The sequence below is a fragment of the Pseudomonas sp. KnCO4 genome (genome assembly GCF_045344305.1).
In the GTDB taxonomy this organism is placed as follows: domain Bacteria; phylum Pseudomonadota; class Gammaproteobacteria; order Pseudomonadales; family Pseudomonadaceae; genus Aquipseudomonas; species Aquipseudomonas anuradhapurensis.
This window is the reverse complement of record NZ_CP174199.1, coordinates 2,420,915-2,476,603: the sequence shown is the minus strand read 5'-3', so window position 1 is coordinate 2,476,603 and position 55,689 is coordinate 2,420,915. Positions and strand designations below refer to the sequence as shown.

Genomic DNA, 55,689 nt, shown 5'->3' with positions numbered 1-55,689 from the left:
AACGTGGCGGCCGGTGTGGGTAACCAGCAAAGCAACTCGCTGGCGATCTCCAACACCTCGTTCTGATCGCTGTGCTCGAGGCCCCCTGCGGGGGGCCTTTCCACCACAGAAAGGGAAGGCATCCGATCATGCGTATTGTTGCCTTGGCGTGTCTGCTGTGCCTGGCCAGCGTGAATGAGGCTGCACAAATGCCATTGTCCGTGCTGCCCGGCGGCGCGCTGGTGTTCAAACCCATCCAGAGTGTGCGCGAGCGCAAGTTCGCCGACCTGGTGCAACAGAAAACCGACTTCAGCTGCGGCGCCGCCGCACTGGCCACCATCCTGCGCCAGGCCTACTGGCTGGACGTCAACGAGCAACAGATCATCGAAGGCATGCTGGCCCACGCCGACCAGGACCTGGTCCGCACCCAGGGCTTCTCGATGCTGGACATGAAGCGCTACGTGGAAAGCCTCGGCATGCGTGCCCGCGGCTACCGGGTGGCGCCCGAGACCCTGCACAGCATTCGCATCCCGGTGGTCGTGCTGATGGAGGTGCGCGGCTACAAGCACTTCGTGGTCATGCAGAAGGTCGACCGCGGCTGGGTGTACATCGGTGACCCGGTGCTGGGCCACAAGCGCTACAAGGTCGAGGATTTTCTCAAAGGCTGGAACGGCATCATCTTCGCCGTGATCGGCCAGGGCTACGACAAGCACAACGCCTTGCTCGACCCGCCCCTGCCACTGACCGCCAAGGGCCGGGTCAACGACTTCGCCCCGGTGCAGGACGCCGAGCTGCTGGATTTCGGTTTCATCAAAAGCGACTTCTTCTAACGACTGGTCGAACGACAGGAGCATGACGCTCCGGGGAGCACCCATGAAGCATCCGCTGTGGCTCGCAATGGCATGCCTGGCCGCGAGCCTGCCAACCCAGGCAGAGACCTTCAGGCCCATCGAACTGAAGGACCAGGAACTGGCGAGCCTGCGTGGCCGCTACGTGATGCCGGGGCGCATCGTCAGTTTCGGCATCGTCATGTCCAGCACCTGGCAGAATGCCAAAGGCGATGTGATCGGCGCGACCAGCACCCTGCAGATACAGCAGTCGACCATCAAGCCGCAATTCTATGTCTCGCTGATCGACGAGCAAGGCACTGGCACGGCGTCAGCCGGCGCATCTGCCCCCGGTACCGGTAGCGTGACCGGCGGCGCCGGGCTCGGCACCACTGCGGGCGTGACCCAGGTGGTCCGCGCCGCAGGCGACAACAACAGCGCCTACAACAACGTCGACATCAACGTGACCAAGGCCAGTCAGGCGCCCACTGGGCAGCCGCAGGGCCAGGCGCTGGCCGCCGGCCAGACCCTGACAGGCGCAAACGGCGCTGGTGCGCTGAGCGTATCGGCCAGCGGTGTCGGTGTGCAGCTGAATATCCACGCCAGCAACAACCAGGGCGGCAGCGTACAGCGCCTGGCCCAGGGTGGCCTGCTGCAGAACGCCACCCTGCTGGGCAGCGGCAACCGTGTCAACAACCTCACTTCCCTGAACGTGGTGATGCGCGAAAGCGTGCCGACAGCGGCTTCGCTGAACGGCAGCCTCGACCAGCTCAAGGGGCTTCGCACATTCGGGTACTGATCTTCTCAGTTTGCTGAAAACAAGTCGGCAGGGACGGCAATGCCATGCACCGATCGATAACGCTGAACGCTTTTGTGTGTCTGGCCAGCCTGGCCCCGGTCACCTTGCTCCATGCAGCTGCCGACCCCCAGGTCGAGGCCCTCAAGCAAGAACTGATCGAACTGAAACGCCGCTACGAAGCCCAGCAGCAAGCGCTGATGGTCTTGGAGCAGCGCGTGCGCCAGGTCGAGGAAACCCCGCCAGCGCCTGCGCCCAGGCGCCTGGTCAAATCCCCCGCCGAAGGGGTCAAGGGCGCGCAAACGGTCGCATCCGGCGCGCCGGGAACCAGCGGCAGCTCCTACGGCCAGGCGCTGACCGCCGATTCCGAGCCGGCGCAGAGCGTATCCAACCTGTATGATGAGGCCAGCGGCTTTTTCGGCGGTGGCAAGTTCAGTTTCGAGACCGGCATCACCTATACCCACTACGATACCCGCGCGCTGGTGCTCAACGGCTTCCTGGCACTGGATTCGATCTTCCTCGGCAGCATCAATCTGGACCGGATCAAGGCGGACAACTGGACCCTGGACATGACCGCCCGGTACAACCTGGCTCAGCGTTGGCAGTTCGATATCAACGTCCCGGTGGTGTACCGCGAGTCTACCTATTCTTCCGGCGGTGCCGGCGGCGCCGGGGCGAGCACCTCGGATGCAACGGTGACCCGCGACCCGGAAATCGGCGATATCAACGTCGGCGTCGCCTACAAGTTCCTCGACGAAGACGAGACCTGGCCCGATGCAGTGGCCACCTTGCGCATCAAGGCCCCCACCGGCAAGGACCCCTACGGCATCAAACTGCGCGAAGTGCCTGGCAACGACAACCTGTCGGTGCCGGAAAGCCTGCCGACCGGCAACGGCGTCTGGTCGATCACCCCGGGCATTTCGCTGGTCAAGACCTTCGACCCGGCCGTGCTGTTCGCCAGCCTGTCCTACACCTACAACATGCAGGACTCGTTCAGCGACATCAGCCCGCAGGTCAACAGCAAGGTGCCAGGGGACGTGAAGCTGGGCGACTCCTGGCAGATCGGCGGTGGTATCGCCTTTGCCCTCAACGAGAAGATGAGCATGTCGTTCTCGGTGTCCGACCAGTTCGCCAGCAAGAGCAAGATCAAACCGGATGGCGGCGACTGGCAGTCGATCTCCAACAGCGACTACAACGCGGCCAACTTCAATATCGGCATGACCTTCGCCGCTACCGACAACCTGACCATCGTGCCCAACCTGTCCATTGGTCTGACCGACGATGCGCCGGACTTTTCCTTCAGCCTGAAATTCCCTTACTACTTCTGATACTTGCCAAGGTCCGGGGCCGCGCGCGCGGCCCGGATTTTGGTTACCAACCTTGTAGCAAACCGTGTTCCCCGCCCCAGGCTGTTATCATCCAGCACAGATACGTGACGATTTGATGGCAAAAAGGGAATTTTTTGTGAACAACCTGTCAGACCACCTACCTACCCGGCTTGCCGCCCTGGCAAGCCTGGTACTGGTGATCCCACTGGGTATGCGCGCCATGCTGGGTTGGTCCAACCCGCTCGGCTACCTGTCCGACATGGCCCTCGGCAGCCTGCTGGTCCTGCTGTTGCACCGCCGGCCCTGGTGGCTGGCCCTGCCCGTGCTACTGGCATGGGCTGCGTTGTGGCTGGCCTCGGCCGAACTGGTGAGTGCGGTGGGCAGGTTGCCCACCACAGCCGACCTGGCCTACCTGGCCGACCCGCAATTCATCGAGAATTCAACCGGCGGCGGTCTCGCCCATGCCTGGCTGCCCTGGGCGCTGGGTGCCGGCCTGCTGGTCTGGCTGGCCAGCGCCTGGCGCCAGCGCAGCCAACGCAGCCAGCCGCTGCCCCGCAAGGCTTGGGCCATCCCGCTGTTGCTGTTCGCTGGCCATTGGGGTAGCCAGCAACTGGCACCTGCCGATGCCGAGCAATGGCGGCTCTACAACCTCCCCCATCAACTGATGTCGGCCGCCGTCGGCGACCTCGGGCGCCACGTCGAAGGCTGGACGGGACAGACGCACAGCTTCACGCCGCTGCCCAGCAATGGCCTGACCCAATCCGACCTGCATGGTCAGCGCCTGCTGGCCGGGCCCGGCAGCGCCCGCAACCTGCTGGTCATTACCGTGGAAGGTATCCCCGGCGCCTACCTGCGGCCCAACCGCCAGGCGCTGCACAGCCGCTTCGACGAAGAGCTGATGCCCAGGCTCAGCCAATGGGCCGAGCGCGGCATGAACACCCCGGACTACGTGCTGCACACCCACCAGACCATCCGTGGCCTTTATTCCATGCTCTGCGGTGACTACGACAAGCTGGCCAACGGCACGCCCAAGGGGGTCGAGCTGCTGACCCAGAACGAACGCAACCAGGCCTGCCTGCCGGCGCAACTGCGCCAGGCCGGTTTCACCACCCATTACCTGCAGGGGGCCGGCCTGCGCTTCATGGCCAAGGACCGCATCATGCCGCACATCGGCTTTGATGCCGTGCATGGCCAGGAGTGGTTCCGCAATAAGAACTACCTGGACTTCCCCTGGGGCAAGGACGACCGGGCCTTCTTCGAAGGTGCCCTGGGCTATGTCGGCCAGTTGCAGAAGCAGGACAAGCCGTGGATGCTCACCCTGCTCACCGTCGGCACCCACCAGCCGTACTCGGCCCCCGCCGAATACCTCGAGCGCTACGACACGCCGAAACAGGCAGCAGTCGCCTACCTCGACGACGCGCTCGGCACCTTCCTCGACAACCTAGGGCGTCAGGGTGTACTCAAGGACACCCTGGTGGTGGTCACCTCCGACGAGTCCCACGGCATCGATGGCGTGCGCCTGGCCTCATCGTGGGGCTTCAACCTCACCCTGGCGCCGGAGCAGGCGCAACTGCCACGCATCAAGCACGGCACCTACGGCCATATCGACCTGGCCACCTCGCTGCTCGACTACTTTGCCCTGCCCATTCCCATGGCGCTCGGCGGCCGCTCGCTGTACCGCGACTACGACACCGGTCGCGAGATGATTTCCTATACCAACGGCATGCTGCGCTATCACGACGGCCATGGCGTGTTCACCGAGTGCGACTTCCAGCAACGTTGCCGGCGTTATGCCAGCGAAGGTTTCATCGCCGACCAGGCACGTTACCTGGGCCGGGGCGACAACCTGCTCGGTGAACAGATCGGCGCGCTGGCCACAGTGCTCGACCAGTCCCTGCAGCACACCCCGCTGAACCTGCGCTACCAGTTCGGTGGCCCAGCGCCAATCCGCCTGCACAAGCGCATTCACGACGACTGGGCGGACAACCTGATTGGCGCGCAGTACCTGGAAATGCCCGAGGGCTCGCACACGCGCGTGCGGGTCAAGGTACGCTCGCTGGACCCGAAACATGCAGCCTATATCCAGCTCAAGGCCAAGCAGCTGGAGCAGGACGTACCGCTGGGCTTGCCTGACGAGATGAAAGTCACCGCCGATGAGCCCCTGGAGATCGAGTTCAGCTTTGACAACCCAACTGCACGCAAGGCGTTTTCCTTCCATCTGTTGGGCTACGGCGGCGGCCAGGTGGAGGTAAGCGACTTCAGCGTGATCACGGCACTGCCCGGCGAGGATGACGCCGTGGATGAAATGGCCGATGGGCCTATCGCCCACTCGGGCTGAGCCCGATACCGCTCATCGCCCGGCCAGCGCTGCCTGTCGATTCGACCCGCCGGTGCTCGACCAGGGTGTGAACCCCAAGCATGGAGACAGCACCATGAGCACCCACGAAAACAGGCATCCCGTGGTGTCCCGCAGCCAGTGGCTGGCGGCACGCCGGCAACTGTGGCTGCACGAGAAGGCCGTTACCCACCACCGTGACGCGCTGGCGGCGGCTCGCCGCGCCTTACCCTGGGTCAAGGTCGAGCAGGACTATCGCTTTCACGGCGCCGATGGCGAACTGGGCCTGGCCGAACTGTTCGCCGCTCGCAGCCAACTGCTGGTGTACCACTTCATGTTCGCCGAGGGCTGGGCCGAAGGCTGCCACGGCTGTTCATTCCTGGCCGACCACTTTGACGGCGCCAACCTGCACCTGGCGCACCACGACGTGTCGCTGGTGGCGGTGTCGCGAGCGCCCTACGCGCAATTCCAGGCATTTCGCCAGCGCATGGGCTGGCGCTTCCCCTGGTATTCATCGCACGGCAGCAGCTTCAACGAGGACTTCGGCGTGAGTGTTGGCGACCAAGGCCAGCGCCAGTACAACTACGAGCCGTATGCCGGTGATGAAAGCGAGTTGCCTGGGCTGAGCGCGTTCTACCGCGAGCCCGATGGCAGCGTTTACCACACCTATTCCACCTATGCCCGCGGGCTGGATATCCTGGTCAATACCTACAACTTCCTCGACATCGCGCCACTGGGGCGCAACGAAGCGGGCACCATGGACTGGGTGCGGCACCATGACCGCTATGAAGGGCAAGCAGACCCAGGCCATTGCTGCCATAAATGACCCAAGCCGAGCGCAGGTCTTGTAGGAGCGGCCTTGCGTCGCGAAAGGGCTGCGCAGCAGCCCCGGCAATCTGTGCTGCGGGCTGAAATTCCGGGGCCGCTGCGCAGCCCATTCGCGACGCAAGGCCGCGCCTACAAGCAGTCAGCCGCGCACACCCAGCATGCCGCGCTCGACGATGAAGTCGATCACCGCCTGCAACCCTTCGCCCTTCTTCAGGTTGCTGAAGGTCCACGGGCGCTGCGGGCGCATGCGCTGGGTGTCGCGCTCCATCACCTCCAGCGAGGCCCCCACATAAGGCGCCAGGTCGGTCTTGTTGATGACCAGGAAGTCCGACTTGGTGATCCCCGGGCCGCCCTTGCGCGGTATCTTTTCGCCTTCGGCCACGTCGATCACGTAGATGGTCAGGTCAGCCAGCTCCGGGCTGAAGGTGGCGCTGAGGTTGTCACCGCCACTTTCGACAAAAATCACCTCAAGGTTGCCAAACTTGCGTGCCAGCGCTTCGACCGCCGCCAGGTTCATCGAGGCGTCCTCGCGTATCGCCGTGTGCGGGCAGCCGCCGGTCTCCACGCCAACAATGCGCTCCGGCTCCAGGGCGCCGGCTTCGGTAAGGATGCGCTGGTCTTCCTTGGTGTAGATGTCGTTGGTCACCACCGCGATCTGGTAGTGGTCACGCATGGCCTTGCACAAGGCCTCGAGCAATGCGGTCTTGCCGGAGCCGACCGGGCCGCCGACACCGACGCGCAGGGGTTGTTGATAGCTTTGCATGCAGGCAGTCCTCAAGAACGGAACAAACGGGTGTATTGGGTTTCGTGACGCGATGAGGCGATGGCCAACAACGGCAGGCCGCTGCCGAGCTGGTCATCGCCCAGGGCCAAGGCTTGATCCAGGGCAGCAGGCAAGCCTGCGCCGAGGTCACGCAGCAAGGTCTGGGCAGCCTGCTGGCCGAACGGCACCAGCTTGACCCCAGCCATTACCGCGCCTTCCAGCCAGGCAAAGCCATGGCCCAAAGCCAACTGGCGTAGCGGGATGGCCCAGTGCACGGCCAACCAGGCCATGCCGCCCAGCTGGGTGAGTTCGAGGCTGGCGCGCCACGCCGGTGCCTGGCCCAGCTGCCAGCCATCGAGCAGGCGCGCCAGTGCGGCGCCGCGTTGCTGTTCTTCCAGGCGCAGCTCGGCGGTCTCGCGGTTGGCCAGCAAAAAACGGCTCCAGCGGCCGAAGGCCTCGGCGTCCTCGGCCTGGCAGGCCTGGTACAGGCGCGCCAGTACCGGCCAGTCGAGGCCAGCCAGGGTCTCGTCGACCTGTTCCCGCTGCCACGCAGCGAAACCGCCCACGCCGCGGACCCAGCCCGCCTCGACCGCCCATTCCAGGCCCTGCGAATAGGTAAAGCCGCCGACCGGCAAGCCGGGGCTGGCCAACTGCAGCAGGCGCAGCAACGCCAGGTCGCTGTCCATCAACCGGCCAGCACCAGCGCGGCGCCGGCCAGCAGGCCGCCGCCAAAGGCTTTCTGCAGGCCGCTGTGCCGGCGCAACAGGCAACCGATGACAAAGCCGGCCGCCAGCAACAGCCCGCTGACCGCGACAAACCCTGCGCTGAACTGCCAGAACGCACTCGGCGTCGCTTCCACACCATGGGCCCAGCCATGGAACAGGGCGAACACCGGCATGGCCATGGCCAACAACAGTTGCCGAGCAGGCAGCAACACGGCTGCGGCCGCCACCAGCAGCGATACGGCGATCAGGGTTTCCATGCCCAGCACATCGCCGAACAGATGGCCACACACGGCACCGCCGAACATGGCTGCCAGGGTAGCCGCCGGCAATGCCAGGCTGCGCCGGGTCAACGCGGCAAGCACGCCGGTACCGAGCAACATCAGCAGGTGGTCAAGGCCGGTCAGCGGGTGCAGCAAGCCATCCTGCAGCGGCTGGCTGTCGTGGCCCGGGTGGGCGAAGGCTGGCAGCGCCAGCATCAGCAGGAACAGGGCGAAAGTCTTTTTCATCAGTGGCTCCAGGTCGGTCAGGAATGGGCGGGCAGGCGCACGAACGGGTGGTCGTGCCCATGAGCGTGGCTGTGGCTGTGCGCTGCGCTCTGATAGGCGCCCGCCTCCGGCTCGAACGGGGCCTGCTCGGCCTCCACCGTCAGGCCAAGGCCACGTAGCATGTCGTCCAGCACATGGTCATGCTGGAAGCGCAACAGGCCGGGCTCGATCTGCAGCGGCACATGGCGGTTGCCTAGGTGGTAGGCAGCACGAGCCAGCAGGTGCGGGTCGGCACAACGCACCGTCGATACCGCCTCGGGCGCCGCCAGCACGCGGATCAGCTGGGTGCCCTCGGCATCGGCCAGCAGTTCGCCGCCGCGCAGCAGGTGGCCGCGTTCAAGCATCAGCCCGGCCTCGCGGCCATCGTCCAGGGTGACCCGCAGGCGGCTTTTGATCCGGCTGTCGACATCAAGGGTGACGCTGCCGGTTTCGCCCAGCGGGCCGGGTGCGGTGATTCGGCGGGTCAAGACAATCATCGGTCCTCCTTCAGAACAGGAAATAGCGCTGGGCCAGCGGCAGTTCGCTGGCCGGCTCGCACACCAGCAGTTCGCCATCGGCACGCACCTGGTAGGTCTGCGCGTCGACTTCGATCAGCGGTTGCAGGGTGTTGTGGAGCATGTCGGGCTTGCGCACCCGGCGGCAGCCATGGGCCACGCCGATCAGGCTGCGCAGGTTGAGTTGTTCGGCCAGGCCGCGGTCCATCGCCGCCTGCGGCAGGAAGGTCATGCGCGTGGCATGCCGCGCCGCGCCCAGGGCGCCGAACATGGGCCGGTAGTGCACCGGTTGTGGCGTGGGAATGGAACCATTGACGTCGCCCATGGGGGCGGTGACGATCATCCCCCCCTTGATCACCAGCGCCGGCTTGACCGCAAAGAATGCCGGTGCCCACAGCACCAGGTCGGCCAGCTTGCCCGCTTCCACCGAGCCCACTTCGTGGCCGATGCCATGGGTCAGCGCCGGGTTGATGGTGTACTTGGCGATATAGCGCTTGACCCGGAAGTTGTCGCTGTAGTGGGTATCCGGCGCCAGCGGCCCTCGGCGCAGCTTCATCTGGTGCGCGACCTGCCAGGTGCGCAGCACCACCTCGCCAACCCGGCCCATGGCCTGCGAGTCGGATGAAGTCATGGCGAAGGCGCCCATGTCGTGGAGGATGTCCTCGGCGGCAATGGTCTCGCGGCGAATGCGCGACTCGGCGAAGGCCACATCCTCGGCGATGCTCGGGTCCAGGTGGTGGCAGACCATGAGCATGTCCAGGTGCTCGTCCACGGTGTTGACCGTGTACGGCAGGGTCGGGTTGGTCGAGGATGGCAACACGTTGGCCTGCCCCGCCGCGCGGATGATGTCTGGCGCATGCCCGCCGCCGGCCCCTTCGGTGTGGAAAGTGTGGATGGTGCGCTCGCCAATGGCCGCCAAGGTGTCTTCGATGCAGCCGGATTCATTCAGGGTGTCGGTGTGGATCGCCACCTGGATGTCCATTTCCTCGGCAACCCCCAGGCAGCAGTCGATGGCCGCCGGTGTCGAGCCCCAGTCCTCGTGCAGCTTGAGGCCCACGGCGCCGGCGGCGATCTGCTCGCGCAGCGCTTCGGGCCGCGAGGCGTTGCCCTTGCCTAGCAAGCCGATATTGATCGGCAGGCTGTCGGCGGCCTGGAGCATGCGTGCCAGGTACCAGGGGCCGGGCGTACAGGTGGTGGCGTTGGTGCCGGTGGCCGGCCCGGTGCCGCCGCCGATGAAGGTGGTGACACCGCTGTTGAGCGCCTCGTCCACTTGCTGCGGGCAGATGAAATGGATATGCGAATCGACGCCGCCTGCGGTGACGATCTTGCCCTCGGCCGCGATCACCTCGGTACCGGGCCCCACCGGCACAGTGACCCCCGGCTGCACATCGGGGTTACCGGCCTTGCCGATCACCGCGATGCGCCCGTGCTTGATGCCGATATCGGCCTTGACGATGCCCCAGTGGTCAATGATCAGGGCATTGGTCAGGACCAGGTCCATGGCCTCGGCGGCGAGCATCTGGCCCTGCCCCATGCCATCGCGGATGACCTTGCCGCCACCGAACTTGACCTCTTCGCCATAGACCGTGAAATCCTGCTCCACCTCAACCCACAGTGCGGTATCGGCCAGGCGCACGCGGTCGCCTACGGTAGGGCCGAACATGTCGGCATAGGCCCGGCGCGAAATACGGCTCATGCCCTGCCCTCCAGCGCGCCCATCACCTTGCCCTGAAAGCCGTACACTTCACGCTTGCCAGCGTAGGCCACCAGTTGCACGGTGCGCGCCTGGCCGGGCTCGAAGCGCACGGCGGTGCCGGCAGGGATGTCCAGGCGAAAGCCCAGGGTCGGCGCACGGTCGAACACCAGCGCCTGGTTGACTTCATAAAAGTGATAGTGCGAACCGACCTGCACCGGCCGGTCGCCATGGTTGGCCACGCTGACGCTGACCGTCGCGCGGCCGCTGTTCAGTTCGATGTCGCCGTCGGCGACCTGGATTTCACCTGGGATCATGCGGGGCTCCTGGGCAATTTCAAACGATGGGGTCATGCACGGTCACCAGCTTGGTGCCATCCGGGAAGGTCGCTTCGACCTGCACGTCGTGGAGCATTTCGGCTATGCCGGGCATCACCTGCTCGCGGCTCAGCACTTCGCGGCCCAGGCTCATCAGCTCGGCGACGCTGCGGCCATCGCGAGCGCCTTCGAGCACGGCGGCACTGATCAGCGCGACCGCTTCCGGGTAGTTGAGTTTCAAGCCACGGGCCAGGCGCCGCTCCGCCAGCAAGGCGGCGGTGAACAGCAGCAGTTTGTCTTTCTCTCTCGGGGTCAGCTCCATGGCGCTCTCTCAGGTGGCCCAGATACGCGGAGGGCAGGCTGGCAAGCCAAGGACGGCCGGGCGCAGCACATGCCACAGGCGTTGCAGGGTGCGTTGCAGTTGTTGGTTGTCATGGTCGAGCAGGCGGATCACCAGCAACGACCCGAGCAGGGTCGCGCCAGCCGGATTGCCCAGTTGTTCAAGCAGCGGGCGAACCTGCTCCAGCACGCCCTGGTCGGCAGGTGCGGCGCAGAACGTGGCCACCAGCGGATGCCCGCCAAGCTTGGCCAGGTGCCCGCCTTCCAGGCGCAGGCGCTCATGCAGGCCGACCTCGCCAGGCAGTTCGATGCGCAAGCGGCTGTCCAGGGCGCCATGCTCGAAACGCTCGTTCATCACCGGCCGCCCCAGGCACAAGGTTTCCCACGCCAGCAGGCGCGCCCCGGGGTCAAGGGTGAAACGGCTGTCTAGGCTGGCGCGGGCGCCAGAGAACAAGATGCTGTCCTGGGGCAGCCATTCCAGGGTGCTGTTGGCCGCCAGGTGAAAACGCTGGGTCAGCCGTGCTGTCGGGCCGACGCTGCGGTAGAACTTGCTGGCCCCGGGCATGGTCAGCAAGGCATGGCTGCCCGGCTCCAGCTGGATGTCCAGCTCCAGGCGGTCGCCGGCGACAATCCCGCCCGGGGGATGCAGCACGTAGACATGGCACGGGGCACCCTCGGGGTAGAACGGCCGCTGCACCAAAAGAGGTCCGAAATGCCGCCGCGCACCAAGGCGGGTCAGTGCATCGTGCCTGACGAAGCGCAACTGCAGGTAGGCGCTCCAGCCTGCGTCGTCTTGTGGTTGTTCGATCTGCTCCGCGAGCGACATCCTGCGGCCCCTGAAATCCGTGGCCTGCTGGCCGTTTAGAGGGCAAGGCATGCGCGGCGACAGCGCGCGCGGCCTGACCACTCGATCAAATTCTCAGGCTGGATATAGCAGGTTGCGGGCCAACTCCGCAGGTGAACGAAGATGAAACATCTGCGCGCACCGCTCTGGTATCGGGCATACGAGCGCGTGGCGCACAAAGCGGGGGCGTCCCCGGGCCCTGTTCAGGTGCTTGCGCGGCGCCCTGTAGGAGCGGCCTTGTGTCGCGATGGGCTGCAGAGCAGCCCCACTATCTGTACCTCACCACTGAATCACCGGGGCCGCTCTGCGGCCCATCGCGACGCAAGGCCGCTCCTACACGGGTCGCGTCAACCGGTAGGGTAATCAGTAGTCGAAGCGGTCCACCGCGCGCCGACGCTCGTTGTCATCGCGCCGGTCATAGATGGCCGTGGTCTGGATATTGGCGTGATGCGCCAGCTTCTGCGCAATCGACAGGTCGTGCTCTTCGATCACCCGGGTAATGAATGCCCGGCGGAAGTCGTGCGGCATGATCTTCACCCCCACCTGGGCACCGCGCTGGCGGGCGATGTAGTAGATGGCATGCTTGGTGATACGCGCCCGGGTAATGTGGCTGCCTCGGCGGATGCGGTTGAACAGGAACGGGTCGTCCTCGGCCCCGGCTGGCAGGTCCTGGCGGCGCAGGTCGAGCCACGCCTGCAACTTCTCGAACGCCCACGGTGGCGCATACTTGATCAGCTGGCGGTTGCCCTTGCCCAGTACCTGCAAGCTGCGCGCCTCGAAGTCGACCTGGTCAAGGTCGATGTCCACCGATTCCGACTTGCGCATGCCGGTGCCATACAGCAAGGCGATGATCGCCGCATCACGCACCCCCTGTGGCCGCGGGTCGGCCGCGCACACATCCATCAGTTCGCGGATCAGGCTACGCCGCAGGTTGCGCCCCGGCGGCAGACGGCTGCCGCTGTCCGGCTTGACCTCGCGGATGCGCAACAATTGTTCATGCTCGATCAGCCCCTGGCGCCAGGCTTCGTTCATCACCCCGCGGATGGCATTGACGTACAGCGAGGAGCTGTTGGGCGCATAACCGTCGGTGCGCAGGGCCGCGACCAGGGCGATCACATGGCCGGGCTCGAGCCGGTGCCAGGGCACATCGACGATATTGCAGTCGACAAAACCCAGCCGGTCGGCAGCGTCCTGGAGAATGTAGCGCATGGTTTGCTGGCTGGATGGGGCCAGGCGGGCCATGTACTGCAGCAGCGGGTTTTTCGAAAGATCGGACACAACGTGAATCCTGTAGCGAAGCGTAGGCCAGCGGCGCACCGGCCAGACCTTGGAGCAAGTCAAAACGACATATCAGCGAGTCGGCATGACTGCGCTGCATGCAAGTCATTTGGACCCGGAGCGGTGCCATTACCTTGATATACAAGGGTTTTGCAACTGGCACGGTTCGTGATCTTACCGCAATTGAAGCCCACTCACGAATCCAGGTCCGCCCATGCTCGTGCAACCGATCGATTCACGCCCACGCCAGGCCGTCTGGGGCCTGGGTTTCCGCCCATTGTTTCTCGGTGGCAGCCTGTTTGCCCTGCTCGCCGTGCTGCTGTGGGCCGGCGTACTAGCCGGCGCCATTGCCCCTTCACCCGCCGGCGGCATGCTGGCCTGGCATCGCCACGAGATGCTCTACGGCTTCGCCGCAGCCATCGTCGCCGGCTTCCTGCTGACTGCGGTGCAGAACTGGAGCGGCGTCCTGGGCCTGCATGGGCGTGCGTTACAAGGCCTGTTCCTGCTGTGGCTGCTGGGCCGCGCGAGTTGGTTTGTCGCGCTGCCGGGCAGCTTGCTGGTGCTGATCGAAGGGAGCTTCCTGCCCCTGGTGGCGTTGGCCCTGGCACAGCCGATCGTGCAACGGCGCTTGCGCAACAACTACCCCATTGTCGGCCTGGTGCTGCTGATTGCCGCTTGCCAGTGGCTGACCCTGGCCGGCTGGCTGCGCCAGGACGAGCTGTGGCAACGGCGGGGAGTGTTCGCCGGCTTGTGGCTGGTGGCCGCCATGATGACCATGCTGGGTGGGCGCGTCATCCCGTTCTTCACCCGGCGCGGGTTGGGCAACATGACCCCGGCCCCTGCCCGCCCCTGGCAGGATCGGGCCTGCCTGCTGCTGAGCGTGGCGGTACCGCTGGCCTTCGTCGCGGGCCTGGCCGACACGCCGAATATCGGCCTGGCACTGCTGTTCGGCACCTTGTTTGCGCTGCAGGTCACCCGCCTGCTGCAGTGGCATGATCGCGGCTTGTGGCGGGTACCTCTGCTGTGGTCGCTGCACCTGGCCTATGCCTGGCTGGCCATCGCCTGCCTGGGCATGGCGCTATGGCATGCAGGGGTAGCGCTGAACCCCAGCCTGGTCACCCATGCCTTGACCGTCGGGGCCATGAGCGGGCTGATCCTGGCAATGATGGCACGGGTCAGCCTGGGCCATACCGGCAGGCCGCTGCAGGTACCGAAACGCGTTGCCTGGGCGTTTGCCCTGATGCAGCTGGCGACGCTGGCGCGGGTGCTGCTGGCAGTGTTCACGCCGTTGGGGGTGAGCCTTGCGGCGCTGTGCTGGAGCCTGGCCTTGTTGTTGTTCCTGCTGCATTACCTGCCCATCCTGCTGCGGCCACGTGCCGATGGCATGCCGGGTTAACCTGCGCCCAGCTGTTCGGCCACTGGCCACCAGCCCGGGAACATCTGCTGCACCCGGGGTTCGGCGAAGCGTTCGTCGATCAGCACCAGTACGCCACGGTCCTGATCACCGCGAATAACCCGGCCCGCCGCCTGGATGACCTTGCGCACGCCCGGGTAGAGGTAGGCGTAATCGAACCCCGCACCAAACTGCCGCCCCAGGCGCTGCTTGAACTGCTCGTTGACCGGGTTCACCTGGGGCAGCCCGAGCGTGGCGACGAACGCACCGATCAACCGCGTGCCCGGCAAATCCACGCCCTCGCCGAAAGCGCCGCCCAGGACTGCAAAACCGACGCCACGGCCATCCGCCACAAAGCGGTCGAGGAAGCCTTGGCGGGCGGCTTCGTCCATGCCGGGCTCCTGGCACCACAAGGGAATCTGTGCATGCTGCTCGGCCAACAGCCCGGCCACCTGCTGCAGGTACTCGAAACTGCTGAAGAAAGCCAGGTAGTTACCGGGCATTCGCGCATACTGCTCGGCAATCAGCTGGACGATCGGCGCCAGCGAGGCCTGGCGCTGCTGGTAGCGGGTGGACACCTGGCTGGCGATGCGCACTTGCAGCTGTTCGGCGCGAAACGGCGCCGCCACCTCCAGCCAGGCGGTATCCGCCGGCATGCCCAGCAGGTCGCTGTAGAAATGCCGCGGGCTCAGCGTCGCCGAAAACAGCGTCACGCTGCGCGCCGCCTGCATGCGCGGGGCCAACAGCCGCGCCGGGGTGACGTTGCGCAGGCTCAGGGTGGCCAGCCGCCGCTGGCGTGGCCCCTGGCGCTGGCTGATGTCGAACAGGAAGTGCTCGTCGAACAGCTCGGCGACGCGGCTGAACTGCAGGGCCTGGTAGAAGAACTGCAGGACCTGTGGGTCCATTTGCGCAGGCGCCTGGTTCATCTGTTCCTGGATCAGCCCGATGCACTGCTGCAAGGCACGCAGCAGGCCTTCCGGCAGCGACTCGCTGGCCTGGTAAGGCGCCCGCTGCTCCTTGTAGAGCGCGTTCCACTGCCGGTTCAAGCGGTCCAGTGCGCTGACCAGCCCGGCGGGCTTGCTCTGGCGCAGGGCCAGCAGCTGGCCCTGGTCGAGGCTGGCGCTGTACATGCCACGCCCGCGCTCGACCAGGTTGTGCGCCTCGTCCACCAGCACTGCCACCTGCCACTGGTTGACCTGGGTCAGGCCGAACAACAAGGCATAGGCATCGAAGTAGTAGTTGTAGTCCGCCACCAGCACGTCGACCCAGCGTGCCATTTCCTGGCCCAGGTAATACGGACACACCTGGTGCGCCAAGGCCACCTCACGCAGCTGCGCGCGGTCCAGCAACGGCAACGCGGCGGCTGCTTCGCGCGCAGCAGGCAGGCGGTCGTAGAAGCCCGCTGCCAATGGGCAGGACTCGCCGTGGCAGGCCTTGTCGGGGTATTCGCAGGCCTTGTCGCGGGCAATCAGTTCCAGGGTGCGCAAGGCCGGTTGCGGGGTGGCGTCGGTGATCTGGCGCATGGCATCGAGGGCCAGGGCCCGGCCTGGCGTCTTGGCGGTCAGGAAGAACAGCTTGTCCAGGCGCTGCGGGGCCATGGCCTTGAGCAGCGGGAACAAGGTACCGAGGGTTTTGCCGATGCCGGTGCTGGCCTGGGCCATCAGGCAACGGCCGGTGCTCACCGCCTTGTACAGGGTTTCCGCCAGTTGCCGCTGGCCCTGGCGAAACGCCGGATACGGAAAGGCCAATGCCTGCAGGCCACGGTTACGCTCGGCCAGGCGCTGCTCCTGCCGTTGTGCCCAGGCCAGGAAGCGCTGGCACTGGGTTTCGAAGAAGGCTTGCAGTTCGCTGGCGGTACAGTGCTCGCTGAGCAGCGTCTGGCCGTCGCTGTCCACGTCCAGGTACACCAGCGCCACCTCGATGGCCGGCAGTTGCCGTGCCTGGCACATCAACCAGCCATAGACCTTGGCCTGCGCCCAGTGCAACTGGCGATGGTTGGCCGGCTGGCGCGCGAGGTCGCCACGGTGGGTCTTGATTTCTTCCAGGCGATTGCAGGCGGGGTCATAACCATCGGCACGACCACGCACCTTCAGGGTTTCGAACTGGCCTTCGAGGGTGATTTCCGACTCGTAGCCCGCCGCGCGCCGTGCCACCACCCGCCGATGCCCCTCGATCCCCTCCTGGGCGGTAGGCGATGGCGTGAAGCGCAGGTCCAGGTCGCCGACCTTGGCGCTGAATTCGCACAGGGCACGCACCGCCACGCTGTAGCTCACGGTGTTTCGCTCCAGCGCACATGGCACACCGCGACGGGCAGCCCGTGGGCGCGACAGAATTCCAGCCAGCGTAGCTGGTTATCCTGCAGGCGGTCGCCCGGCCCCTTGACCTCGACCATGCGGTAGCGGCCCTGCCCAGGCCAGAACTGGATCAGGTCGGGCATGCCGGTGCGGTTGTTGCGGATGTCCTGCAGCAGGCGCAGGAAACACTGCTTCAAGTGCGCCGCGGGCAGGCAGGCCAGCGCCTGTTGCAGCAGCGTCTCGCTGAGCATGGCCCAGAACACGAACGGCGACTGCAAGCCCTGCTTGGCGGTGTAGCAGTCGAGAATGGCCTGGTGATGGCTGCCGTCGTCGAGCTGCCCCAGACAACGCTCGAACTGGGCACTGCGGCGGTGCTGGAAGTCGCTGTCGTGCAAGTCCTGGGGCGCCGCCTGGAACGGGTTGAAGAACGCGCCAGGCACCGGGGCGAAGATCGCTTCCCAGCACAGCAGGCCGAACAGGCTGTTGAACAGCGTGTTCTCCACGTAATGCACCGGCCCATCCGCTTCGGCCAGGTGTCGCCGAACAGCCTCCTCCACGCCCAGCGCGGCGTGTTCGCGTGGCAGCTCCAGTTCGATAAGCTCCAGGGCGGCGGCACGCCGGCGCGGTTGTGGTGGGCCACCGAGCTTGCGTGCCAGGCGTGGCAGCATGCGCTCCAGCGCCTGCACTTCCAGCGCGTTGGCCGGTGCCGCCGCCAGTTGCAGTGCCAGGGCATGCGCCTGGGGCCATTGCTCGCTGCGCTCGAGCACCCGCACCTGGCGGATGCGCGCCTGGGCATGGCTGCACTGGGCATAGACGGCCATGGCCTGCGCCCAGTCGCCTTGGCGCTCGCACTGCTGGCCCAGGGCAAATTGCAGGCGCGCATAACGCCGGGCCAGCCATGGGTTGTCGCTGTGCAGGCCGTGCAGGGTGGCGAGGATCGCGCCTGGGTCGTCACCTTGCTCCAGGCGTTCGGCACAATGATGCAGGGCCATGGCCAGGTCGACCTCGGCGCGTTGCTGCAAGGCCCGCGAGTCGGTGCTGAACGGCACCTGTTCGTAGCGCAACAGGCCAAGATCGGCGAGGACGAAGTCCGACCAGTCCTGATACAGGTTGCCGAAGAACAGCAGGCGCATGCGGTCGCACAGCGGTTGCAGGCGCCACTGCAAGATACGCAGGTCGCTGCCCGGCCACCACTCGGCCAATGGCCGGGGCGCCAGGCCCAGCGGTTGCAGTTGGGCCAGCAACTGCTGCTTGGCAGCGCGTGGGTGGCTCAGGTAGCCGGCAAGACAGCGGGCAAGCTCGTCCTTGCGCAACAAGGCGAACAGCTGCTCCAGCGCCAGGTGCGCCGGTTCCTGCACCCAGCCGAGGGCCAGCAACGGTTGCAGCGCCTGGCCGGTGTCGCCGATTTCGGCATAGTCGAGGCGGTCGCTGCGAAACAGCTCGCCTTTGCGCATGACCATGCGCACCATCAGCGCCTGCGCCGGGGCGGCCAGTTGGCTGAAGGTGCGGATGAAAGCCAGTTCCTGATCGTCAAGCAGGTCTGCGTAGCGTTGTTCGACCCACAGCAGCACCTGGCGGAAATTGTGCAGGTAGTAGAACGGGTCATCGACGGAATGGGCGATCACTGGAAATGGGGTCAGGCGGCTGGAGTAGATACTGGTTATACATACAGATCAGCCCGCCTGGCAAGTGCCGTGGGTCGTGCCGTGTTCAACCCACAATGCTGGCGGGCCGCCCGCAACGCAGCTCCAGTGCCTGGGCCAGGCGCTCCACAGCCTGGTGCAAGGCCTCCGTCTGCTCCCCCACCCACACCAACGCCAGGTACTGCTGATACTGCCCCTGCAGGCTGAACTGCCCGCCAGGCAGTGCATGCAGTGCCGAACCCGCCAAGGCCGCGGCGACCCCCTCCCACACCAGCGGCTGGCGGAAACGCACCCAGAGTGCCTGGCCCCCCTCAGGCATTTCCAGCACCACGCGCGCGCCGAACTGCAGCTCCAGCGCGTGTGCCAGGCATAGTGCGCGCCTTTGCAGGTCTGAGCGCAAGCCTACCAGTTGTGCCTCTATCTCCCGTCTGCCGAGCATTTGCGCCAGCGCCTGCAGGCGCAGTGGCGCAAGCCGAAACGCGCGCTCGGCGAACGTACCGGCCAATACCGCATCCTGGGCCAGGACATAGGCGTAGGGTGCTTCGGCCCCGACCACCGCTTCGAACGCCCCCATCACCAGCAGCCAGCGTGGATCGACCCAGTCACGCAGGCGCTGGGTCGGCGGCCCGCTGTAGCAATGCTCGCTGTCCAGGTCGTTCTCCAGCAGCCATACCGGGTGGCGGGCCAACAACTGGCCAAGCTGGCGCTGGTAGTACGGCGCCACCAGGCGCCCTTGCGGCATGCCAAGGCACGACGGCACGACCATCATGCACACCGGCTCGCTCCCCAGCAGCCGGGCCACGGCGCGCAAGTCGGGGTTGCCACGCGGGTCTGCCGGCAGCTCCAGCACGCGCATGCCGGCACGTGCCAGGGCGCGCAGCACTTGCGGGCAACAGGGCACATGCACCAGCACGGTCCGCCCTCGCAGGGCCAGCGCGGCCAGCAGTGTCTCCAATAGTGCCGGGACATCCGGGGCCAGTTGCACATTCTCGGCGCGCCAATACTGGCTGGAGGAGCGGGTATAACGCTGTGCCAGCGCATGGCGCAGGCGGGCGCTGCCGAGTTCCGCCCAGGCGCTGGCAGTGTGCGTGCGCTGGCGCGCCAGGCGCCGCTCGTGGCTGAACAAGGCACGCTCGAGGGTTGGCTGCGCAGGCAAGGGGGCCTGCGCGGGCATGCTCGCGGCCTCGCCCTTGGCAGCCTCGTGGATGAAGTATCCCGACCTTGGCAGGCAGCGAACCCGGCCCTCCTCTTCCAGCAGGTTGTAGGCGCTCTGCACGGTGGCCAACGATACTCGCAGCCGGCGCGACAGCGCTCGCAGCGACGGTAAGCGGCATGGGCCTGCGCCAGGCGCCTCGTCAATCAGCGCTATCAGGTAGCGGTACACCTTGCGATAGGCAAACTCGCCCCGTACGGCCCGCGTTTTCATCAGGGCTGCCCTGCCGCACCGCGCCGCCGCCCTGCCGCGCCGGGCGGCAACCAGCGCAATTGGATATCGCGTTGCGCCAGGTTGCTCATCAGGCGCCAGGCCGCCAGGCGCAGGCGCCCGTCATAGATCGCCCGCAGTTGCGCCAGCGGCAGGCCACTGGTGTTCACCAGCCAGTCCTTGACCGCCTCTGGGCAGGTTTTGCCCTGCAGGGCACGGTGCAGATACGGCAACGCCACCAGCATGTCGGCATGCCGGCACTGCAGGAATCGCTCGAGGTTCTTCCCCTGCCTGGCAAACGGGCTGAACAGGACGCACACCAGTTGGGTCTGGTTGATACCGTAGGCTTTGCCAAACTGCATCTGCTGTGCATCGGCGGGCCGGCTGCCGCCTGGCTTGCCTGCCAGGCGTAGCGCTGGTCGACCGGCCTGGGGCTCCAGGCTGCGGGCGCGCAGTTCGTGCAGTTGGGCCAAGGCCGATGGGTCGATGAACGCCGCCAGTGGCCAGGTATCCTGGCACGCGGCGAAGCCACAGCCGAGCATGAGGTCGAGTTGTTGCTCTTCGAGCAAATGCGGCAGCAAGTCATCGATGACAAACATCCGCACGGGCGCATCCTCCACCACCATGCCCACTGACGCCTCGCCCTGGGGTTCGAGTGCACCGCCGACGCTACCGTGCAGCCAACCCAGCCCCTGGCTCAGCGTCGCCAGGCACTGATGGCCGCAGTGCGGTCCTTGCGCCCCTGCCAGGCGCAGGCTACGCCGGGCCCAGGCCAGGTAGCGCCGGCGCAGGGACGCCGGGACAGCAGTAACCAGTACGTCGCCAGGTGCCTGGGCCTGCAGCGCGGCGCCCACGGCATCGGCCAGCTCCAGATGCAGGCGGCTACCCAACAGGGCCTCGGGCCTGGCATCGACCAGGTGGCCAAATATCAGCAAGGCATCTCGCGCTTGCAGCCGCCGTTCATACGCTGCCGAGAGCTGGCGGCTGAACGGTACCACGTCGCGCCCCTCGATCATCTGTAGCTGCACCCGCGGGTCGTCCTGCAGGAACAGCGCGCTGAAGCTGCGCTCATGGTGTTCCAGCGTAGCGCTGTCGGCGGCGGGCAAGCTGACCACCAGCACCCGCAACTGGAACGTGGCCGGCGCACGCAAGGCAATGCTCAACTGCGCGGCACGCAGCATGGCCAACAGCCGCGCACTGCGACGGTCGCAGCCCTGCAATACCAGCAGGCGGAGGGTGCCAATGTACTCCGGCCCGCCTGCAGCGACCAGCAAGCGCTGAATCAGCAACTGCAAAGAGGCACGCTGGGCCTTGGACATGTGGTTCAGCAAACGCTCGAGCACTTGCTGGTAGATATAGTGCATTGCCTGGTCGTGAATAGCCGTCACGGAGTCACCTCATCAACTTCAAACAGCCGCTGCATACCGAACAACACCTCGCTCGTATATATGCGTCGACCTTTCCCGAAGATATTTCCTACAAACGAAAGGAAGTAATGACGTAACTATTCACTGTCGCCAGGCCATCGAGAAAAATGCACCACTGCGACTGCGCGGCGCTGGCAAACACCGCCCTGGCTTGTGCATAGCCCTGCTCATCCCACATTCCTTGCGCAAACCATCATTGGGCCATTATCGAGCGATGCAAAGCGAATGGAAGATACAGATCAGGGTATAAAAACCATTCAGCAAAAATGAAAAGTCACATTGACTGCGATGTAAATAGAATACAAGGCGAAAAACATGCCGAGATATTTCGATAGAGCACGAAAACCACCACAGGCATGTAATCCGACTCTCGCAGTATTGTAAGAAACTTCTGGTTTTTACCTATCAATCATTTTTCGAGGCACAAAAAAACCCGGGGCAGCCCCGGGTTTTCCGACCATTGAACAACCGTCAGTGGTGTCAGTGGCGCCCCATATCCAACACCACACGCCCACCGCACGGGCACTGGTCCATGTAGCGGTGCGCTTCCACCACCTGCTCGAAGGGGTACATCTTGATGATCTGCGGTGTCAGCAGCTGGTCGGCAGTGAACTGGTTGATATCGCGCAGGGCGCGCTGCAGCGCGACCTGGTCCTGGCTGATACCCAGCTCCGGCTTGCCAGTGAAGTTACCGATGCAATGCACATAGAACTGGATATTCTTCTGGAACGCCGCACAGGCCGGGAACGGCGTCTGGTTGCCACCTTGCAGGCCATACAGCACCAGGCTTCCACGCGGTGCCAGGACATCGCCCAGCAATGACATCTGCGGCCCGCCCATGCCGTCGAGGACCATGTCCACGCCACGGCCGTCGGTGTACTTGCCAACCTGCAGCAGCAAATCCTGTTCTTCGGTGACGATCACCTTGTCGGCGCCCAGGCCCAGCAGGTAATCACGCTGTTCCGCGTCCTTGGTAGCGGCAAACACTTTCAAGCCCAGGGCCTTGCCCAGTTGCACGAAGGCCGGGCCCGCGCAATGGCTGGCATCGGTGACCAGCGCGGTCTGCCCGGCTTTGGCCCGGGCCAGGTCGACGTAGGCGAAATAGGCGATCAGCAGCGGCGTGTAGTGCACGCTGGCCTCGATCGGCGTGAGTACATCCGGGTAGCGGGTAATGGCAGTGCGTGGCAGGACGACGACATCGCCATATACTGGGTGGTCGTTGGCACTGGTGGCCGGGAAACTGGCCACCCGGTCGCCTACCGCGATGTCTTCGACGCCTTCGCCGACCGCCGTCACCACCCCGGCCATCTCATGGCCGATCCCCGCCGGCAGGCGTGCCTGGGACGGTGCCAGGTTCTGCCGCCAGAGCACGTCATACCAACTGACGCCAATCGCTTCGACGCGGATCTGCACCTCGTCGGCAGCGGGTGACGGTTCGGCCTGCTCCTCGCAGCGGAGCACATCGGCAGCGCCGAACTTGTGGAAACGGATCATGCGGGACATCGCATACCTCGCCATTGTGAACCTCTAATTACCACGAACTCTATCCGGGCTTTACCGGTTAGACCATCAGTGGTCATTAATAGTCGACATGCTTGTCATCGATTGGGCACCTGACTTTCCTTGCGATTGGCCCCCGTAAACCCGTGCAGGGTACCAGCCTTTGGCCTTAAGATTCACCCCTGCACCCTTTCAGGCGAAGCGCCCCGATGAATCGAAACGACCTGCGTCGCGTAGACCTCAACCTGCTGATTGTGTTCGAAACGCTGATGCACGAGCGCAGCGTGACCCGTGCCGCGGAAAAACTGTTCCTCGGCCAGCCGGCGATCAGCGCGGCGCTGTCGCGCCTGCGCAACCTGTTCGACGACCCGCTGTTCGTGCGCACCGGCCGCAGCATGGAACCCTCGGCCAGGGCGCATGAGATCTTCGCCCTGCTGTCCCCGGCGCTGGACTCGATCTCCACCGCGGTCAGCCGCGCTGCCGAATTCGACCCGGCGACCAGCAACGCGGTGTTCCGCATCGGCCTGTCGGACGACGCCGAATTCGCCCTGCTGCCGCAGTTGCTCAAGCGTATCCGTGCCGAAGCGCCGGGCATCGTGCTGGTGGTGCGCCGGGTCAACTACCTGCTGATGCCGACGCTGCTGGCTTCGGGCGAGATCTCGGTGGGGGTCAGCTACACCAGCGAGCTACCCGCCAACGCCAAGCGCAAGGTGCTGCGCCGCAGCATGCCCAAGCTGTTGCGCGCCGACAGCGTCCCCGGCGCCATTACCCTGGACGACTTCTGTGCCCGGCCGCACGCGCTGGTGTCGTTCGCTGGTGACCTGTCGGGGTTCATCGACGAAGCCCTGGAGGAAATTGGCCGCAAGCGCCATGTGGTGCTGGCGGTGCCGCAGTTCAACGGCCTGGGGAGTTTGCTGGCGGGCACGGATATCGTGGCCACCGTGCCGGACTACACGGCTGATGCGCTGACCGCAGCGGGTGGGCTGCGGGCGGAGGACTTGCCGCTTGAGGTGCGCAGTTTCGAACTGCACATGGCCTGGCGCGGGGCGCAGGATAATGACCCGGCAGAGCGCTGGTTGCGGTCGCGGATACAGATGTTCTTTGGCGACCCTGACAGCCTCTAATACAGCTGCACAGAAATTATGACGGTTTGTCATAAGTCGGTACTGGGTAGGCCTTGGCCAGTTTTTCCCGCGCCGCCTTGGCAACGAACATCCAGTTGACGCGGGCGCCGCTGGCGTTTCGCAGTTGCTCCCAAGCCGCAACCTCGGCTATCAGCCGATCGCGGCAGTCGAGGCGGCGATCCAGGCACTGGCTTCGCAGCACGCCGATTTCGATCTCGACCATGTTGAGCCAAGTGGCGTGCTTTGGGGGTAGTGGAATTCGATCTACTGCAGGATGCGACGGGCTTCTGCAGGTGGCAGGGCTTGGTAGAGCGCAGCAGGCGTGTGGGGCGACAGATTGTCCAGCATGGCCCGGATGCGCGCTGCCTGGGGGTAGTGGATATCGACTAGGTCGCGTATGCAGTGAGCGAAATCATCTGCTGTTCGCCCTTCGGTGACTTTCACCTTGCGCCAGCTACGGTCTGCATCAAGGAAGACGAACAGATTGGCGGTGCCGTTGCGCTTGTATTCGCAGTCGTAACGCAAGGTTTGCCCGGCTCGGCCGGAATCGGTTGGCTTACCTCACCGATGAGTTGGGTTGGACTTTCGTCGAAGCACACCACTGGGTGCTGTGGATTAGGGGTTTCGGCGTACAGGTCGAGTGCATCTTCCATGCGTGCAACGTATTGTGCGTCGACCTTGGGAATGCACCACATGTCCTTGCGCCAGAGCTTCAGATCGTTCTCGGCGAAGCGCCGACGTAGCGTCTCGCGCGATAGTTCTTCGTGCTTGGTCAGTTTGACGAAAGTGTCGGCGAGCAATTCCAGCGTCCAACGCACACGCTCCGTTGCGGATTGGTGCAGCCGGTGGCGATCAGCAGAGCCTCTTCCTTGCCACTGAGCTTGCGCTGCCCCCCCAAGGCCGAGCCTGTTAGTTCAGCCCCACTTCCAGCCCCATCTCTACGAAGCGGCGCTTGGTGCGATCAGGTCGTCGATGCCCGACTCCAGATAACGCTTTTGCCACTTGAACACGGTTGGTGTAGTGATCTGTAACTGCCCACTGATGGCGATGGGCGTCACCCCTTCATTGAGCAAAAGCAGTATCCGCGCCCGCTGAGCAAGGCTCTGCTCCAGCGTAATCATGCGCAGCCAAACTTGGAGTGTAAGAACGTCGTCGGGTTGCTCCAAAGGGAGCAATTGGACGAGACATACTTGGAACCATCTCGGGGCGCAGAGTGCATAGCATATCGATGCATATCACTGCACGCTAGAAAACGAACTAACCGCTCAGGACACTAGAACATTCTGGTGACGGACCTTGCTGCGGCTTGCCTTTCTGAGCCTTGATGTTGCAATTGCTTGCTTCTACTGCACTGATAGCATATACGCATCATTGTGCCACACCAGGCATTGGATCCATTAAGGAGGCAAGGACCAAATGTCAATCACTAACCCAAATTCGGCCATACTCGACAATGATTATCAAAGTGCCGTTGTCGATGTGGCATGCCTGTTTCATAACAAGCTCTGTCACTTAGTATTTGCCACTGCACAATTACTTCCCACCGAGCTTGGTGCTCCAGCCGAAGAACCGTCGACCAGCTGCTCGGTCAAAAAATTGAAGAGCGGCAGCCGATTGGTACGCCGTCGCTATGTCGTGACGGCCAAGCAAGCCCAGGACTGGTATCACAACTGCCTCAATGGTGAAGTGCAGTTGCTGATGGGCGATGAGCAACGTTACCAACTGCTGCACGAGAGGCTATTCCCCGAACCGGCCTGGCCACACCTAGTGACCACGGAAGACTTCGTCGCGGTCAGTGACGTGGAAGGAGTACTCCGTGTGCACCACCTGATGCCTCGCCACTGCCCGACCATAATAGCTCAGCTCTGCGACACCGAGCCGGCATCAGTCTCGTGGCTGTGCAGCGAGCTGGGTATCGATTTCCTGCGTCATCCAGAACAATTCGGCTCGGTACATCTTCTTTTGCCGAATCCCGTCTTGCGTGACCTGCAGATCAGACTCCATGTCGATGAGCATGGCGCGGAAAGAACCGTACTGCGAATGTCACCAAGACATAACCACTCGGCCACGGGTCTTCAAGTAATGATGCTGGAGAAACGCCCTACGGGAATAAGCGCCATACAAACTATCACTGCCAAGGACTCGTACTTAGAAATATCTCATGCAGGAACAGCTGAGATATTCGAGCTGTTCATTCGTTGCCCGGTACGGGGCGTGCTGGTTTGGAAAAAAGAACGCAGCTACTGCAGACAGATGAATTTCGGTCTTGAGGTCATCGGTACTCAAAAAGCGATTCAAATCCCCGGCAAGGATGGCCTCTCATTCAACGTTGCGATCCGAGAGCGGGCTTCGGAGCGTGTGATGGGCAAACCTGCTGCCGCTAACGACATCCCCGCCAGGCTGCGCAAAGGACAGTATGACCGTCAGAGAACATCGGCAGCCGAAGGCCTAGGGCAAAAATGGCTGCATCGCAACCAAGAAGAGGCCACAAGCTTCGTTCGCCAGTTGATCGGCGATGCCAAACATCGTGTATGGATCATCGATCCATACTTCGCTACGACGGAGCTTTTCAGTTTCGCCGCTGCCACGGCCTATTTGAACACCAAAGTGACGATTCTCACTGGCGCAAGCACCGCAATGGCCAAGCCTGACGAACACTACAAGGACAAGGAAACCGGAGAGGCTATGTTGCTAAACACATCCCAAGATCACATGAAGCACATCAAAGTGCGCGTGATGACAGGTGCTATGCCAACGGTGCATGACAGGTTTCTGGTAATCGACGAAGATGTCTGGTTCACCGGAAACTCACTAAACTCGCTCGGCGAACGTGCCGGCATGATGATCAAGCTTCCCGCACCTGAGCCGGTGATCGACAAGATTAGCCAGGTTCTACATGACCCGGATCGGACCAAAACCCTAGATGATTGGGTGCAGCATCGCCTGGCGACGCGCGAATCTGCACCGTGCTCAAAGTTCGTCAAACTGCTCCGCTGGGCCCGCAAGCTCAAACGTGGATCGCTTGGTATGCCCGATCCTTCTCCGAAAACCGAACCGTCTGCTTTGGCGCCTGCCAGCCAAACAACGGATATGGTCGTCGATGCGGAGAAAATGCCATGATTGATCCACGCATCGCTGAAACTGACTATTACGTCAATCGATGTATCCAAGAGGATGAAGTAGCACGCGCACTCTGCGAACAGCCCTGGGTTCCCTACGCACGAGACGCCATTGCCAGGCTACTGGGCCAGTTTCTCGCTAACCTCAATGGCGACACCGAAGATATTCCTGAGAAGCTCCGTGATCACAGCCTGCTGCACCGACAAGCTCTCGATAATCTAGACCTTCCAGAACAGTCGAAGCATGCGATTTACACCGTGTTGCAGGCTTTGAGAAACAATGACGCAGAGCGTGGCGAAGCCCTAATCGTCGGCCTTGCTCTAGGCGACGCACTACTTACACGCGCTCAGTTCAGTACCGATATCGTACCAGTGGCATTGCTTGCCAAATACGATTACCTAATCACCATCGGCTTCACCGACGCGACCCAGGACGCTCTCGCATCGACGGATCATCCACTGTGGCATGCATTGGAATCTGTCATTACCTATGAGAATGAGCTGCATGAAGATCCGGACCACTTCCGCCATCAACATCGAATGGACGTGCTCAAGGATTGGCAGCAACAAACAGACATTTGCGAGCTCTGGCGTTCACATGCCTGGGGAATGAGCTACCTAGGTCCCGAAGTACTCTCTCTGCTAATGCCTGCCCGCCGTGCCGATGCAAAACGCTTTCTTCAAATGGCTGAAAAGCTCACCTTCCCGACGATTGCGTCTGACATGCTCTACACATATGACATTCGTTACGACTTCGACCATCTGCTTACACTTTTAGAAAGCGCCCCAAACGTCCAAAGTGATGAAGGTAACTGGAACCGAAACGTGATGGCACCTCTACTGCTTGAAGTTGCCTTCCGATATTTGCAAGAGCTTGGCAATCCACCAGGAAGCGCAGAGCCTATGGCAGATCTGGACGAAATCAGAGTCAAGGTTCGTTCAATTCTGTCGGTGCTACTCGCACGCCCCGACGGTGATTACCTCTGCGTGAACTGGCTGGTACATCTGCTGAGGCCGATTCACTGGTTCTGGGCCTCCAGATATGTGGATACGCTCATCGATGAATGCATTGTTCAATTGGCAAACAATGGGTTTCCAGCGGCAACGCTAATCCTACCTCCAGTAAAGCCACTGAAAATTGGGCTTCAGGATCTCAAACTGATCACGCTAGCGGACAAGGAAGACGAGCGCGCCTACTTTCACTTCTTCATTGCATTAATACTGCACAAAAAATTGCCCATCGCAGCGAATTTACGCGAGGCGTTCGAGAGCCTTCTGGTTGCGGCCCGCAGCCAGTTCGGTTCCTCAGCCCAGTACAAATATAGTTGGCAGCATACGTTGGTCGCAGATCTCTATCTAAGCGACGAGGAGTCTGTAACCGACAGATGGCGAGTTGCATTCAACCGTTTCGTGCCGATGCTCAGGCGTGATCGGCTGGGACAACCCATCAGGGATCTCGGTGTCCCAAGCCTGTTCCTTGCAGGAGTGGGCATCGCCATGATCCGAACAGGCACGAGTGCGGACGCCCCGCCGGCTCTTGCGGCACAAATGACCGAGCTGTGGTCGGCGGTCTTGGAGGCCGCCTTCCACGCCCATGTCTGCTCCGATCCTTTTGACACCTGGGCAACTGTGATCGAAGACCTATTTCGGTGTTATCCAAGGATCCAGAAGCTCCAGGGGGATGATCAGTCAAGTGCCCTGCTGACTTACATCGAGCGCCTGGGCGCAGATAATCGTTTGCTTACCTTGGCTATCACAGCGCTTGGCACAGCAGGGCTAGATCTGCGCGAAATTACCGAGGACGACAGCCTGCAAAAAGAATGGGAGGATCGCATCACCACGTACCTCGCGTGGAGCCTGCAATATGAGTCACGCCAGCTACCAGCTCATCTGCGCAGTTACTGGCACAAAAGACGCCATCGACGAGTTTCTTGAGGCCCCCGGGGCTGGCCAGCCTGCGTAAAGCGGCGCCGCAATACGCTACAAAATGCACGCCGCTTTTTATGGATCTAAGCCGATATACTAGGAGAGATGCGCAAGCTCCGTAGCTTCAGAAAGCCCTTCGGAGTAGCAGTTTTTCTCGTCGCCTCGTTCTATGATGTCTGCCGGTTGATCAACCTTGCGCCATCTCTCGGACCTGATGCGGAGATCTCATGTCCTTCGTTCCCGCCTTTACCGAATTTCTACTGACTCATCTGCAACAAGAAGAACGCAAACGCATCCTCAAATCAATCGTCGTCACCGTAGCGCCGGAGCTGTGGCTGAGCCTGGAGTCGGCAGCGCTGCTGGACATCCATCGTGATCGATTCGGTCTCGGTGGCCAGTTGGATGATTGTGAAGAGTTCAAGCCGGACAGTGCCCTGCCTGACCGTATCAACGTTCCCCGTTGGCTGATCGCCGCCGAACGGCGCAAGGTGGATATCTGGGTCGAAGACAGCTATGGCGAAACACCGTCGAAAGCTATCGAGTTCAAGATCGTTCACAACAACAAAAACGCTTACGACAAAATCAAGGGCATTCGTAAAGACCTGATCAAGCCCATTCCCCTGACTAAGCCCAACGAAATCATCGAGCGCTGGGGCATCGTACTGCTGGTCTACTCACGCTTTTACCAAGACCAGCAGGGTGGCTACAGCTATGGGAAATTCGCGACCTGTGAGGAATTCCTAAACACTTTCAGCGAAAGTCTGAGCGATAGCGCATTCCGATACGCAACGGCTATCCAGCTTGAACTGGCCATGGCACCAACCCTGGTGACCGATCTGTGCGACGCCAACTACATCGTCCCCGGGAAAGGTGCGGGGGTGTATCTGGCACTGGTCAAACCCAAACAGCCCACACCCACTTCGCTGTAACCATGTTGGCGGCACCAAATTCAGCGCTGCTCTTACCCCCTATCGGTTCTCGACACTCAAAGTGAGATCACATGCCAGGCATTGCCATGGATACCATTGCCGAACTCAAGCAAAGAATCGCCCGGTTCAACCCTGTCTACGTGCAGCACTGGAGCGACTGGCTGAACACCCCGAATCAGCGCCGCCCTCATGAACTGAAACTGACACTAGGCCGTTGGCAAGCTTGCCGAGGCAATCCCATTAGGCAGCTTGCAACCACAGGTGCGACGGTTCACCCCGCCCCTTATATAGATGATCTTTTTGCTCAGGCACTGCCCTATGCTCAGATCCTGAGTGGGTTCGACATGGCCAACCCGGGCTCTTTCAACCCGCAATCCATTAATGCCCTGCACGAGCTGTGGAATAACTTCGAAAGATTGTCCTATGAGCGCAACAACCCGGCTCGCAAGAGAAAGGCTCCACGCCACGGACTGGCCGGAGTAGTCGGAATTTCCAAGGCAATCATGCTGGTCACCAATGGCCGCGTCGGCCCCGCTTTTGACTCAAAAGTTCGTAATGGTTTGCAACTCAAAGGCAAAATTGAAAGTGCTGGCGACTGGATAGACGCCTTGCGCGCAGCCTCGAAAGACGTCACCATCTTTGAAAAAAATAATAAAACCACCTTACAAATTGCCTCCGGACTCGACCTTCCTGCCGGACGTATCCACGACATGGCTTTGGGACCGAATAAAGTTTGATGAGCGCTAATTTTTCAACCATTTTTCGCAAGAGAGCAATGCAGCATGGATGATTTTTTCAACTCTTTAACTGGCCTGATAAGTAGCGGCGTCACCATTGCCGGTTTGTCCGCATGGCTGGGCAATGTTTGGAGGGACCGGATGAATTCGAAAGAGAAGGCCCGCAACGAAATTTTTATAGAGCAACTCAAAACCGAACACGCTCGTCAGACACAAAGCCTTGAGCATGAATTACAAATCGAACGTCACGCGGTGCAACTGGGCCATGCCAAGCTGATCGAGAAAAGAGCTATGTTCATCGACGAATGCTACAAGCTGCTCGTCGATCTTCACGAAGCGATATACGAAACTATCCGCCCGGATTATTTCGGAAGGAAACGACCGTCAATCCAACAGGCCTATGAATTTGCATTACCCAAATTCGATGCCTTTGTTGAAAGCTACGAAAAAAACAAAATCTATTTCTCAAGGAAGACCTCAGAAAAGATCTCCAGCTTTTATGTCGCAGCGGCAAAAACATTGGATCAGTCCAGAGTAGCCATGCGTTCAGACGAGTCACTGGGACAAGGAGAAACGCCTAACTTGCAAAAACTGTTCGAGAAAGTGGAATACGAAATGCATGAGGCCAGAAAGGCTGTCGAGCAGGATTTCAGACAGCTCATGTACGTTCAGGAAAACTGATGGGTCGTGTCCCGGGAGGTGGTGTAACTACTCCTGCAGCGCTACCGAGCGTCCACCCCGCCTATGCTTGATCAGCAGAAAACCAAGATTGACCATGTAAGGACTGTTCCTTACCATCCAATCAATACTTTCGGGAGAGCGCTCATGCCTGCCATCCACGAAATCGCCACATTGACCTCGAAGGGGCAGGCCACAGTGCCCAAATCCGTTCGCCAGCTTTTGGGTGTTGACACCGGTGGCAAAATCGCATTCGACGTACGCGCCGGAGACGTCGTGGTCAGCCGCGTAGAAGCCATCCATGAAGACCCCGCCATCGGTGCGTTCCTGAGTTTGCTGGAGGCGGATATCCGAAGCGGACGCAACGTCACCACACTCCCGGACGACCTGGCGCAAACCATGCTCGCTAATGCGGACCACTTGGTAAATCTGGACGAAGATATCGACGGTGAGTTCGCGATCTAATGCTGCGACATGGCTGGACACTGTTGTTCCATGAAGGTGTGACTTTACAGCTATGTTCTTTGGCGATCCGGACAGTCTTTAAGCGCGCAGATGCCCAGCGCCACAGCCATCGTCGAAGCCGACGCCCACCGCGTGTTCACGCTGCGCTGCGAAACATCAGGTTTGGTACTTTTCGTTCATCTGACGGTGTTTGTTCGGTAGACTACCGGATGGGTGCCAACTGCACGGTGCAGAGAGGCAGGTTAAAGAACAGCGCAGGTCGGGCCGCCATGCGGGAGTACTTGCGCCTATGCAAAAAAAGGAATTGCCTCGCGCCCAGCAACTGGCCGAGCGTGCCTTCGCCAACCTAGAACGCTTCGTACACATTGAAGCAGTCAGCGGCATTGTCCTGCTGCTTGCCGCTGTGGCCGCACTGATCTGGGCGAACTCTCCAGCTGCCGACAGCTACGACAGCCTTTGGCACACGCCGTTGACGATCGGTGTTGGCTCGCTGGTCTATTCACAGTCCCTGCATTTCTGGATCAACGATGGCTTGATGACCATCTTCTTCCTGGTCGTCGGCATGGAGATCCGTCGCGAAATCCACGAGGGCGCATTGTCCAGCCTGCGCCAAGCCACGCTACCGATGGCAGCCGCCATCGGCGGTGTCGCCGTGCCCGCCCTCCTCTATCTGGGTTTTGGCCACGCATCGGCAGAACAACAAGGTTGGGCCGTCCCGACGGCTACGGATATCGCCTTTGCGGTGGGGGTTCTGGCGCTGCTCGGCAAGTCGATCCCGTCCAACGTCCGCGTGTTCCTGCTGGCCCTGGCGATCATCGATGACATCATCGCAGTGCTGATCATCGCGTTCTTCTATTCAGGTGGCCTGGATTACAGCGGTTTCGGCGTTGCAGTGATCGGCCTGCTGATGGTGATCGGGCTCCAGAAGATCGGTGTAGGTGCTGCCTACGCCTATATCATTCCTGGCGCAATCACTTGGCTGGGTGTCTTGTTGACCGGAGCCCACCCGACCCTCGCCGGCGTTGTGTTGGGCCTGATGACGCCTGTAAGCGCAATGCCGATGCGCGAGCGCCCGCTGGATGCAGTTACCCGCTTTACCGGAGAACTGCTGGGACGCGCCAGGGCGCCAGAGCGGGATGCCAGCGACCTCATGGACCCGTTGAAACGGCTGCGTTTGGCCCAGCGTGAACTGGTGCCGCCGGTGGTGCGCATGCAAGGTACCCTGCATCCCTGGGTAGCTTTCGGCATCATGCCAGTGTTTGCCTTGGCCAACGCCGGGGTAAATCTTTCGGGTGTCGATCTGTCTGCCGAGGCCCCGCAATGGGTAATGATCGCCGTCACTGTCGCCCTGGTAGCTGGCAAACCCTTGGGCATCGTCGGCGTCAGTTGGCTGATGGTGCGCTTGGGCTGGTGCGCGCTTCCCGCCGAGGTAGGCTGGCGCAGCATTTTCTTGATCGGGTTGCTGGCCGGCATCGGTTTTACCATGTCGATCTTCATTGCCAATCTCGCCTTCGCCGAGCCAGGCGCGCTGGCGGCGGCCAAACTTGGCGTGCTTTCCGCCTCGGTGCTGGCGGCACTGCTAGGCCTGGCCTGGGGGGCGTATAACCTGCGCCGAGCACCTACCGTGAGCAAAGCCGGTTCGACCGTCTAGCAGTAGCAACTGGCGATCCACTGCAATTGGGCAAGCGGATCGCCACGCCTGACACAGCTACCCACTGTGTCAGGCGGGCCACCACATATCCTGCCCATGGCGTTTCGGTCAACCGTGTTCGGACAACGCCCCAGCCATGCCGGTCACGGCGGAGGTGACGAACAGCTTGAGCCCGACCGGAGGGGTAATCAGGCCGATTTCCAGGTTTCACCATGAGGATGCCAGTGCCCACCGGATCGATGTCCAGTCGCGTAGCGACCGGGAACAGGATCGGCGCCAGGATCAGGATGATCGCCGACAGTATGAACGCGCCTGCCACCAGCAGCACCCCGTTGACCACCAGCTGGAAGATCACGAGTGTAAGCCCAGCCTCGATGACCCAGGCGGTAAACTGCTGCGGTAATTGTTCGGTGGTCAGCACATGGGCGAAAAGCGTGGCGTTGGCGATGCTGAACATCAGCTTGATGCTCAGCGGGGCGGACTCCAGCAGTAATTCTTGGTCCTCTGTACCCCTGAGGCATGCGGGTATTGATAGCACAGCGGCTAATGGCCCGCGTCGGGCAAAGCTGCTGACGCGTCGGGGCCCTGCGCCTGGACGTGCCTACAGCATTTCAGCGCCCCCCACGGTATGATTGGCCCACGCCAGGATTGGCGATATGCCATGGCCTTCAGCAGGATCGCCAGCGCGGAAAATCGGATTTTCATCAAGTTCTATCGTGAAACGTGACATTCTCCTCGTTGTTCCGCTGCCCTCGGCCATCCGTCGCTCACCCGCTTCGTTACCCCATTGCGAAGCGCCTCTGCCTATTGGCTGAATCCGGCACACGCGGCTACCGCTCGCGCTCCCCCATGGCTTTCACGAGACGACCTCCTTGGCAAATTCAAGGCCCCTCGCTTCCCATCACCGTGCCCTCGACTGGCTGAACTTCTTCCTTGCCGACGTACGCGACGGCCTCGGCCCTTACCTGGCCATCTACCTGCTCGCCGTGCACCAGTGGCAGCCGGCCAACATCGGCCTGCTGATGAGCCTGGCCGGCATCGTCGCGCTGCTGGCGCAGACGCCGGCCGGGGCCTTGATCGACCGCACCCCGGCCAAGCGCGCGGTGCTGGTGATTGCTGCCGTGCTGGTGACTGGCAGTTGCCTGTCGTTGCCGCTGATTTCGTCGTTCGGCTGGGTGGCCTTGACCCAGACGATCAGTGCCCTGGCAGGCTCGGTGTTCGCCCCGGCGATAGCCGCGATCTCGCTGGGTATCACCGGCCCCAAGGCGTTCACCCAGCGGGTCGGGCGCAACGAAACCTTCAACCACGCCGGCAATGCCTGCTCGGCACTGCTGGCCGGCGGCCTGGCCTACCTGTTCGGCCCGCTGGTGGTGTTCTACCTGATGGCGGTCATGACCGTGGCCAGCATCGTTGCCGTCGCGCGCGTGCCCGCCGCAGCGATCGACCACCAGCTGGCGCGCGGGCTGGCCCACGGCCCAAGCGGTGATGACCACCCTGCCGGGTTCAAGCTGCTGCTGCACAACCGCACCCTGCTGGTTTTCGCGGTGTGCTGCGCGTTGTTCCACCTGGCCAATGCGGCGATGCTGCCCCTGGTGAGCCAGAAGCTGTCGCAGGTCGACCTGCGCCTGGCCACCCCGCTCACCTCCGCCTGCATCGTCGCGGCGCAGCTGGTGATGGTACCCATGGCGCTGCTGGTGGGGGCCAAGGCCGAGCACTGGGGGCGCAAGCCGTTCCTGCTGGCCGGCTTTCTCATCCTGCCGCTGCGCGGGGCCTTGTACGTGGTGTCCGACAACCCGTTCTGGCTGGTCGGTGTGCAGCTGCTCGACGGTGTCGGCGCGGGTATCTTCGGCGCGCTGTTCCCGATCGTGGTCAAGGACTTGACCGACGGCACCGGGCGCTTCAATGTCAGCCTCGGTGCGCTGGCGGCGGTATTTGGCCTGGGTGCCGCGCTCAGCCCGGGCCTCGCCGGGCTGGTGCTGCAGGCCGCTGGCTATGATGCAGCATTCCTGACCTTGGCCGCGATTGCCCTCGCCGCCTTCGTGCTGGTGCTGGTCGCGCTGCCCGAGACCCAGCCCGACGCTTCGCCATCCCCCTCCTTGACTACCCTTGCCGGAAACTGAACAGCCCATGCCAGTCAGCGAACACGCATCGATCATCTGGGCGATAGCCGCCCTGGCCACCGCTGGCGTCATCTTGCGCCCGTGGCGCATCCCTGAATACGTCTGGGCCATGGGCGGCGCCTTGCTGCTGGTCGGCCTGGGCCTGATCACAGCGCACAGCGCCCTGGCCGCGGTGGCCGAGGGCAGCGACGTCTACCTGTTCTTGGTCGGCATGATGGTGCTGGCCGAGCTGGCCCGCCAGGAAGGGCTGTTCGACTGGCTGGCGCGCTACGCCGTGCAGCACGCGCAGGGTTCCGGGCAACGGCTGTTCGATCTGGTGTTCCTGGTCGGTACGCTGGTCACCGTGTTCCTCTCCAACGATGCCACGGCGGTGGTGCTCACGCCGGCAGTGTATGCAGCGTGCAAGGCGGCCAAAGCCGAGCCTTTGCCGTACCTGTTCATTTGCGCATTCATTGCCAACGCGGCCAGCTTCGTGCTGCCGATCTCCAACCCGGCCAACCTGGTGGTATTCGGCAGCCAGATGCCACCGCTGCCAGACTGGCTCCGGCAGTTCACCCTGCCATCGCTGGCGGCCATCGCCCTGACCTACCTGATGCTGCGCCTGGCCCAGCGCCGGCAGATCAATCAGCCGCTGGCCCTGAGCGTGCACACCCAGCCGCTATCGGCGGGCGCCCGCCTGTGTGCGCTGGGCATCGCACTGACCGCAGCCTTGCTGCTGGGGGCCTCGGCACTGGACCTGGCGCTGGGCCTGCCGACGTTCGCTGCCGGCGTCGCGATCACGGCGCTGATCCACCTGCGCCAGCGGCGCAGCCCGATGCCGGTACTGCGTCACGTCGCCTGGGGGGTGCTGCCGCTGGTGGCGGGCTTGTTCGTACTGGTCGAAGCGGTTGCCCAGACCGGCCTGGTCGTGCGCCTGGCCCAGGCGCTGGCCACGCTGGCACAGGCAGCGCCGGGCCAGGCCAGCTGGCTGGCGGGCGTGGCTGTTGCCCTCGCCAGCAACCTGATGAACAACCTGCCTACCGGGTTGATGGCCGGGTCCATGGGTTCGCTGGTGCAACTGCCGCAACAGACGACGGCTGCGCTGCTGATCGGTGTCGACCTGGGGCCGAACCTGTCGATTACCGGCTCGCTGGCGACGCTGCTGTGGCTGGTCGCGATCCGTCGCGAAGGCGAGCATGTCAGTGCCTGGCAGTTCCTGCGCCTGGGGCTGCTGGTGATGCCGCCGGCGCTGGTGGCGGCGCTGCTGGCGCTGTGGGTGTGATCAGTAGCCATTCTCGGTGACAGCTTTAGTCGATGAAGAGTGCGGGCAATCAATCCGGCAGCGGATAGAGGCTTTGCAACAGGCGGTCCTGGGCCGACAGCGGGCCCAGGTAGCGCACGAACAGTTCCTCACCCCGCGCCCCGGCAAACGCCTTGCTCAAGGCGCTGTCGAGCAATAGGCGGAAATCGTCATCCCTGCGTGCCATAGGCAGCGCCACCCGGCTCATGACAAACATCCGCTCCGCAACCCACAGCAGCTCACGCTCGGCTTGCCGCGCCTGGTAGGCAAGCAGCACGACCCGGTCCCCCAGCAGTGCGTCGACCTTGCGCTCGGCCACGCGCTGCACGCCCTCCTCGTAGCTCGACACCTCCTCGAGGGTGGATTGCAAGCCAAGCTGGCGTATCCATTCATGGGCCCAGCGGCTGCTCAATGTGCCCCGCAATACGGCAAAGCTGTGTTTGCTCAGCCCGGCGTTGAGCGTTGCCCGCCAGCGTGGGCCGCTGTCCTGCGCCCTGCCACTGAGTGGCCCCAGCAAGGTAGCCGGTGCGTCACGCCTGACCAGCACAGCCAGGCCGGAAGTAACGACCGGGATGGAAAAATCCGCCACGGCACGTCGGCCAACGGTTTCCACCATCGGCGTACACACCAGGTCGACCTGCCCATCAGTCAAGGCTGGAACCACCTGTGCCTCCGCCAGGGCGCGCCAGCGCACCTGCTTCGAACGCATCCTGGTCAGCGACAGCATCGTGCCATTTCGCGTACCAGAGCGTTATCGCCAGGCACTGGCTATCGTCGACCCCAGCGACCTGGTCGCCGAGCATCTGTCACCCGCCAATGCACGTGGTCAGTTCCATCCGGCTTGACCTTTATCAATCGCACCGCCCGCCGCGAGGGTAGAAATAAAGGCCCAGGGCCACAGCGCCGAGGAGAATGACCATGAACAAGGAGCAGCCCTGGAAGTTCTATCTGCTGGCGGTCGGGCTGGCAATGCTGGCGGCGGTCCAGTTCGGCCTGTTCAGCCAACCGTCGGTGCAGGCCATCCCTTACAGCCAGTTCCTGCAGTTGCTGGAACAGCAGAAGGTCAGTGACCTGCGCGTCGAGCACGAGCACATCCTGGGCAAGCTGCAGGAGCCCATCAACGGGCGCTCGGCGTTCTCGACGGTACGTATCGACCCGGCGTTGAGTGAACAGCTGGGGCGCTCGGGCGTGGCGTTCACCGGCGTTGCCGAAGACAGCACGGTGGCGAATGTGCTGGGCTGGTTCATGCCGCTGCTGATGATGCTGGCGCTGTGGTACTTCCTGTTCCGGGGCCTCGGCCAGAAACAGGGCCTGGGCGGGTTGATGGGCGTCAGCAAGTCACGCGCCCGTGTCTATGTCGAGCAGGATACCAAGGTGACCTTCGCCGATGTGGCCGGCATCGATGACGTCAAGGAGGAGCTGACCGAAATCGTCTCCTTCCTGCAGAACCAGGCTTGGTACGCCCGTCTGGGGGCCCATGTGCCCAAGGGTACCCTGCTGGTCGGCCCCCCCGGTACCGGCAAGACCCTGGTCGCCAAAGCCATCGCCGGGGAAGCTGCCGTGCCGTTCTTCTCGATCTCCGGCTCGGAGTTCGTGGAAATGTTCGTTGGCGTAGGTGCTGCGCGGGTGCGCGACCTTTTTGAACAGGCCCGCCAGGCGGCACCTTGCATCATTTTCATCGATGAACTGGACGCCTTGGGCAAGATGCGCGGCATCGGCAGCTTCGGCGGCAATGACGAGAAGGAACAGACCCTCAACCAACTGCTGGCCGAGCTGGATGGCTTCGACCCGCGTGAAGGCGTGGTGCTGCTGGCGGCAACCAACCGCCCCGAGGTGCTCGACCCGGCACTGCTGCGCGCCGGGCGCTTCGACCGGCAGATCCTCATCGACCGGCCCGATCGCAAGGGCCGCCTGGCGATTCTCAAGGTGCACCTGCGCAAGATCGTCTACAAGCACGACCTGGACTGCGAGCGCATTGCCGAAATCACCCCCGGACTGACCGGCGCCGACCTGGCCAACCTGGTCAACGAGGCGGCCATCGTCGCCACCCGGCGCGCCAGCCAATCGGTTGAACTACAGGACTTCACCGCGGCGATCGAACGCCTGGTGGCGGGCGTCGAACGCAAGGGCAGCGTGCTGCGCAGCGACGAACGCCAGGTAGTGGCATACCACGAAATGGGCCATGCCCTGGCCGCCAGCAGCCTGCCGGCCATGGACCCGGTGCACAAGGTGTCGATCATTCCCCGCGCTGCCGGCGCGCTGGGGTATACCTTGCAACGGCCGACCGATGACCGCTTCCTGATCAGCACGCAGATGCTGCGCGACCGCATGGTGGTGCTGATGGCCGGGCGCGCCGCTGAAAGCCTGGCGTTCGGCCAGGTGTCCACCGGCGCTGCCGACGACCTGGGGCGCGCCACCGATATCGCCCGGCAACTGATCACCCGCTTCGGCATGAGCCCGACGTTGGGCCAGGCGGTGCTGGAGCGGCAACAGGCAGGCTATCTGGGCGAATCGGTGTTGCGCCAGGAACGCAAGGACTACTCGGAACAGACCGCTCGCGAGATCGACCTGGGCATCCGAGACTTGCTGGCAGAAGCCTATGGCCGCGCCCGGGCACTGCTCGAACAACGCCGCGACGATCTGGAAGCAGGTGCGCGCCTGTTGCTCGCCAGGGAGACCATCAGCCCCGAGGAGTTCCCGCCATTGCTGCCGCAGGCCAGTGAGCCGGCCACCTATACTCTGGTCGACACCTCGAAATGAACCGTCAGGGCCAGCCAGGGTAACTGCAATGCTGACCGTCACCTTGATCAACATGCTGGTGGTGATTGTGGTGGTGATCATTCACTACGAATGCCTGCTGCGCCTGAACGACTGGCTCCCGCGGCTCAAGCTGTGGAGCCGGTTTCGCATAGTGGTAGGGGTATTCGGCGCGCTGCTGGCGCATGCCCTGGAGGTGTGGTGCTTCGCAGTGGTCTACTACCTGATGAACCATGCCGAGGGCTGGGGCCGGCTCAGCGGCAACTTCGACGGCAGTCTGCTGGATTGTGTGTACTTTTCCTTCACCACCTACACCACGATAGGCTTCGGCGATATTGCCCCTACCGGCCACCTCAAATACCTCACTGGCCTGCAGGCGTTGACGGGCCTGGTGCTGATCACCTGGACCGCCTCGTTCCTGTTCCTGGAAATGCAGAAGTACTGGAAAGCCAAGTAGAACTTGGGGCGGTGGTGAAGCGTCCGTGCTTCTTAAGAGGATTGACCGTCAGTCACGTGCTGCTGTCGATCGGGACCAAGGGTCAAGTGCTCCGTGGTGGTCATGGCGTGGTCGCCTGAGCCTCTTCGGGCAGCAGGTCGAACTGCGCCAGGCAGCGTTGCTCGTCATCGGCAGTCAGCGCCTGCAAGCCGGCCACTTCCTGCAGGGGGGTTCCAAGCACGGCCAGGCGCAGCACCCCGTTGCGCTGCAAGAACGCCTGCGCCAGGCACGTGCACACCGGTTTGCCGACCAGCGCGGCAAGCTTCTCATCCTCGGGTATGTCCACCTGAGCCTGCAGATTGGCTGCGCAGCTGTCGACGATGCGCGCCGCCGCGTTCCCCGCCAACCACAAGGTCCCCGCGCCCAGCAACACCAGGAGCAACAGCATCGCCAACAGGATGTTCGACTCCCGGGTTACCGAGCGAAGGAAGGCCAGCCTGGCCTGCCAGCCCGTTGCCTGGCCAGCGAATATGGCCTTGCCCACCGTGCGTTTGACGCCCCGCTGCACCGCCCAGCCCAGCGTCACGCTCAACGCCAGCAAGGCCAGCAATACCGCGGGGTCGCGCATCGGCAGGCGCCAGCTCGGGCTGACTGCACGATAGGCGGACGCCGCCACCAGTAGAGCGACGATGGCCACGATCCAACCCAGGCTGCCTCTGGGCCGGTGCATCCAGGCCCGCAGTTTCGCCCTCGCTTGCGTATTCATGCATACCTCCCACACCGGGCTAGCGCACCGGGTCGATGGCAACGGTTTCCTGGTAATCGGGCACACACACCTGCCAACCCAGCTCAAGGCAGATCCGCCGTCGCAATGTGTCGGCGGCATGCGGTTCGCCATGAATGACGTAGGTCTGCCGCGGCGGCCGAGTGAAGCCACGCAACCATTCGATGATCTCGTCGGCATCGGCGTGTGCGGAGAGGGTGTCCATGGCATATACCTGCGCCCGGATGGGCACATCCTCGCCCTGCAGGCGCACGCTGTGGGCACCGGCAACGATATCGGCACCGCGCGTGCCGCCGGCCTGGAAGCCCGAGAACAGGATGCTGTTGCGTGGGTTGGGTGCCAGCGCCTTGAGATGGTGCAATACCCGCCCACCGGTCGCCATGCCACTGGCGGCGATGATCACGGCAGGCTCGCGCAACTGGTCCAGATGCCTGGATTCATCCACCGTACGGACGATATGCGTGCCCTTGCACATCGCGGCGCACTCGGCCAGGGTCAGCCGATGCTCGCTACGGAACTGCTGATACAGCACAGTGGCGTCGGTGGCCATGGGGCTGTTCAGGTACACCGGTATATCCGGGATCAGCCGGTCGCGCTTGAGCTTGTACAGGTAGTACATGAGCAACTGGGCACGGCCAACGGCAAACGACGGCACCAGGGTGATGCCATGGCGCAGGAGCGTCTGGTTGATGATCTTGGCCAGATACGCCTCGGTCGACTCGGCGGGATGCTTGCGATCACCATAGGTGGATTCCACCAGCAGCACGTCCGCCGTCCTGACCAGCTCCGGCTCGCGCATGATCGGGTCCTGCGGGCGCCCCAGGTCGCCGGAAAACAGCAAGGTCTGCCCGTCGGCATGGATCTGCACGGTGGCCGCGCCGAGGATATGCCCGGCAGTGCGCAACAGCAGCTCCATGCCCTCGGCAATCACCATTGGGTGGTGCAGTTCGACCGGGCGAAACAGTGCCAGGGCGCGTTTCGCATCCTCCTCGGTGTATAGCGGGCGTGCCGGGGTATGCTTGGAGTAGCCGTGGCGATTGGCGTGTTCAGCCTGCTCTTCCTGCAAGCGGGCGCTGTCGAGCAGGAGGATTTCCGCCAGGGCACAGGTCGCCGGGGTGGCATAGATCGGCCCGCTGTAGCCTTCGCGCGCCAGTACTGGCAGGTAGCCGCTGTGGTCGAGGTGGGCATGGGTCAGCACCACCGCATCGAGCGCCCGCAAGGCCGGAGGCAGCGGCTCCCAGTTGCGCAGGCGCAGCTGCTTGTAGCCCTGGAACAGCCCGCAGTCGACCAGTATCCGGGTACTGTCACGGGTCAACAGGAACTTGCTGCCGGTCACGGTGCCGGTGCCCCCCAGAAAAGTCAGTTGCATGGCGAGGGCTCCCAGGTTTCGGCCACCACAGGATGAACCGCAAGCACACTGCACGGCGGACGGCCGACGATGCGTTCGGTGGTGTCACCCAGCAGTTTGTCCAGCCCCTTGGGCTGCACCACCCCCATCACCACCGCATCGATATCGAGGGCGGCCACCTGTTCACGGATGACCTGCACCGGGCCACCTTCGATGAAGTGCCGGCGGTCCGCTGCGACCCCTTCGGCATCGGCCAGCTCCGCGAACGGTTGCTGCAGCGCCTCGCGCATTTCATCGATCCAGGCCTGGGTGACATTCATGTCCGAAGCGAATACCCCGGCCAGGTTGTACGCCGACAGCAGGTGCAATTGCGCGTCGCACTGCAAGGCCAGGGCCTGGGCTGCACGGATCAGCCCCCGGTTGAAAAGTTCCTGGATGGCCGGCGTCTCGCTGAACGCGGTGTCCACGGCGACCAGGATACGTTGCGGCAACGACACCGCCGCCGCCGGCACGAACTGGGTGACGCCCTTGCAACCGCGCATCAACGCACAGTCCAGCGGGGTGCTGAACAAACGGACCAGGGTCGCTGCAGCCTCGCTGTCCTTGATGACCATGTCGGGCTGCAGTTCGTTGATGTAATCGATGGCCTGGCTGCGGATGTCGTCGGCCTGCAGGCTATCGACGGTCAGCGCGACGCCACTGTTGCGGTGCCGCTCGACCAGGGCCGCCAGGCACTCGCGATAGGCTTCGTACTGGCGCTTGATGTCAGCCTCGTTCAGCCGCTCTTCGCGCAGCAAATGTTCCTCGCTCGGCTCGAACAAGCCCAGCACGTGCACGCTGGCGCCGCTGACATGCGCCAGGGCCAGGCCCCTGCGCAACGCCGCGGAATGCGGATCGACCTCGGTGAGCAGCACCAGCAGTTGTCGATATTGACCCATGGCGAACCTCCGGGCTTGCGCGGCTGGGGGGTGATGCAGGAAATCTTCCGGCCACCGGCCTGATGCCGCTTGATGCAGATCAGAAAACCGCCACCCGGCCGGAACTTGACGATTGTCAGAACCGCACCGGCGCCTGGCGTTACAACAGCAACACCAGGCAAACATCAGCCAACCGGGAGGCGACATGAACGGGCAGCCAACTGAACAGCCCCAAGCGTGCGAGCACTGGGTCGAAAAGCTCGCGGACGGTACGCCAGTGCTGATCCGCCCACTGCGCGAGGAAGACCACGCAAGGGACAAGCGCTTTCTCAGCAGCATCGCCTATGAAACCCGTCGGTTCCGCTTCATCGCCGGGTTGAGCGGCGGCCTGCCGAGCCTGGACCCGCTGCGGATGCCGGTTGATTACCACCAGCGCATGGCCTACATCGCACTGGCGCATGTCGAGGGCAAACTGGTCCAGGTCGGTGTCAGCCGCTATGCCGGCATACCTGGCAGCCAACAGTGCGAATGTGCGGTCGCGGTCGATCAAGCCTGGCAGCGCAAAGGCCTCGGCAGGCGCCTGATGACACACCTGATCGACGCGGCACGCAGCAATGGTTACCAGTGCATGGTGTCCCGGGACCTGGCGAACAACTACGCCATGCACCGGCTGACCAAGGCGCTGGGCTTCAGCTCACGCTACCTGGGTGGCGACGTCAGCGAGATCCTCCACGAGCTTGACCTGCGCAGTTGAAAACAAGGCCCTTGCGGGCCTTGGTGCTACCCCTGGGAACGCTCCGGCGAGATCACCAGCACGCTGCTGGACAGCCGGTGCAGGACCCGCTCGGCGGTACTGCCGATGAACCAGCCGATACCATGGTGGTGGTAACTGCCCATGACCAGCACATCGATGTCATTGTTGTCCATGAACACGGCCAGGGCCTTGGCCGGGTCACCTATGCGCATATGCCGGTGTTCGGCGCCGATCCCGTTGCGTTCGGCAAGCGCCTGGAACGCATCGCTCTGTACTTCGTGCAGGGTCTGGGCAAGGTTCGATTCGAACAGGAAGGAATGCTCGCGGCTACCGCCGGCGTCCACGTACATGGCGCCCAGGTCGTAGACATACAACAATTCGACCTGCGCATTGCACTGCAAGGCCAGCTTCAACGCTTCGCCGATGATCTGGTCATTGAAGCCTTCAAACTGGTCTTCCGGCCTGGACAGGTCAACCGCTGCAAGGATCTTGCGCGGCAGCGCATTGCTGGCCTTGTGCACCAGGTGCAGCGGGATGCGGGTTTCGCGCAGCAGCTGGATATCCAGCGAAGTGAACATGGCGCGCATCCACCAGGGCTCATGTTCGAATGCCTTGATCAGCATGGCAAAGGGTTGTTCGCGCAAATGCACGAGTATTTCCTTCAACGGGTGCTGTACCCACACCACTTCCGTGGTAACCGTGACCCCGTTGCGACGCATCGGTAGCGCCTGGGTCTCCAGCCACTCACGGTGTTGCTGGACATAGCCCTCGCGCATCACAGCCAGTGCCTGGTCGTTGACCAGGCCTGCCGTGGCCAGCCCTTCCAGGTAGTCGAAAGCGACGATGTGAAGCGCCATCCCCTTGGCCTTGGCCAGCGCTGCGGCACGGTCATAGACCGGCGTCCTGCGCATCAGCGGGGAGGCAATCAGCAGCAGTCTTTGCGGGGTTTCCATGGCACACCTCTGCGGTTGCGGTACGTACCTGGAGCATCGGCCAACCGCGCCTGGCGGACTTGATGTTTGTCAACCACAGCCCACTGCAGACAGACGGCATTGGCCACGGCACGCAAACTTGATGCGGATCAATACTCCGGCGCTTTGATGGCGCACGCTGTCTTCATATCCGCCCAGGGCCATACCCCGCTGTCGGCAGGGACGCCTTCGTGTTGCATCAGTCAGCAGTCGTCTAGCTCATGCATGCTTTGGAGGCTCCAATGAAGGTTTGCGTCGAGAACGATACCGAACAACAACGCTGGTGGGTTTGCATAGACGATTGCCGGGTGAGTTTCAGAACGGCTGCCGAAGCCGAGCAGTTTGCCGAGCGGCTCACGACCCGCCTCAATGCCCCCCACTCCCTTGACATGCTGGCCGCTGCGCAGCCTTTGCGCGCAGCGAAGCATACCGACCTCCGATGCACGACGAGGCTCTGAACATGACCGGCCAGTTGAAAGTCACGTTGCTCGACCCGCCAGCCCCGTTGCATGCGGCAAACCCTATCCACCTGAAACCGCTGGTGTCCCTGTGCAAGGACTGCCGTGTCAGCGGCCTGTGCCTGCCCACCGGCCTGCCCGTTCTCGACCACAGCTGCCTGGGCGCATTGATAGGCCCACGCATGCGCGTTCGCAAAGGCGCAGCGTTGTTCAATGCCAACGACCCGCTGACCATGCTCTATGCGGTGCGCTGCGGCAGTTTCAAGACCAGCCTGAACAGCGTCGAAGGCCAGGGCGTGGTGATCAACTTCTGGATGCCGGGTGACGTGCTCGGCCTCGATGCGATTGCTACCGAGCACCATGTCTGTGACGCCATTGCCCTGGAAGACAGCGAAGTCTGCCCGGTGCCCTATCGCCGCCTGCAAACCCTGGCGCGAGAGTTTCCGGTGCTGCAGCAAAGCCTGAACCGCTTGATGAGCCGGGAGATCGTGCGTGAGCACCAGCGCGTGCTGATGCTGTGCAACCTCACCGCCGAACAGCGGCTGGCGAGCTTCCTGGTCGGGCTGTCGCAGCGCTTTGTCAGCCGTGGCTACTCGGCACATGGCTTCATGTTGCGCATGTCCCGCGAGGACATGGCCTCGTACCTTGGCCTGCGCCTGGAAACCGTCTGCCGTTCGGTTGCCCGCCTGCGCGCGCTGGGCATCGTCAACCTGCATGGACGGCTGGTGGAAATTCTCGATCCGGCGGCGCTGATGGCCCTGGAGCAAGGCGGCGCTGATGCCGCGCACAAGGACGCCACGAACGCGCCATGCTCGACACCCTGACCGTCAGCCACGGCGCCGTAGCGCTGGGCATCGGCATGCTGGTCGGGCTAGAACGCGAACGCAAGAAAGGCCGCAACGAAGACCACGCTGCCGCCGGGCTGCGGACCTTCGCCATCACCGCCCTGCTGGGCTATGTCAGCATGCTGCTGGCCGGGGCGATGCTGGTCGGGGTGGCGAGCCTGGGCCTGGTGCTGATGCTGTGCATGCACTACCGCAAACATGCCGACAAGGACCCGGAGGTCACCAGCGAGATCGCCCTGCTGCTGGTGCTGACCCTGGGCGCGCTCAGCCTCGAGCAGCCTGAACTGGCCACCGCAGCCGGCGTGGTGCTGACCGTGCTGCTGGCCCTGCAGCGGGAACTTCATCATTTTGTGCTGCAGCAACTGAGCGAACAGGAACTGCGCGACGGCCTGATGTTGCTGACGGTGGCCCTGGTGGTGCTGCCGTTGACACCCGACCGGTTCCTGGGGCCATACCACGTGCTCAACCCGCGCACCATCTGCACGCTGGTGGTGCTGCTGATGACGGTCGGTGCCGTGGGCCATGTCGCCATGCGCCTGATGGGGCCTCGCTACGGCTTGCCCCTGAGCGCAATCGCTTCGGGCTTTGCCTCGGGCTCGGCGACCATTGCCCTGCTGGCGCACGAAGCCCGGCGCCAGGAAGTTGCCGTCCGCGCCCTGGCGGCGGCGGCGGTGCTGTCCAACCTCGCCAGCATTACCCAGTTCGCCCTGGTGCTGTTCATCATCGACCCTCAGCTGGTGCGCCCGTTCGCCACCTCCATCGGGCTCGGTGCATTGGTTACCGTGGTGTATGGCGTACTGCTGCTGGCCCCCTGGCGTGCCGCGCCAGGCGGGGCCGCGGCGCATCAGGGCGACGGTGCCTTCAGCCTCTGGACCGCCCTGATCATTACCGTCGCCCTGACCGGCGTTGTGCTGTTCTCGGCGTTTCTGCTGGATCATCTCGGCCAAGGCGGCGTCAGCATCGCGGCGTTCGTCAGCGGCTTGGGCGATGCCCATGCGGCCATTGCGTCGGTGGCCTCACTGGTGCTGGCCGGGCGGCTGGAGATGGCCGATCTGGTGGTGCCGGGCATGATGGCCCTGACCGGGAACACCTTGACCAAATGCGTTTTGGCGCTCAGCAATGGCGGCTTGCGCTTTGCCCGTTATCTGCTTCCGGCCCAGGCGATCATACTTGGCGCGATGTGGCTAGGGCTGCTCATGCGCTGACCGCCGCAGCTTGCCGGCGCGCTGCCAGTCACACATCCAGCCCGCCTCTGAGCAAGGCGCCGAGCACCGATGCCACATCCCCCCCCTGGGTATCGAGCAGGCACACGGGCGCGCCGTCGAGGAACGCCTGCGACAGCACCGGCCCCTCGCCGGCCAGGGCCAGCGGGCAGGCGATCTCCATCTGCAGCCAGCGCAGGCGCTTGGCCAGTGCGGCATTCAGCGGCCCTTGCATCGCCACCACGAGCGCCGCCGGTTGCACCGCCGCGCACACCAGTGCCACCTCCTCCAGTGGCAGAGGCCCCCCCAGGACCTCGATGCGTTGCTGCTCGCCACTGAGCAGCAGTGCCGTACCCAGCAGTGCCAGCTCCGCCTGTTCGTCGCCAGCCACCAGCAGCACCCGCTGGGCAGCGGCCTGATTCAGCTGCAGGCGCAGCAGCAGCCGCGCGCGCAGGAAAAAATCGACAAACAACCATTGGCTGCGAGCACCCGGCGCGTTGCTGCTGCGCAGTTGCTGCCACACCGGCAGCAACACCTGGCTGAGCACGGCCGTTTTCGGCAGCAGGGTGAACAGCTGCCCGTGCAGCGCTTCCAGCGCCTGTACATCGTAAGCCGCAGCGGCCCGCGCCAGCGCCGCGCGCCAATCGGCGAACTGCTCATCGCCCTGCCGGCACTCGACAGGCTGCCGTTCGAGCAACGCGCCCACCTTGCTGATCGGCAGGCCATTGGCGGTCCAGCGCAGGATATCGCGGATCCGCTGTACATCGCCGGGCGTGTACAGGCGATGGCCGCCTTCGGTGCGATGCGGCTGGATCAGCCCATGGCGGCGCTCCCAGGCACGCAAGGTAACCGGGTTGATGCCTGTCAGGCTGACCACGTCACGCATGGGCAGCAAATCGGTGGAGGTCGTTTCAGTCATACCGGGGTTCGTCCGCAAGGTGCGCCCATTCTAGCCTCATCCTCCCCTTCTGCGGCGAGCCAGTATGGGCCATCATGTGGAAAACGCGCCGCCTGCCCTGACGGGCCAGGCGACACATAGGCAAAACATACTCCCGGGTGGGCTTGAATGATCAACGCAAAGCTCCTGCAACTGATGGTCGACAACTCCAACGACGGCATCGTCGTCGCCGAACAGGAAGGCAGCGACAGCATCCTTATCTACGTCAACCCCGCGTTCGAACGGCTGACCGGCTATCGCAGCGACGACATCCTGTACCAGGATTGTCGTTTTCTGCAGGGCGCTGACCACGATCAGGTGGCCCTGGAACGCATTCGCCAAGCGATCCGTGAGGGCCGCCCTTGCTGCCAGGTGCTACGCAACTACCGCAAGGACGGCAGCCTGTTCTGGAACGAGCTGTCCATCACGCCGGTGCACAACGACGCCGATGAACTGACCTACTACATCGGCATCCAGCGCGATGTGACGGTGCAGATGCAGGCCGAACAGCGGGTGCGTGAGCTGGAGGCGGAAGTCGCGGCGTTGCGCCAGCAGCTCGCCGTACAGAAATCCTGAACAAATAATTGTACAAGACCGTTGCGCTTGTACAATTTTAGCCATAGGCTTCAGTCATACCTGTACAAATCAGGTGATTTGTATAGCTTTAACTGGAGCTGCACATGTCCGTCTACCTTCAGCGGTTCGCCGAGCGTTTCGCCTGCCTTCAGCGCGACAACCTGCACCTCCTCGGCGAGTTATATGACGATTCGGTCACCTTCCGCGATCCCCTGCACCATATCGAGGGGCTCGATGCGTTACGCGCCTATTTCGGCCAGTTGTATGCCAATGCGCACGATATCAGCTACAGCTTCGCCGGCTACGACGAGGTGCAGCCAGGCCAGGGCTACCTGCGTTGGCGCTTGCGCTTCTGCCACCCGCGGCTGAAAGGCGGCGAGCCCGTCAGCCTGCAAGGTTGCAGCTTTTTGCAATGGCGCGAACGGGTGTTCAGCCACCAGGACTACTTCGACGCCGGCGCGCTGCTGTATGAACACGTTCCGCTCCTCGGCGGCGCAGTTCGCTGGTTGAAAGGGCGGCTGGCATGAGCCGGTGCTGGTTGACCGGCGCAAGTAGCGGTATCGGCGCCGCGCTTGCCGAGCAACTGCTCGAACAAGGCCACCAGGTCGCCGTGGGCGGGCGCCATGCCGAGCGCCTGGCGCCCTTGGCGCAACGTTTCCCCGAACAGGTACTGCTGGCCGTCGGCGATCTCGATGACCCGCGCCAGGTCGAGCAGATCGCCACCCGGATCAACCAGGCCTGGGGCGGCCTTGACATTGCCATCCTCAATGCCGGTACCTGCGAGTACCTGGAGCCGGGGCACTTCGACCCGGCCCTGATCGAACGGGTGCTGCGCACCAACCTGCTGGCTACCAGCCATTGCCTGGCGGCCGCCCTGCCCTTGCTGCGCGCCGGCAGCCACCCCCATCTGGTGGTGGTAGGCAGCTCGGTGACCTGGCTGGCCCTGCCACGGGCCGGCGCCTACGGTGCCTCCAAGGCAGCCTTGCGCTACCTGGTGGAATCACTGCGTATCGACCTGCTCGATGAAGGCATCGACGTCACCCTGGTCAGCCCGGGGTTCGTCGATACACCACTGACCCGGCGCAACGATTTCCCGATGCCGCAAATGTGGACAGCCGCCCGCGCGGCACGCTTCATCGTCAGCCGCCTGCCGCAGCGGCCATTGGAAATCAGTTTCCCGCGCGCCTTCATCCTGCTGCTGCGGTTGCTCGGCAGTTTGCCGGCGCGCCTGCGCCTGGCCATCGGCCTGCGCCTGGCCCGCAGGCAGGAAGGGTGAAGCCTATGCGTATCGCGATCATTGGCAGCGGCATTTCCGGCCTGACCTGCGCCTACCTGCTGTCACGCCGGCATCAGGTCACGGTGTTCGAGGCCGACAACTGGATTGGCGGGCATACCCACACGGTCGATGTCAGCTGTGGCGGTAGCAGCTATGCCATCGACACCGGTTTCATCGTCTTCAACGACTGGACCTACCCGCACTTCATCCGCCTGCTCGACCGCCTCGGGGTCGCCTCGCAGCCGACCGAAATGAGCTTCTCGGTGCACGACCCGGCGAGCGGCCTGGCCTACAACGGGCACAGCCTGAACACCTTGTTCGCGCAACGGCGCAACCTGCTGTCGGTGGGCTTCTGGGGCATGCTCAGGGATATCCTGCGCTTCAACCGCGAAGCCTTGGCCGACCTCGACGGCCAGCGCCAGCAGGCCCACGCCACCCTCGGTGAGTACCTGCATGCCGGGGGCTACGGCGAGCGCTTCATCGAGCACTACATCATCCCCATGGGCGCGGCGATCTGGTCGATGTCGCGCACCGACATGCTCGCCTTTCCGCTGGCGTTTTTCGTGCGCTTCTGCCGCAACCACGGTTTGCTGTCGGTCAACCAGCGCCCGCAGTGGCGGGTCATCCAGGGGGGCTCGCGCAGTTACGTGGAACCACTGTGCAAACCCTTCGCCGACCAGCTACGCCTGGCGTGCAAGGTCTACCGGGTGGTACGCGACGACGGCGGGGTGACCCTGCACAGTGCTGCCGGCACCGAGCGCTTCGACAGTGTCGTGTTCGCCTGCCACAGCGACCAGGCGCTGGCCTTGCTGGAAGCGCCGAGCATCCTCGAGCGCAAGGTGCTCGCGGCTATCCGCTATGCCAGCAACGACGTGGTGCTGCATACCGATACTCGCCTGTTGCCGCCCATCAAGGCCGCCTGGGCCAGTTGGAACTATCGCCTGGGCGGGCCCGCCCAGGCGCCGGCGGCGCTGACCTACAACATGAACATCCTGCAAGGCCTGCAGGCGCCGGCAACCTTCTGCGTCAGCCTCAACCAGACCGCGCTGATAGACCCCATGCAGATCCTTGCCCGCTTCCAGTATGCCCACCCGCAATACAGCCTGGCGGCGACTGCAGCACAAGCACGCCACGCCGAGCTGCAGGGCCATATGCACAGCTACTACTGTGGCGCCTACTGGGGCAACGGCTTCCATGAAGACGGCGTGGCAAGCGCCTTGAAAGTCGCCGAGCGGTTCGGAGAAACACTGTGAACAGCAAGCTTTGCCACGGCTGGGTCAGTCATCGCCGGCTGCTGCCACGCGCGCATGCGTTTCGCTACCGCATCGGCATGTTCGACCTCGACCTCGACGACACCACCAGGCTGCCGGAGCTATCGCCCTGGCTCGGGCGCTGGCGCCTGGCACCGCTGTGCTGGCGCGAGACCGATTACCTGCCAGGCCTGACCCGCCAGGGGCTGAGCCTGGCCGATGCCGCCCGCCATTTGGTCGGCCTGGCTACCGGGCAGGCGCCCAGCGGCCCGGTTCGCCTGCTGACCCAGCTGCGCTGCTGGGGGTTGTCGTTCAACCCGGTGAGCTTCTACTTCTGCCACGACGCCGAGGGACACCTGGTGGCCATCCTGCTGGAGGTACGCAACACGCCCTGGCACGAACGCTTCCATTACGTACTGCCGGTGCAGGCTGGCCTCGACCGGCCCTACCGCATGGCCAAGGCCTTCCATGTGTCACCGTTCCTGCCGCTGGCCATGGACTACCGCCTGCGCTTCCACCTGGATGCCGAACAGGTGCGCCTGCACATGGAAAACTGGCACGCCGGGCGCAAGGTGTTCGAAGCCGACCTGGCGCTACGCCGCCAGCCACTCGATAGCCGGTCGTTGCACCGCCACATCCTGGCATTCCCGTGGATGAGCCTGCGGACCTTGTCGGCCATCTACTGGCAGGCATTGCGCCTGCTGTTCAAACGTACCCCTGTCCATGACCACGCTGCCAGCCAGGGCAACCTGGCCGTCGGCCAACCCTGTGAGGATCCTGAGCATGCACAATCCCAGCGTGAGCGTTAGCAAGTCCGCCAGACCGGTCCCGTGGCTGGGCGGCCTGGTGCTCGCTCAGCTCGGCAAGCTGCGCCACGGCTACCTGCGAGTGAGCCACGCTGGCCAGCAATGGTGTTTCGGCAGCGCCGACAGCGCCTTGCAGGCCGAACTGGAAATTGTCGACGACAGAGCCTGGCGCCTGATTGCCTGCAACGGCTCGATCGGTGCCGGCGAGGCATACATCCACGGCTACTGGCGCAGCCCTGACCTGGCCGCCGTGACGCGCCTGTTCGTGGCCAACCTCGAAGTGCTCGACGCCATGGAAAGCGGGCTTGCCCGCTTGGGGCGGCCGGCGCTGCGGCTGCTGCATTGGCTCAACCGCAACAGCCGACGCGGGGCCAAGCGCAATATCCTGGCGCATTACGACCTGGGCAACGCCCTGTTCGAACAGCTGCTCGACCCGACCATGATGTACTCGGCAGCGATGTTCGAGCATGAGGGGCAAAGCCTCGAGCAGGCCCAGTTGAACAAGCTGGAGCACATCTGCCAGAAACTCCGCCTGCACCCCGGCGATCACTTGATCGAGATCGGTTGTGGCTGGGGCAGCCTGGCCATTCACGCCGCCACCCGGCATGGCTGCCGGGTGACCACCACGACGCTGTCGGAAGCCCAATATGCGTATACCCGCCAGCGCGTGGAGGCGCTGGGCCTGGCGCAGCGTGTGACCGTGCTACGCGAGGACTACCGCGACCTGCGCGGCACGTTCGACAAACTGGTGTCGATCGAAATGATCGAGGCCGTCGGCCACCGCTACCTGCCCGACTACTTCAACCAATGTGCCCGGCTGCTCAAGCCGGACGGCCTGATGCTGCTGCAGGCCATCACCATCCGCGATCAACGCTACCACCAGGCCCGCCGCTCGGTGGACTTCATCCAGCGCTATATCTTCCCCGGCGGGGCCTTGCCCTCGTTGACCGTGCTGCTGCACAACGCCACCCGGCACACGCCGCTGAACCTGGTGCACCTGCAGGATTTCGGCCTTGACTACGCGCGCACACTGCGGCATTGGCACGACAACCTGCGCCAGGCGCGCAGCGCGCTGACCGCCTTGGGCTATGACGACGCGTTCCAGCGCCTCTGGGCGTTCTACCTGTGTTATTGCCAGGGCGGTTTCGAGGAGCGTGCGATCGGCGTGGCGCAACTGTTGCTGGCCGCGCCCAAAGCCTTGCGCGCCCCGCTGCCCGAGCAGTGAGCATGACCAGGCGCGGGCTGCTGGCCAACGCCGTATGGCTGCAGGCCGGCTGGTGGCTATGTGTGTATGGGGCCCATCGGCCCTGGTTGCTTGGCCTGGTGCCCATCGGCCTGGCCTGGCATTTCGGCTGCTGCCGGGACCGTCAGGGCGAGGTGCAGGCGGTGCTGCGCTGCGCCCTCGCCGGCTGTGTACTCGACAGCCTGCTGGGCATGCTCGGGGTGTTTCGCTTCGACAGTTGGCCGCTGCCACTGTGGCTGGCCCTGCTCTGGAGCGTGCTGTGCTGCGGCCTGCGCCACAGCCTGGCTTGGCTGGCCCGGCACACCTGGCTTGCCGCCCTGTTCGGCGCGGCAGGTGGGCCGCTGGCCTATGTGGCCGGGGCCAGGCTGGCCCAGGTCGAGCTGCCGTTGGGTACGCTGGCGACCGCCACGCTGCTGGCGGCAGTCTGGGCGCTGGCCCTGCCCTTGCTATTGCGCCTTGCCACGTGGCGCTGAACGCCGGCAGCGCTGCGAACAGTAGAGCACCTGTTCCCAGCAACGCGCCCAGCGCTTGCGCCAGCTGAATGGCCGGTTGCACACCACGCAGAGCTTGCTTGGCAGGTGCTGTTTCTTCACAGCGACGCCCCTGCATCGAGCTGCGCCAGCAACTGCTCGCCACGCGCCCACACCGCTGCCCGTCGCGCCGCCGGCATACTGTCCAGGCTGCGGTACACCAGGTGCAGCCGCGGGTTGCCGGCCAACTGCTGGCGATGGCGGATCAGGAAGTGCCAGTACAGCGCATTGAACGGGCACGCCTGCGCTTCCGTCACCTGCTTGACGTTGTAGGCGCAAGCCTTGCAGTGATCGGACATGCGCTGGATATAGCGGCCACTGGCACAGTACGGTTTGGAGCCGAGAAAACCACCGTCGGCGTGCATGACCATGCCGAGGGTATTGGGCAGTTCCACCCAGTCGAACGCATCCAGGTACACCGCCAGGTACCATTCGCAGATGGCCGCCGGCAACACCCCGGCGAGCAAGGCGAAGTTGCCGGTTACCATCAGCCGCTGGATATGGTGGGCATATCCCAGGCGCAGCGTCTGGCCGATGGCTTGCTGCATGCAGCGCATGCGCGTGCGCCCGGTCCAGTAGAACGCCGGCAGCGCACGCTGGTTGCCCAGATGGTTGAGCGCGGCATATTCGGGCATGCGCAGCCAGTAGATTCCGTGGACGTATTCGCGCCAGCCGATCAGCTGGCGGATGAACCCTTCGGCGGCATTCAGCGGCACTCGGCCGTCACGCCAGGCGTGCTCGACGTCCTGGCACAGGCGGCGCACGTCGAGCAGGCCGATGTTCAGGGCGGCGCTGATCCGCGCATGAAACAGGTACGGTTGGTCTTCGGCCATGGCGTCCTGATAGTCACCGAACGCTGCCAGGCCAAAGTCCAGGAAGTGCTGCCACAGCTGTTCGGCCTGGGCATGGGTGACGGGGTAGGAAAAGCCTTCGAGCGCACCGTAGTGGTCAGTGAAGCGCCGGCTTACCAGGCTGATCACCGCCGCCGTGATGTCATCCACGGCAAACTGCAGCGCAAACGGCCCGCGTAGCCCACGTGGCAGGGCCTTGCGGTTGTCGCTGTCGAAGTTCCAGGCACCGCCGGCAGGGCCGCCATCGGCTGCCAGCAACAGCCCGCAGCGTTTGCGCATGCCGCGGTAAAAATGCTCCATGCGCAGCTGCCTGCGCCCCTGCGCCCAGCGCGCGAAAGCCCCCCGCGAGCACAGGAAGCGCGTGTCCGGGTGCCATACGAGCGGCAGCCCGGCCTCGCGCAGGGCCTGTTCCAGCCGCCATTCGCCACATTCGGTCAGGTGGATCTCGGCGCAGCCCAGCGCCTGCTGCCAGCGGCGCAGTTCGCCGACGATAGAGCCGCTATTGCCGGGTGTCTCCAGCTCGACGTACTGCACCCGCCAGCCCCGCTCGCGCAGGGCTTGGGCAAAGTGGCGCATGGCACTGAAGATCAGCACGATCTTCTGCGGGTGGTGCGGCACGTAGGTAGCCTCGTCTTGCACCTCGGCCATCAGCAGCGTATCGCGGGCCGGGTCCAGCGCCGCCAGGCTGGCCAGGTCGAACGATAGCTGGTCACCCAGCACCAGGCCCAGGCGTGATGGCCGCGCTACCATTGCGTACTCAGCGACACAGGCACCCGCAGCGGCGCAATGGGGCCGTCGCGCTGGCCGCACATTTCGTCATGCACCACTTGCTGCACCAGCATGCAGGGCACCGCCGGCCAACCGGCGAGCAACTGGCGCACCTCGGTTGTCGAGCGCAGGCGCGTGGCCTGCCCGTGCTCATCGCTCAAGGTCACCGGGCCGGCGCCGG

At 63.6% G+C, this 55,689-nt stretch carries 54 protein-coding genes and 2 pseudogenes (2 of these 56 only partly in view); 29 read left to right on the top strand and 27 right to left on the bottom strand.

Annotation, left to right across the window (positions count from 1 at the left end):
* The 6 genes from ACJA3S_RS11715 to ACJA3S_RS11690 all read left to right on the top strand — a co-directional run.
* On the top strand, positions 1-66 hold the 3' end of the coding sequence (locus ACJA3S_RS11715) for a heme utilization protein (RefSeq protein WP_406821958.1). The gene continues 1,386 nt to the left of window position 1, outside the view; only the last 66 of its 1,452 coding nucleotides appear in the window; the start codon falls outside the window, past its left edge; its stop codon occupies positions 64-66.
* A 62-nt stretch (positions 67-128) separates the two neighbouring features.
* The gene (locus ACJA3S_RS11710; protein ID WP_406821957.1) at positions 129-809 is read left to right on the top strand and encodes a C39 family peptidase; all 681 of its coding nucleotides are present in this window, start codon (positions 129-131) and stop codon (positions 807-809) included.
* 43 nt (positions 810-852) lie between these two features.
* Positions 853-1,605 (top strand): hypothetical protein, encoded by a 753-nt coding sequence (locus ACJA3S_RS11705; RefSeq protein ID WP_406821956.1) that lies wholly within the window; start codon positions 853-855, stop codon positions 1,603-1,605.
* Between the two features lie 44 nt (positions 1,606-1,649).
* Positions 1,650-2,930 (top strand): hypothetical protein, encoded by a 1,281-nt coding sequence (locus tag ACJA3S_RS11700; RefSeq protein WP_406821955.1) that lies wholly within the window; start codon positions 1,650-1,652, stop codon positions 2,928-2,930.
* Between the two features lie 136 nt (positions 2,931-3,066).
* Positions 3,067-5,268 (top strand): LTA synthase family protein, encoded by a 2,202-nt coding sequence (locus ACJA3S_RS11695; RefSeq protein ID WP_406821954.1) that lies wholly within the window; start codon positions 3,067-3,069, stop codon positions 5,266-5,268.
* 94 nt (positions 5,269-5,362) lie between these two features.
* Positions 5,363-6,091 (top strand): DUF899 domain-containing protein, encoded by a 729-nt coding sequence (locus ACJA3S_RS11690; RefSeq protein WP_406821953.1) that lies wholly within the window; start codon positions 5,363-5,365, stop codon positions 6,089-6,091.
* 141 nt (positions 6,092-6,232) lie between these two features.
* On the opposite strand, the gene ureG is transcribed toward ACJA3S_RS11690, so the two are convergent.
* The 9 genes from ureG to xerC form a co-directional block, all read right to left on the bottom strand.
* The gene (gene ureG / locus ACJA3S_RS11685; RefSeq protein WP_010953755.1) at positions 6,233-6,856 is read right to left on the bottom strand and encodes an urease accessory protein UreG; all 624 of its coding nucleotides are present in this window, start codon (positions 6,854-6,856) and stop codon (positions 6,233-6,235) included.
* 11 nt (positions 6,857-6,867) lie between these two features.
* Complete coding sequence (locus ACJA3S_RS11680; protein ID WP_406821952.1) at positions 6,868-7,542, bottom strand: urease accessory protein UreF; 675 nt, start codon at positions 7,540-7,542, stop codon at positions 6,868-6,870.
* A complete protein-coding gene (locus tag ACJA3S_RS11675; RefSeq protein ID WP_406821951.1) occupies positions 7,542-8,087 on the bottom strand; it encodes a HupE/UreJ family protein in 546 nt (181 codons plus the stop codon). Before ACJA3S_RS11675 ends, ACJA3S_RS11680 begins: the two co-directional genes overlap by 1 nt.
* A gap of 17 nt (positions 8,088-8,104) precedes the next feature.
* Complete coding sequence (ureE, locus tag ACJA3S_RS11670) at positions 8,105-8,602, bottom strand: urease accessory protein UreE (protein ID WP_406821950.1); 498 nt, start codon at positions 8,600-8,602, stop codon at positions 8,105-8,107.
* A gap of 10 nt (positions 8,603-8,612) precedes the next feature.
* Positions 8,613-10,316 (bottom strand): urease subunit alpha, encoded by a 1,704-nt coding sequence (gene ureC / locus ACJA3S_RS11665; RefSeq protein WP_406821949.1) that lies wholly within the window; start codon positions 10,314-10,316, stop codon positions 8,613-8,615.
* Positions 10,313-10,630, bottom strand: a complete 318-nt coding sequence (locus ACJA3S_RS11660; protein WP_170029652.1) for an urease subunit beta — start codon at positions 10,628-10,630, stop codon at positions 10,313-10,315. Before ACJA3S_RS11660 ends, ureC begins: the two co-directional genes overlap by 4 nt.
* Positions 10,631-10,649: 19 nt before the next feature.
* The gene (locus tag ACJA3S_RS11655; RefSeq protein WP_170029651.1) at positions 10,650-10,952 is read right to left on the bottom strand and encodes an urease subunit gamma; all 303 of its coding nucleotides are present in this window, start codon (positions 10,950-10,952) and stop codon (positions 10,650-10,652) included.
* 9 nt (positions 10,953-10,961) lie between these two features.
* On the bottom strand, positions 10,962-11,795 hold the full coding sequence (locus ACJA3S_RS11650) for an urease accessory protein UreD (RefSeq protein ID WP_406821948.1): 834 nt from the start codon (positions 11,793-11,795) through the stop codon (positions 10,962-10,964).
* Between the two features lie 381 nt (positions 11,796-12,176).
* Positions 12,177-13,091: a tyrosine recombinase XerC gene (gene xerC, locus ACJA3S_RS11645; RefSeq protein ID WP_170029649.1), complete on the bottom strand. Its 915-nt coding sequence runs from the start codon at positions 13,089-13,091 to the stop codon at positions 12,177-12,179.
* Between the two features lie 214 nt (positions 13,092-13,305).
* On the opposite strand from xerC, the gene ACJA3S_RS11640 reads away from it, so the two are divergent.
* The gene (locus ACJA3S_RS11640) at positions 13,306-14,487 is read left to right on the top strand and encodes an NnrS family protein (protein WP_406821947.1); all 1,182 of its coding nucleotides are present in this window, start codon (positions 13,306-13,308) and stop codon (positions 14,485-14,487) included.
* On the opposite strand, the gene ACJA3S_RS11635 is transcribed toward ACJA3S_RS11640, so the two are convergent.
* The 5 genes from ACJA3S_RS11635 to ACJA3S_RS11615 form a co-directional block, all read right to left on the bottom strand.
* On the bottom strand, positions 14,484-16,757 hold the full coding sequence (locus ACJA3S_RS11635) for an ATP-dependent DNA helicase (RefSeq protein WP_406821946.1): 2,274 nt from the start codon (positions 16,755-16,757) through the stop codon (positions 14,484-14,486). The genes ACJA3S_RS11640 and ACJA3S_RS11635 overlap by 4 nt on opposite strands.
* Positions 16,754-18,403, bottom strand: coding sequence for a VRR-NUC domain-containing protein (locus ACJA3S_RS11630; protein ID WP_406821945.1), 1,650 nt, complete (start codon positions 18,401-18,403; stop codon positions 16,754-16,756). The genes ACJA3S_RS11635 and ACJA3S_RS11630 overlap by 4 nt, the downstream gene beginning before the upstream one ends.
* A gap of 85 nt (positions 18,404-18,488) precedes the next feature.
* Positions 18,489-19,847 (bottom strand): GntR family transcriptional regulator, encoded by a 1,359-nt coding sequence (locus ACJA3S_RS11625; RefSeq protein WP_406821944.1) that lies wholly within the window; start codon positions 19,845-19,847, stop codon positions 18,489-18,491.
* Positions 19,847-21,232 carry a hypothetical protein gene (locus tag ACJA3S_RS11620; protein WP_406821943.1) on the bottom strand — a complete coding sequence of 462 codons (1,386 nt, stop codon included), beginning with the start codon at positions 21,230-21,232 and terminating at the stop codon, positions 19,847-19,849. Before ACJA3S_RS11620 ends, ACJA3S_RS11625 begins: the two co-directional genes overlap by 1 nt.
* Positions 21,233-21,751: 519 nt before the next feature.
* Positions 21,752-22,774, bottom strand: a complete 1,023-nt coding sequence (locus ACJA3S_RS11615) for a zinc-dependent alcohol dehydrogenase family protein (RefSeq protein WP_406821942.1) — start codon at positions 22,772-22,774, stop codon at positions 21,752-21,754.
* Between the two features lie 206 nt (positions 22,775-22,980).
* On the opposite strand from ACJA3S_RS11615, the gene ACJA3S_RS11610 reads away from it, so the two are divergent.
* On the top strand, positions 22,981-23,895 hold the full coding sequence (locus ACJA3S_RS11610; RefSeq protein ID WP_112249302.1) for a LysR family transcriptional regulator: 915 nt from the start codon (positions 22,981-22,983) through the stop codon (positions 23,893-23,895).
* A 16-nt stretch (positions 23,896-23,911) separates the two neighbouring features.
* Here ACJA3S_RS11610 and ACJA3S_RS11605 read toward each other — a convergent pair.
* Positions 23,912-24,879: pseudogene (locus ACJA3S_RS11605) on the bottom strand (IS630 family transposase); the annotation flags it as partial.
* Positions 24,834-25,016, bottom strand: a complete 183-nt coding sequence (locus tag ACJA3S_RS11600; protein ID WP_406821941.1) for a helix-turn-helix domain-containing protein — start codon at positions 25,014-25,016, stop codon at positions 24,834-24,836. The gene ACJA3S_RS11600 and the pseudogene ACJA3S_RS11605, both read right to left, overlap by 46 nt.
* A gap of 295 nt (positions 25,017-25,311) precedes the next feature.
* Here ACJA3S_RS11600 and ACJA3S_RS11595 point away from each other — a divergent pair, with 295 nt between their 5' ends.
* From ACJA3S_RS11595 to nhaA, 7 genes are all read left to right on the top strand, one after another.
* Entirely contained in the window at positions 25,312-27,015 is a 1,704-nt protein-coding gene (locus ACJA3S_RS11595) for a VPA1262 family N-terminal domain-containing protein (protein WP_406821940.1), read from the top strand.
* Positions 27,012-28,949: a hypothetical protein gene (locus ACJA3S_RS11590; RefSeq protein ID WP_406821939.1), complete on the top strand. Its 1,938-nt coding sequence runs from the start codon at positions 27,012-27,014 to the stop codon at positions 28,947-28,949. Before ACJA3S_RS11595 ends, ACJA3S_RS11590 begins: the two co-directional genes overlap by 4 nt.
* A gap of 218 nt (positions 28,950-29,167) precedes the next feature.
* On the top strand, positions 29,168-29,869 hold the full coding sequence (locus ACJA3S_RS11585; protein ID WP_406821938.1) for a hypothetical protein: 702 nt from the start codon (positions 29,168-29,170) through the stop codon (positions 29,867-29,869).
* 86 nt (positions 29,870-29,955) lie between these two features.
* A complete protein-coding gene (locus tag ACJA3S_RS11580) occupies positions 29,956-30,606 on the top strand; it encodes a hypothetical protein (protein ID WP_406821937.1) in 651 nt (216 codons plus the stop codon).
* Between the two features lie 45 nt (positions 30,607-30,651).
* Positions 30,652-31,287: a hypothetical protein gene (locus ACJA3S_RS11575; RefSeq protein WP_406821936.1), complete on the top strand. Its 636-nt coding sequence runs from the start codon at positions 30,652-30,654 to the stop codon at positions 31,285-31,287.
* Between the two features lie 144 nt (positions 31,288-31,431).
* Positions 31,432-31,749: a type II toxin-antitoxin system PrlF family antitoxin gene (locus tag ACJA3S_RS11570; protein WP_406821935.1), complete on the top strand. Its 318-nt coding sequence runs from the start codon at positions 31,432-31,434 to the stop codon at positions 31,747-31,749.
* Positions 31,750-32,038: 289 nt separating this feature from the next.
* Positions 32,039-33,400 (top strand): Na+/H+ antiporter NhaA, encoded by a 1,362-nt coding sequence (gene nhaA, locus ACJA3S_RS11565; protein WP_406821934.1) that lies wholly within the window; start codon positions 32,039-32,041, stop codon positions 33,398-33,400.
* Here the strand turns inward: nhaA and ACJA3S_RS11560 are convergent.
* Positions 33,369-33,890: pseudogene (locus ACJA3S_RS11560) on the bottom strand (TRAP transporter large permease subunit); the annotation flags it as partial. The gene nhaA and the pseudogene ACJA3S_RS11560 overlap by 32 nt on opposite strands.
* Before the next feature lie 382 nt (positions 33,891-34,272).
* Between ACJA3S_RS11560 and ACJA3S_RS11555 the strand changes: the two are divergent.
* Together ACJA3S_RS11555 and ACJA3S_RS11550 are read left to right on the top strand one after the other, a co-directional pair.
* Positions 34,273-35,520, top strand: coding sequence for an MFS transporter (locus ACJA3S_RS11555; protein ID WP_406821933.1), 1,248 nt, complete (start codon positions 34,273-34,275; stop codon positions 35,518-35,520).
* Between the two features lie 7 nt (positions 35,521-35,527).
* Positions 35,528-36,781: an arsenic transporter gene (locus tag ACJA3S_RS11550; RefSeq protein WP_406821932.1), complete on the top strand. Its 1,254-nt coding sequence runs from the start codon at positions 35,528-35,530 to the stop codon at positions 36,779-36,781.
* A 49-nt stretch (positions 36,782-36,830) separates the two neighbouring features.
* Here the strand turns inward: ACJA3S_RS11550 and ACJA3S_RS11545 are convergent, their stop codons facing one another.
* A complete protein-coding gene (locus ACJA3S_RS11545) occupies positions 36,831-37,526 on the bottom strand; it encodes a transporter substrate-binding domain-containing protein (protein WP_406821931.1) in 696 nt (231 codons plus the stop codon).
* 185 nt (positions 37,527-37,711) lie between these two features.
* Here ACJA3S_RS11545 and ftsH point away from each other — a divergent pair, with 185 nt between their 5' ends.
* Together ftsH and ACJA3S_RS11535 are read left to right on the top strand one after the other, a co-directional pair.
* Entirely contained in the window at positions 37,712-39,559 is a 1,848-nt protein-coding gene (ftsH, locus tag ACJA3S_RS11540) for an ATP-dependent zinc metalloprotease FtsH (protein WP_406821930.1), read from the top strand.
* A gap of 28 nt (positions 39,560-39,587) precedes the next feature.
* On the top strand, positions 39,588-40,013 hold the full coding sequence (locus ACJA3S_RS11535) for a potassium channel family protein (RefSeq protein ID WP_406821929.1): 426 nt from the start codon (positions 39,588-39,590) through the stop codon (positions 40,011-40,013).
* Between the two features lie 100 nt (positions 40,014-40,113).
* On the opposite strand, the gene ACJA3S_RS11530 is transcribed toward ACJA3S_RS11535, so the two are convergent.
* The 3 genes from ACJA3S_RS11530 to ACJA3S_RS11520 are packed head-to-tail and all read right to left on the bottom strand — an operon-like array spanning position 40,114 to position 43,062.
* Positions 40,114-40,722 (bottom strand): hypothetical protein, encoded by a 609-nt coding sequence (locus ACJA3S_RS11530; RefSeq protein ID WP_406822240.1) that lies wholly within the window; start codon positions 40,720-40,722, stop codon positions 40,114-40,116.
* Positions 40,723-40,777: 55 nt separating this feature from the next.
* Positions 40,778-42,145 carry an MBL fold metallo-hydrolase RNA specificity domain-containing protein gene (locus ACJA3S_RS11525; protein ID WP_406821928.1) on the bottom strand — a complete coding sequence of 456 codons (1,368 nt, stop codon included), beginning with the start codon at positions 42,143-42,145 and terminating at the stop codon, positions 40,778-40,780.
* Positions 42,136-43,062 (bottom strand): universal stress protein, encoded by a 927-nt coding sequence (locus tag ACJA3S_RS11520; protein ID WP_406821927.1) that lies wholly within the window; start codon positions 43,060-43,062, stop codon positions 42,136-42,138. Before ACJA3S_RS11520 ends, ACJA3S_RS11525 begins: the two co-directional genes overlap by 10 nt.
* Before the next feature lie 184 nt (positions 43,063-43,246).
* Here ACJA3S_RS11520 and ACJA3S_RS11515 point away from each other — a divergent pair, with 184 nt between their 5' ends.
* Positions 43,247-43,795, top strand: a complete 549-nt coding sequence (locus tag ACJA3S_RS11515) for an N-acetyltransferase family protein (protein WP_406821926.1) — start codon at positions 43,247-43,249, stop codon at positions 43,793-43,795.
* Between the two features lie 26 nt (positions 43,796-43,821).
* On the opposite strand, the gene ACJA3S_RS11510 is transcribed toward ACJA3S_RS11515, so the two are convergent.
* The gene (locus ACJA3S_RS11510; RefSeq protein WP_406821925.1) at positions 43,822-44,748 is read right to left on the bottom strand and encodes a universal stress protein; all 927 of its coding nucleotides are present in this window, start codon (positions 44,746-44,748) and stop codon (positions 43,822-43,824) included.
* A gap of 221 nt (positions 44,749-44,969) precedes the next feature.
* The gene (locus ACJA3S_RS11505) at positions 44,970-45,194 is read right to left on the bottom strand and encodes a hypothetical protein (protein WP_406821924.1); all 225 of its coding nucleotides are present in this window, start codon (positions 45,192-45,194) and stop codon (positions 44,970-44,972) included.
* 32 nt (positions 45,195-45,226) lie between these two features.
* Between ACJA3S_RS11505 and ACJA3S_RS11500 the strand changes: the two genes are divergently transcribed.
* Entirely contained in the window at positions 45,227-46,048 is an 822-nt protein-coding gene (locus ACJA3S_RS11500; protein ID WP_406822239.1) for a helix-turn-helix domain-containing protein, read from the top strand.
* Positions 46,033-47,274: an MgtC/SapB family protein gene (locus ACJA3S_RS11495; RefSeq protein WP_406821923.1), complete on the top strand. Its 1,242-nt coding sequence runs from the start codon at positions 46,033-46,035 to the stop codon at positions 47,272-47,274. The genes ACJA3S_RS11500 and ACJA3S_RS11495 overlap by 16 nt, the downstream gene beginning before the upstream one ends.
* 28 nt (positions 47,275-47,302) lie before the next feature.
* Here the strand turns inward: ACJA3S_RS11495 and ACJA3S_RS11490 are convergent, their stop codons facing one another.
* Entirely contained in the window at positions 47,303-48,190 is an 888-nt protein-coding gene (locus tag ACJA3S_RS11490; protein ID WP_406821922.1) for a MerR family transcriptional regulator, read from the bottom strand.
* Positions 48,191-48,337: 147 nt separating this feature from the next.
* On the opposite strand from ACJA3S_RS11490, the gene ACJA3S_RS11485 reads away from it, so the two are divergent.
* From ACJA3S_RS11485 to ACJA3S_RS11455, 7 genes are all read left to right on the top strand, one after another.
* Positions 48,338-48,784, top strand: coding sequence for a PAS domain S-box protein (locus ACJA3S_RS11485; RefSeq protein ID WP_406821921.1), 447 nt, complete (start codon positions 48,338-48,340; stop codon positions 48,782-48,784).
* Between the two features lie 104 nt (positions 48,785-48,888).
* The gene (locus ACJA3S_RS11480) at positions 48,889-49,311 is read left to right on the top strand and encodes a nuclear transport factor 2 family protein (protein WP_170029605.1); all 423 of its coding nucleotides are present in this window, start codon (positions 48,889-48,891) and stop codon (positions 49,309-49,311) included.
* Positions 49,308-50,060 carry an SDR family NAD(P)-dependent oxidoreductase gene (locus ACJA3S_RS11475; RefSeq protein WP_406821920.1) on the top strand — a complete coding sequence of 251 codons (753 nt, stop codon included), beginning with the start codon at positions 49,308-49,310 and terminating at the stop codon, positions 50,058-50,060. Before ACJA3S_RS11480 ends, ACJA3S_RS11475 begins: the two co-directional genes overlap by 4 nt.
* A gap of 5 nt (positions 50,061-50,065) precedes the next feature.
* The gene (locus ACJA3S_RS11470) at positions 50,066-51,313 is read left to right on the top strand and encodes an NAD(P)/FAD-dependent oxidoreductase (RefSeq protein ID WP_406821919.1); all 1,248 of its coding nucleotides are present in this window, start codon (positions 50,066-50,068) and stop codon (positions 51,311-51,313) included.
* Entirely contained in the window at positions 51,310-52,119 is an 810-nt protein-coding gene (locus ACJA3S_RS11465; RefSeq protein ID WP_406821918.1) for a DUF1365 domain-containing protein, read from the top strand. Before ACJA3S_RS11470 ends, ACJA3S_RS11465 begins: the two co-directional genes overlap by 4 nt.
* Positions 52,094-53,341, top strand: coding sequence for a class I SAM-dependent methyltransferase (locus ACJA3S_RS11460; protein WP_406821917.1), 1,248 nt, complete (start codon positions 52,094-52,096; stop codon positions 53,339-53,341). The genes ACJA3S_RS11465 and ACJA3S_RS11460 overlap by 26 nt, the downstream gene beginning before the upstream one ends.
* 2 nt (positions 53,342-53,343) lie before the next feature.
* Positions 53,344-53,832 (top strand): DUF2878 domain-containing protein, encoded by a 489-nt coding sequence (locus ACJA3S_RS11455; protein WP_406821916.1) that lies wholly within the window; start codon positions 53,344-53,346, stop codon positions 53,830-53,832.
* On the opposite strand, the gene ACJA3S_RS11450 is transcribed toward ACJA3S_RS11455, so the two are convergent.
* The 3 genes in view from ACJA3S_RS11450 to ACJA3S_RS11440 are tightly spaced (each overlapping or abutting the next) and all read right to left on the bottom strand, a layout consistent with a single transcriptional unit that may run on beyond the window.
* Positions 53,806-53,952 (bottom strand): DUF2256 domain-containing protein, encoded by a 147-nt coding sequence (locus tag ACJA3S_RS11450; RefSeq protein ID WP_170029600.1) that lies wholly within the window; start codon positions 53,950-53,952, stop codon positions 53,806-53,808. The genes ACJA3S_RS11455 and ACJA3S_RS11450 overlap by 27 nt on opposite strands.
* Positions 53,949-55,490 (bottom strand): cryptochrome/photolyase family protein, encoded by a 1,542-nt coding sequence (locus ACJA3S_RS11445; protein ID WP_406821915.1) that lies wholly within the window; start codon positions 55,488-55,490, stop codon positions 53,949-53,951. The genes ACJA3S_RS11450 and ACJA3S_RS11445 overlap by 4 nt, the downstream gene beginning before the upstream one ends.
* Positions 55,484-55,689, bottom strand: the 3' portion of a protein-coding gene (locus tag ACJA3S_RS11440; RefSeq protein ID WP_170029598.1) for a DUF6482 family protein. 100 nt of this gene lie beyond the right edge of the window; 206 of the gene's 306 nt are visible here — the last part of the coding sequence; its start codon lies off the right edge, out of view; the stop codon is at positions 55,484-55,486. Before ACJA3S_RS11440 ends, ACJA3S_RS11445 begins: the two co-directional genes overlap by 7 nt.

Excerpts from the sequence above, each read along its gene's own strand:
- ACJA3S_RS11585 (WP_406821938.1), top strand. The coding sequence starts at position 29,168 with ATGTCCTTCGTTCCCGCCTTTACCGAATTTCTACTGACTCATCTGCAA.
- ACJA3S_RS11680 (WP_406821952.1), bottom strand. The coding sequence starts at position 7,542 with ATGGACAGCGACCTGGCGTTGCTGCGCCTGCTGCAGTTGGCCAGCCCC.
- ACJA3S_RS11595 (WP_406821940.1), top strand. The coding sequence starts at position 25,312 with ATGTCAATCACTAACCCAAATTCGGCCATACTCGACAATGATTATCAA.
- ftsH (WP_406821930.1), top strand. The coding sequence starts at position 37,712 with ATGACCATGAACAAGGAGCAGCCCTGGAAGTTCTATCTGCTGGCGGTC.
- ACJA3S_RS11570 (WP_406821935.1), top strand. The coding sequence starts at position 31,432 with ATGCCTGCCATCCACGAAATCGCCACATTGACCTCGAAGGGGCAGGCC.
- ACJA3S_RS11545 (WP_406821931.1), bottom strand. The coding sequence starts at position 37,526 with ATGCTGTCGCTGACCAGGATGCGTTCGAAGCAGGTGCGCTGGCGCGCC.
- ureG (WP_010953755.1), bottom strand. The coding sequence starts at position 6,856 with ATGCAAAGCTATCAACAACCCCTGCGCGTCGGTGTCGGCGGCCCGGTC.
- ACJA3S_RS11600 (WP_406821941.1), bottom strand. The coding sequence starts at position 25,016 with ATGATTACGCTGGAGCAGAGCCTTGCTCAGCGGGCGCGGATACTGCTT.
- ACJA3S_RS11580 (WP_406821937.1), top strand. The coding sequence starts at position 29,956 with ATGGATACCATTGCCGAACTCAAGCAAAGAATCGCCCGGTTCAACCCT.
- ACJA3S_RS11510 (WP_406821925.1), bottom strand. The coding sequence starts at position 44,748 with ATGGAAACCCCGCAAAGACTGCTGCTGATTGCCTCCCCGCTGATGCGC.
- ACJA3S_RS11655 (WP_170029651.1), bottom strand. The coding sequence starts at position 10,952 with ATGGAGCTGACCCCGAGAGAGAAAGACAAACTGCTGCTGTTCACCGCC.
- ACJA3S_RS11590 (WP_406821939.1), top strand. The coding sequence starts at position 27,012 with ATGATTGATCCACGCATCGCTGAAACTGACTATTACGTCAATCGATGT.
- ACJA3S_RS11550 (WP_406821932.1), top strand. The coding sequence starts at position 35,528 with ATGCCAGTCAGCGAACACGCATCGATCATCTGGGCGATAGCCGCCCTG.
- ACJA3S_RS11520 (WP_406821927.1), bottom strand. The coding sequence starts at position 43,062 with ATGGGTCAATATCGACAACTGCTGGTGCTGCTCACCGAGGTCGATCCG.
- ACJA3S_RS11640 (WP_406821947.1), top strand. The coding sequence starts at position 13,306 with ATGCTCGTGCAACCGATCGATTCACGCCCACGCCAGGCCGTCTGGGGC.
- ACJA3S_RS11675 (WP_406821951.1), bottom strand. The coding sequence starts at position 8,087 with ATGAAAAAGACTTTCGCCCTGTTCCTGCTGATGCTGGCGCTGCCAGCC.
- nhaA (WP_406821934.1), top strand. The coding sequence starts at position 32,039 with ATGCAAAAAAAGGAATTGCCTCGCGCCCAGCAACTGGCCGAGCGTGCC.
- ACJA3S_RS11690 (WP_406821953.1), top strand. The coding sequence starts at position 5,363 with ATGAGCACCCACGAAAACAGGCATCCCGTGGTGTCCCGCAGCCAGTGG.
- ACJA3S_RS11495 (WP_406821923.1), top strand. The coding sequence starts at position 46,033 with ATGCTCGACACCCTGACCGTCAGCCACGGCGCCGTAGCGCTGGGCATC.
- ACJA3S_RS11660 (WP_170029652.1), bottom strand. The coding sequence starts at position 10,630 with ATGATCCCAGGTGAAATCCAGGTCGCCGACGGCGACATCGAACTGAAC.
- ACJA3S_RS11460 (WP_406821917.1), top strand. The coding sequence starts at position 52,094 with ATGCACAATCCCAGCGTGAGCGTTAGCAAGTCCGCCAGACCGGTCCCG.
- ACJA3S_RS11525 (WP_406821928.1), bottom strand. The coding sequence starts at position 42,145 with ATGCAACTGACTTTTCTGGGGGGCACCGGCACCGTGACCGGCAGCAAG.
- ACJA3S_RS11575 (WP_406821936.1), top strand. The coding sequence starts at position 30,652 with ATGGATGATTTTTTCAACTCTTTAACTGGCCTGATAAGTAGCGGCGTC.
- ureC (WP_406821949.1), bottom strand. The coding sequence starts at position 10,316 with ATGAGCCGTATTTCGCGCCGGGCCTATGCCGACATGTTCGGCCCTACC.
- ACJA3S_RS11625 (WP_406821944.1), bottom strand. The coding sequence starts at position 19,847 with ATGAAAACGCGGGCCGTACGGGGCGAGTTTGCCTATCGCAAGGTGTAC.
- ACJA3S_RS11505 (WP_406821924.1), bottom strand. The coding sequence starts at position 45,194 with ATGCTTCGCTGCGCGCAAAGGCTGCGCAGCGGCCAGCATGTCAAGGGA.
- ACJA3S_RS11530 (WP_406822240.1), bottom strand. The coding sequence starts at position 40,722 with ATGCACCGGCCCAGAGGCAGCCTGGGTTGGATCGTGGCCATCGTCGCT.
- ACJA3S_RS11455 (WP_406821916.1), top strand. The coding sequence starts at position 53,344 with ATGACCAGGCGCGGGCTGCTGGCCAACGCCGTATGGCTGCAGGCCGGC.
- ACJA3S_RS11485 (WP_406821921.1), top strand. The coding sequence starts at position 48,338 with ATGATCAACGCAAAGCTCCTGCAACTGATGGTCGACAACTCCAACGAC.
- ACJA3S_RS11470 (WP_406821919.1), top strand. The coding sequence starts at position 50,066 with ATGCGTATCGCGATCATTGGCAGCGGCATTTCCGGCCTGACCTGCGCC.
- ureE (WP_406821950.1), bottom strand. The coding sequence starts at position 8,602 with ATGATTGTCTTGACCCGCCGAATCACCGCACCCGGCCCGCTGGGCGAA.
- ACJA3S_RS11535 (WP_406821929.1), top strand. The coding sequence starts at position 39,588 with ATGCTGACCGTCACCTTGATCAACATGCTGGTGGTGATTGTGGTGGTG.
- ACJA3S_RS11490 (WP_406821922.1), bottom strand. The coding sequence starts at position 48,190 with ATGACTGAAACGACCTCCACCGATTTGCTGCCCATGCGTGACGTGGTC.
- ACJA3S_RS11445 (WP_406821915.1), bottom strand. The coding sequence starts at position 55,490 with ATGGTAGCGCGGCCATCACGCCTGGGCCTGGTGCTGGGTGACCAGCTA.
- ACJA3S_RS11650 (WP_406821948.1), bottom strand. The coding sequence starts at position 11,795 with ATGTCGCTCGCGGAGCAGATCGAACAACCACAAGACGACGCAGGCTGG.
- ACJA3S_RS11700 (WP_406821955.1), top strand. The coding sequence starts at position 1,650 with ATGCACCGATCGATAACGCTGAACGCTTTTGTGTGTCTGGCCAGCCTG.
- ACJA3S_RS11480 (WP_170029605.1), top strand. The coding sequence starts at position 48,889 with ATGTCCGTCTACCTTCAGCGGTTCGCCGAGCGTTTCGCCTGCCTTCAG.
- ACJA3S_RS11710 (WP_406821957.1), top strand. The coding sequence starts at position 129 with ATGCGTATTGTTGCCTTGGCGTGTCTGCTGTGCCTGGCCAGCGTGAAT.
- ACJA3S_RS11500 (WP_406822239.1), top strand. The coding sequence starts at position 45,227 with ATGACCGGCCAGTTGAAAGTCACGTTGCTCGACCCGCCAGCCCCGTTG.
- ACJA3S_RS11475 (WP_406821920.1), top strand. The coding sequence starts at position 49,308 with ATGAGCCGGTGCTGGTTGACCGGCGCAAGTAGCGGTATCGGCGCCGCG.
- ACJA3S_RS11615 (WP_406821942.1), bottom strand. The coding sequence starts at position 22,774 with ATGTCCCGCATGATCCGTTTCCACAAGTTCGGCGCTGCCGATGTGCTC.
- ACJA3S_RS11705 (WP_406821956.1), top strand. The coding sequence starts at position 853 with ATGAAGCATCCGCTGTGGCTCGCAATGGCATGCCTGGCCGCGAGCCTG.
- ACJA3S_RS11515 (WP_406821926.1), top strand. The coding sequence starts at position 43,247 with ATGAACGGGCAGCCAACTGAACAGCCCCAAGCGTGCGAGCACTGGGTC.
- ACJA3S_RS11610 (WP_112249302.1), top strand. The coding sequence starts at position 22,981 with ATGAATCGAAACGACCTGCGTCGCGTAGACCTCAACCTGCTGATTGTG.